Origin of the sequence: Dorea hominis (assembly GCF_014287705.1) — a bacterium.
Classification (GTDB): Bacteria; Bacillota; Clostridia; order Lachnospirales; family Lachnospiraceae; genus Dorea_D; species Dorea_D hominis.
In genome coordinates, this window is record NZ_JACOOY010000007.1 from 1 (window position 1) to 57,671 (window position 57,671).

Annotated in this window: 47 protein-coding genes, 1 rRNA gene and 1 other annotated feature (1 of these 49 running past the window's edge); of the genes, 37 read left to right on the forward strand and 11 right to left on the reverse strand. The window is 41.2% G+C overall.

Annotated features, from left to right (window positions below):
* The 4 genes from H8S07_RS15065 to H8S07_RS06705 all read left to right on the forward strand — a co-directional run.
* Positions 1–94, forward strand: a 23S ribosomal RNA gene (locus H8S07_RS15065); the annotation flags it as partial.
* A gap of 379 nt (positions 95–473) precedes the next feature.
* Complete coding sequence (locus tag H8S07_RS06695) at positions 474–956, forward strand: MarR family winged helix-turn-helix transcriptional regulator (protein WP_186855719.1); 483 nt, start codon at positions 474–476, stop codon at positions 954–956.
* The gene (locus tag H8S07_RS06700; RefSeq protein WP_186855720.1) at positions 953–3,325 is read left to right on the forward strand and encodes an ABC transporter ATP-binding protein; all 2,373 of its coding nucleotides are present in this window, start codon (positions 953–955) and stop codon (positions 3,323–3,325) included. Before H8S07_RS06695 ends, H8S07_RS06700 begins: the two co-directional genes overlap by 4 nt.
* Position 3,326: 1 nt before the next feature.
* Complete coding sequence (locus H8S07_RS06705; RefSeq protein WP_186855721.1) at positions 3,327–5,144, forward strand: ABC transporter ATP-binding protein; 1,818 nt, start codon at positions 3,327–3,329, stop codon at positions 5,142–5,144.
* On the opposite strand, the gene H8S07_RS06710 is transcribed toward H8S07_RS06705, so the two are convergent.
* Positions 5,121–5,876, reverse strand: coding sequence for a gamma-glutamyl-gamma-aminobutyrate hydrolase family protein (locus H8S07_RS06710; protein WP_118661118.1), 756 nt, complete (start codon positions 5,874–5,876; stop codon positions 5,121–5,123). The two genes, H8S07_RS06705 and H8S07_RS06710, sit on opposite strands and share 24 nt — an antisense overlap.
* 179 nt (positions 5,877–6,055) lie before the next feature.
* Complete coding sequence (locus tag H8S07_RS06715; protein WP_186855722.1) at positions 6,056–6,994, reverse strand: D-2-hydroxyacid dehydrogenase; 939 nt, start codon at positions 6,992–6,994, stop codon at positions 6,056–6,058.
* Positions 6,995–7,172: 178 nt separating this feature from the next.
* Between H8S07_RS06715 and H8S07_RS06720 the strand changes: the two genes are divergently transcribed.
* The 10 genes from H8S07_RS06720 (at position 7,173) to rsmH (ending at position 17,032) form a co-directional block, all read left to right on the forward strand.
* Positions 7,173–8,042, forward strand: coding sequence for a C39 family peptidase (locus tag H8S07_RS06720; protein WP_118661117.1), 870 nt, complete (start codon positions 7,173–7,175; stop codon positions 8,040–8,042).
* Between the two features lie 71 nt (positions 8,043–8,113).
* Positions 8,114–8,716, forward strand: coding sequence for a bifunctional phosphoserine phosphatase/homoserine phosphotransferase ThrH (gene thrH / locus H8S07_RS06725; RefSeq protein ID WP_021859882.1), 603 nt, complete (start codon positions 8,114–8,116; stop codon positions 8,714–8,716).
* 118 nt (positions 8,717–8,834) lie between these two features.
* Positions 8,835–9,072: a binding site (T-box leader), on the forward strand.
* Between the two features lie 172 nt (positions 9,073–9,244).
* Complete coding sequence (locus tag H8S07_RS06730) at positions 9,245–10,270, forward strand: bile acid:sodium symporter family protein (RefSeq protein WP_118520281.1); 1,026 nt, start codon at positions 9,245–9,247, stop codon at positions 10,268–10,270.
* A 224-nt stretch (positions 10,271–10,494) separates the two neighbouring features.
* Positions 10,495–11,559, forward strand: a complete 1,065-nt coding sequence (locus H8S07_RS06735) for an energy-coupling factor ABC transporter permease (protein WP_186855723.1) — start codon at positions 10,495–10,497, stop codon at positions 11,557–11,559.
* 20 nt (positions 11,560–11,579) lie between these two features.
* Positions 11,580–12,380: a cobalt ECF transporter T component CbiQ gene (cbiQ, locus tag H8S07_RS06740; RefSeq protein WP_186855724.1), complete on the forward strand. Its 801-nt coding sequence runs from the start codon at positions 11,580–11,582 to the stop codon at positions 12,378–12,380.
* Positions 12,377–13,093 (forward strand): energy-coupling factor ABC transporter ATP-binding protein, encoded by a 717-nt coding sequence (locus H8S07_RS06745; protein ID WP_186855725.1) that lies wholly within the window; start codon positions 12,377–12,379, stop codon positions 13,091–13,093. The genes cbiQ and H8S07_RS06745 overlap by 4 nt, the downstream gene beginning before the upstream one ends.
* On the forward strand, positions 13,090–13,839 hold the full coding sequence (gene larE, locus H8S07_RS06750; protein ID WP_118288757.1) for an ATP-dependent sacrificial sulfur transferase LarE: 750 nt from the start codon (positions 13,090–13,092) through the stop codon (positions 13,837–13,839). The genes H8S07_RS06745 and larE overlap by 4 nt, the downstream gene beginning before the upstream one ends.
* Positions 13,839–14,597: a nickel pincer cofactor biosynthesis protein LarB gene (gene larB, locus H8S07_RS06755; RefSeq protein WP_186855726.1), complete on the forward strand. Its 759-nt coding sequence runs from the start codon at positions 13,839–13,841 to the stop codon at positions 14,595–14,597. The genes larE and larB overlap by 1 nt, the downstream gene beginning before the upstream one ends.
* Positions 14,594–15,853: a nickel pincer cofactor biosynthesis protein LarC gene (larC, locus tag H8S07_RS06760; RefSeq protein ID WP_186855727.1), complete on the forward strand. Its 1,260-nt coding sequence runs from the start codon at positions 14,594–14,596 to the stop codon at positions 15,851–15,853. The genes larB and larC overlap by 4 nt, the downstream gene beginning before the upstream one ends.
* Positions 15,854–15,976: 123 nt before the next feature.
* Positions 15,977–17,032 carry a 16S rRNA (cytosine(1402)-N(4))-methyltransferase RsmH gene (gene rsmH / locus H8S07_RS06765; protein ID WP_186855728.1) on the forward strand — a complete coding sequence of 352 codons (1,056 nt, stop codon included), beginning with the start codon at positions 15,977–15,979 and terminating at the stop codon, positions 17,030–17,032.
* 14 nt (positions 17,033–17,046) lie between these two features.
* Here the strand turns inward: rsmH and H8S07_RS06770 are convergent, their stop codons facing one another.
* On the reverse strand, positions 17,047–17,634 hold the full coding sequence (locus tag H8S07_RS06770; RefSeq protein ID WP_186855729.1) for an HD domain-containing protein: 588 nt from the start codon (positions 17,632–17,634) through the stop codon (positions 17,047–17,049).
* Between the two features lie 196 nt (positions 17,635–17,830).
* Here H8S07_RS06770 and H8S07_RS06775 point away from each other — a divergent pair, with 196 nt between their 5' ends.
* Positions 17,831–19,198: an MATE family efflux transporter gene (locus H8S07_RS06775; RefSeq protein ID WP_186855730.1), complete on the forward strand. Its 1,368-nt coding sequence runs from the start codon at positions 17,831–17,833 to the stop codon at positions 19,196–19,198.
* Positions 19,199–19,276: 78 nt separating this feature from the next.
* Here H8S07_RS06775 and malQ (H8S07_RS06780) read toward each other — a convergent pair whose 3' ends face one another.
* Together malQ (H8S07_RS06780) and H8S07_RS06785 are read right to left on the reverse strand one after the other, a co-directional pair.
* On the reverse strand, positions 19,277–20,779 hold the full coding sequence (gene malQ / locus H8S07_RS06780; protein ID WP_186855731.1) for a 4-alpha-glucanotransferase: 1,503 nt from the start codon (positions 20,777–20,779) through the stop codon (positions 19,277–19,279).
* A 12-nt stretch (positions 20,780–20,791) separates the two neighbouring features.
* Complete coding sequence (locus tag H8S07_RS06785; RefSeq protein ID WP_186855732.1) at positions 20,792–23,044, reverse strand: glycogen/starch/alpha-glucan phosphorylase; 2,253 nt, start codon at positions 23,042–23,044, stop codon at positions 20,792–20,794.
* Between the two features lie 183 nt (positions 23,045–23,227).
* Between H8S07_RS06785 and H8S07_RS06790 the strand changes: the two genes are divergently transcribed.
* Together H8S07_RS06790 and H8S07_RS06795 are read left to right on the forward strand one after the other, a co-directional pair.
* The gene (locus H8S07_RS06790; RefSeq protein WP_186855733.1) at positions 23,228–24,103 is read left to right on the forward strand and encodes an AraC family transcriptional regulator; all 876 of its coding nucleotides are present in this window, start codon (positions 23,228–23,230) and stop codon (positions 24,101–24,103) included.
* Positions 24,104–24,438: 335 nt separating this feature from the next.
* Complete coding sequence (locus H8S07_RS06795) at positions 24,439–25,152, forward strand: TraX family protein (protein ID WP_117538208.1); 714 nt, start codon at positions 24,439–24,441, stop codon at positions 25,150–25,152.
* A 45-nt stretch (positions 25,153–25,197) separates the two neighbouring features.
* Here the strand turns inward: H8S07_RS06795 and malQ (H8S07_RS06800) are convergent, their stop codons facing one another.
* The 5 genes from malQ (H8S07_RS06800) to H8S07_RS06820 form a co-directional block, all read right to left on the reverse strand.
* On the reverse strand, positions 25,198–26,688 hold the full coding sequence (gene malQ, locus H8S07_RS06800) for a 4-alpha-glucanotransferase (protein ID WP_021859897.1): 1,491 nt from the start codon (positions 26,686–26,688) through the stop codon (positions 25,198–25,200).
* 17 nt (positions 26,689–26,705) lie between these two features.
* Complete coding sequence (locus H8S07_RS06805; RefSeq protein ID WP_021859898.1) at positions 26,706–27,713, reverse strand: LacI family DNA-binding transcriptional regulator; 1,008 nt, start codon at positions 27,711–27,713, stop codon at positions 26,706–26,708.
* 53 nt (positions 27,714–27,766) lie between these two features.
* Positions 27,767–28,600 carry a carbohydrate ABC transporter permease gene (locus H8S07_RS06810; protein WP_021859899.1) on the reverse strand — a complete coding sequence of 278 codons (834 nt, stop codon included), beginning with the start codon at positions 28,598–28,600 and terminating at the stop codon, positions 27,767–27,769.
* Complete coding sequence (locus H8S07_RS06815; RefSeq protein WP_021859900.1) at positions 28,600–29,442, reverse strand: carbohydrate ABC transporter permease; 843 nt, start codon at positions 29,440–29,442, stop codon at positions 28,600–28,602. Before H8S07_RS06815 ends, H8S07_RS06810 begins: the two co-directional genes overlap by 1 nt.
* A gap of 70 nt (positions 29,443–29,512) precedes the next feature.
* Complete coding sequence (locus tag H8S07_RS06820; protein ID WP_117538209.1) at positions 29,513–30,841, reverse strand: ABC transporter substrate-binding protein; 1,329 nt, start codon at positions 30,839–30,841, stop codon at positions 29,513–29,515.
* Between the two features lie 455 nt (positions 30,842–31,296).
* On the opposite strand from H8S07_RS06820, the gene H8S07_RS06825 reads away from it, so the two are divergent.
* The 18 genes from H8S07_RS06825 (at position 31,297) to H8S07_RS06910 (ending at position 53,028) form a co-directional block, all read left to right on the forward strand.
* A complete protein-coding gene (locus H8S07_RS06825) occupies positions 31,297–32,475 on the forward strand; it encodes an ABC transporter ATP-binding protein (RefSeq protein WP_021859902.1) in 1,179 nt (392 codons plus the stop codon).
* Between the two features lie 95 nt (positions 32,476–32,570).
* The gene (locus tag H8S07_RS06830) at positions 32,571–34,463 is read left to right on the forward strand and encodes a BMP family ABC transporter substrate-binding protein (RefSeq protein ID WP_117538210.1); all 1,893 of its coding nucleotides are present in this window, start codon (positions 32,571–32,573) and stop codon (positions 34,461–34,463) included.
* 8 nt (positions 34,464–34,471) lie between these two features.
* Positions 34,472–35,065 (forward strand): metallophosphoesterase family protein, encoded by a 594-nt coding sequence (locus tag H8S07_RS06835; RefSeq protein WP_117538211.1) that lies wholly within the window; start codon positions 34,472–34,474, stop codon positions 35,063–35,065.
* A gap of 269 nt (positions 35,066–35,334) precedes the next feature.
* Positions 35,335–35,682, forward strand: a complete 348-nt coding sequence (locus H8S07_RS06840; protein WP_026649314.1) for a TnpV protein — start codon at positions 35,335–35,337, stop codon at positions 35,680–35,682.
* 176 nt (positions 35,683–35,858) lie between these two features.
* Positions 35,859–36,815 (forward strand): ORF6N domain-containing protein, encoded by a 957-nt coding sequence (locus tag H8S07_RS06845; protein ID WP_005341533.1) that lies wholly within the window; start codon positions 35,859–35,861, stop codon positions 36,813–36,815.
* Between the two features lie 83 nt (positions 36,816–36,898).
* Positions 36,899–37,213 carry a helix-turn-helix domain-containing protein gene (locus tag H8S07_RS06850; protein ID WP_019162573.1) on the forward strand — a complete coding sequence of 105 codons (315 nt, stop codon included), beginning with the start codon at positions 36,899–36,901 and terminating at the stop codon, positions 37,211–37,213.
* Positions 37,206–37,424, forward strand: a complete 219-nt coding sequence (locus tag H8S07_RS06855) for a hypothetical protein (protein ID WP_117538212.1) — start codon at positions 37,206–37,208, stop codon at positions 37,422–37,424. Before H8S07_RS06850 ends, H8S07_RS06855 begins: the two co-directional genes overlap by 8 nt.
* A gap of 647 nt (positions 37,425–38,071) precedes the next feature.
* Positions 38,072–38,953, forward strand: coding sequence for an exonuclease domain-containing protein (locus tag H8S07_RS06860; protein WP_158570043.1), 882 nt, complete (start codon positions 38,072–38,074; stop codon positions 38,951–38,953).
* Positions 38,954–39,117: 164 nt separating this feature from the next.
* Positions 39,118–40,248: a DUF3798 domain-containing protein gene (locus H8S07_RS06865; protein ID WP_242992980.1), complete on the forward strand. Its 1,131-nt coding sequence runs from the start codon at positions 39,118–39,120 to the stop codon at positions 40,246–40,248.
* Positions 40,249–40,315: 67 nt separating this feature from the next.
* The gene (locus tag H8S07_RS06870) at positions 40,316–41,917 is read left to right on the forward strand and encodes a sugar ABC transporter ATP-binding protein (RefSeq protein ID WP_158549921.1); all 1,602 of its coding nucleotides are present in this window, start codon (positions 40,316–40,318) and stop codon (positions 41,915–41,917) included.
* Positions 41,904–42,938 (forward strand): ABC transporter permease subunit, encoded by a 1,035-nt coding sequence (locus tag H8S07_RS06875; protein ID WP_021859639.1) that lies wholly within the window; start codon positions 41,904–41,906, stop codon positions 42,936–42,938. The genes H8S07_RS06870 and H8S07_RS06875 overlap by 14 nt, the downstream gene beginning before the upstream one ends.
* Complete coding sequence (locus H8S07_RS06880) at positions 42,925–43,953, forward strand: ABC transporter permease subunit (protein WP_186855734.1); 1,029 nt, start codon at positions 42,925–42,927, stop codon at positions 43,951–43,953. Before H8S07_RS06875 ends, H8S07_RS06880 begins: the two co-directional genes overlap by 14 nt.
* A gap of 110 nt (positions 43,954–44,063) precedes the next feature.
* Positions 44,064–44,816 carry a response regulator gene (locus H8S07_RS14430; RefSeq protein WP_330598528.1) on the forward strand — a complete coding sequence of 251 codons (753 nt, stop codon included), beginning with the start codon at positions 44,064–44,066 and terminating at the stop codon, positions 44,814–44,816.
* Positions 44,817–45,035: 219 nt separating this feature from the next.
* A complete protein-coding gene (gene clpB / locus H8S07_RS06890; protein ID WP_021859643.1) occupies positions 45,036–47,651 on the forward strand; it encodes an ATP-dependent chaperone ClpB in 2,616 nt (871 codons plus the stop codon).
* An 11-nt stretch (positions 47,652–47,662) separates the two neighbouring features.
* Positions 47,663–48,892, forward strand: a complete 1,230-nt coding sequence (locus H8S07_RS06895) for a DNA polymerase Y family protein (RefSeq protein WP_117538216.1) — start codon at positions 47,663–47,665, stop codon at positions 48,890–48,892.
* On the forward strand, positions 48,889–49,869 hold the full coding sequence (locus tag H8S07_RS06900) for an N-acetylmuramoyl-L-alanine amidase family protein (protein WP_118288746.1): 981 nt from the start codon (positions 48,889–48,891) through the stop codon (positions 49,867–49,869). The genes H8S07_RS06895 and H8S07_RS06900 overlap by 4 nt, the downstream gene beginning before the upstream one ends.
* A gap of 2 nt (positions 49,870–49,871) precedes the next feature.
* Positions 49,872–51,944, forward strand: a complete 2,073-nt coding sequence (locus H8S07_RS06905) for a VWA domain-containing protein (protein ID WP_186855735.1) — start codon at positions 49,872–49,874, stop codon at positions 51,942–51,944.
* 208 nt (positions 51,945–52,152) lie between these two features.
* Entirely contained in the window at positions 52,153–53,028 is an 876-nt protein-coding gene (locus H8S07_RS06910; RefSeq protein WP_117538219.1) for a YitT family protein, read from the forward strand.
* Positions 53,029–53,203: 175 nt separating this feature from the next.
* On the opposite strand, the gene pepT is transcribed toward H8S07_RS06910, so the two are convergent.
* Complete coding sequence (gene pepT / locus H8S07_RS06915; protein ID WP_117538220.1) at positions 53,204–54,421, reverse strand: peptidase T; 1,218 nt, start codon at positions 54,419–54,421, stop codon at positions 53,204–53,206.
* Between the two features lie 167 nt (positions 54,422–54,588).
* Here pepT and H8S07_RS06920 point away from each other — a divergent pair, with 167 nt between their 5' ends.
* Together H8S07_RS06920 and priA are read left to right on the forward strand one after the other, a co-directional pair.
* Positions 54,589–56,049, forward strand: a complete 1,461-nt coding sequence (locus tag H8S07_RS06920) for a UDP-N-acetylmuramoyl-L-alanyl-D-glutamate--2,6-diaminopimelate ligase (protein WP_021859612.1) — start codon at positions 54,589–54,591, stop codon at positions 56,047–56,049.
* A gap of 9 nt (positions 56,050–56,058) precedes the next feature.
* Positions 56,059–57,671 carry the 5' portion of a replication restart helicase PriA gene (gene priA, locus H8S07_RS06925; RefSeq protein WP_117538221.1) on the forward strand. Its footprint extends 616 nt past the window's final position, so the window shows 1,613 of its 2,229 coding nt (coding positions 1–1,613); its start codon is at positions 56,059–56,061; the stop codon falls past the right edge of the window.

The following is a 57,671-nucleotide window of genomic DNA, read 5'->3' on the forward strand; positions in this document are numbered from 1 at the left end:
AGACCCCTTGAAGACGACGAGGTAGATAGGTCAGAGGTGGAAGTGTGGTAACACATGGAGCTGACTGATACTAATCGGTCGAGGGCATGACCAAGCAAGGTGATAGGTAAAGGATGAAGAATATTTCTTGTATGCAGTTTTGAAGGTATATAACTTACAGAAGTGATTGGTATAAAGCCAGTCACTTTTTTTGTTATAACGACGAGAAAAACGCATGTACCCGTGCAAATACAAACAAATCTTCTATAAAAAATATATAAACTCTCTTGACATTTATATAAGAAGTGAGTATCCTAAACGTTAGACTTTTAATGATTAGTCATCTAATTATTAAAAGTCTAACGTTTTTGCTATAGCGACAAGTTTTATCACTGTTTCTATAGATTACAGAGGAAGCTGCCAGTGGCAGGTTTCACAGGTTAAATAAAGGAAAATAAAAAGAGAGCGCGGTGATTATGGGAGGGGAATACAACATGAAGAGAAAATGGATGGAATCAGGTTTTATGCTGATCCAACAGGTCGCTCATTTAGTAAAATATCAGGCAATGAGAGAGATGGAATCTTTTCATCTTAAACCGAATCAGGTAGGTATTATGTTTATTTTACGTTCAGAAGGCGAATTATCGCAGCGTGAACTGGCAAAGCAGATAGGAATTACACCACCATCGATGACGGTAGCACTTCGAAAATTAGAAAAACAGGGATATGTGCAGAGAAAAGTAGATGAAAAAGATCAAAGAATCCAGAGAATTACGATAACGGATCAGGGAGCAGATTGTCTGAATGAATTAAAAGAGACGATGCATATGTTGGAAGCAGGTCTTTATGAAGGTATTTCCGGAGAAGAACGGAAAGAACTGCAAAGAATTATGCTTCGCATGCGGACAAATATGTTGAATTATAAAGAAATCCAGGGCATGGATATGTGTTCAATTATGGAGGAGAGACATCTATGAGTAAACTTTTTAAATTTATGAAGCCATATGCAGGCGTTGTAGCGGCGATTTTGTGCGTACTGGTTGTGCAGGCATACTGTGATCTGTCATTACCGACATATACTTCGGATATTGTAAATGTCGGAATTCAACAAAACGGAATTGATGAAAAGATTCCGGAGCAGATTGGTGAGGAAGATCTGGAGCATTTGTTACTTCTGGTTCCGGAGAAGGATCAAAGTACTGTGAAAAATGCTTATACGAAAAGCAACAAAAAATATGATACAAAGCAAAACGTATGGCAGTTGAAATCTTCTGTTAAAACAGATGAGAATAAAATGAATAAACTGTCGAATCTGTTAGCAAAACCAATGTTTCTGGCAGCGGGATTTAATTCCGGAAGTGACATGTCGAAAAAGATAGAAATCCAGATGAAAGATCAGATGAAGCAGCAGATGAAAGCGCAGATGAAGAGCCAGATGCAAGATGCGAGCCAGGCAGCACTTTCGTCACAGGCGCAGCCAGAGGAAGCCAAGCAGACTGCTAATGCAAGCCAAGCAGCCTCACAGTTAAAGAAATCAGAAAAAGAGATTGATAAGAAGATTGACAAAATGTCCATTTATGACATATTTGGGCAGATGAAAGGCGCACAGCGTGAGGAGCTTGTGAAAAAGATAGAAAAGAAGATGGATAAATTCCCGGACTCTATGCTGGATCAGGCAGCCTCAACTTATATTAAAGGTGCATATAAACATATCGGAATAGATATGGATAAATATGAGACACATTATATTTTAAATACAGGTGCGAAGATGCTTGCACTGGCAGCGTTGGGAATGATCGCAAGTATTATAGTCGGTCTTATGGCATCACGAGTAGGTGCGGCAATCGGACGTGGACTCAGAAGGGACGTATTCCGTAAGGTAGTAGGATTTTCTAATGGAGAATTTGATAAATTTTCAACTGCGTCTCTGATTACTAGAAGTACGAATGATATTCAACAGATTCAACTTTTAACGGTTATGATTCTGCGTATGGTATTATATGCACCGATTATGGCAATCGGAGGAATTACGAAAGTGTTCCATACAAATGTGGATATGTCCTGGATCATTGCACTTGCTGTTGGATTGATCGTATTGGTTGTAGCAGTATTATTTTTCGTTGTTATGCCAAAATTCAAGATTGTACAGGATCTGGTTGACCGGTTGAACCTTGTCAGCCGTGAGATTTTAACAGGACTTCCGGTTATCCGTGCGTTCAGTACGGAAAAACATGAAGAAAAAAGATTTGATGAAGCAAATAAAAATCTGACAAAAACAAATTTATTTGTCAACCGTGCCATGACATTTATGATGCCGACCATGATGCTGATTATGAACTGTATTACCGTTCTGATTGTATGGATCGGTGGGTACAGTGTCAATGATGGAGCAATGCAGGTTGGCGATATGATGGCATTTATCCAGTATACAATGCAGATTATTATGGCATTCCTAATGATTTGTATGATCTCAGTCATGCTTCCGAGAGCAGCAGTATCAGCAACCCGTGTAGACGAAGTATTGAAGAGCGAGACAAAAATCAATGATCCGGAAACACCGCGGACATTTGCGAAAAATGAGAAGGGTGAAGTTGCATTTGAACATGTTTCGTTCCGCTATCCGGGAGCTGAAGAAGATGTACTGCATGATCTGTCATTTACAGCAAAACCGGGAGAGACAACCGCATTTATCGGAAGTACCGGAAGCGGTAAATCTACGCTGGTAAATCTGATTCCGAGATTTTACGATGTGACAGAAGGAAAGATTACAATTGACGGAACGGACATCCGGGAAGTTTCGCAGCATGATCTGCGTGCCCGTCTTGGATATGTGCCTCAGAAAGGAATTCTGTTTTCCGGTGATATTGCTTCCAATATTATGTATGGTAATCCAGACGGAAGCGAAGAAGAAATGATCGAAGCGGCCGGAATTGCACAGGCACAGGAATTTATTGATACAAAGAAAAAGAAATATCGTAGTCCGATTTCACAGGGCGGTTCCAATGTATCAGGAGGACAGAAACAGAGACTTTCAATTGCGAGAGCAATTGCCAAACATCCGGATGTATATATTTTCGATGACAGTTTTTCCGCGCTGGATTACAAAACGGATGCGGTGCTTCGAAAAGAGTTAAAAGCGAAGACAAAAGACAGTACTGTCATGATTGTTGCCCAACGAATCAGCACGATTCTTCATGCTGAGCAGATCATTGTTCTGGATGATGGACAGATTGTCGGAAAAGGTACACACAAAGAATTGTTGAAATCCTGTGAAGCATATTATCAGATCGCATCTTCCCAGTTATCTGAGAAGGAGCTGGAAGCAGATATGAAGGAGGTGGACTAATATGGCAAGAGGACGTATGCGCAGAGGTCCGGGAGCCCCTGTAGAAAAAGCAAAAGATTTCAAGGGTACGATGAAGAAGCTGTTACAGTATCTTGGAGCTTATAAAATCTCCATTGTGGCAGTAATTATATTCGCAATTGGAAGTACAGTATTTAACATTGTCGGACCGAAAATACTCGGAAGAGCAACAACCGAGATTTTCAAAGGACTTGTTCGGAAAGTTTCCGGTGGTTCAGGAATTGATTTCACGAAAATTGGGAAAATACTTGGAATGTTATTAGTATTGTACCTGTGCAGTGCATTATTTTCCTTTATCCAAGGATATATCATGACAGGTGTATCGCAAAAACTGACTTATCGTATGAGAAAAGAGATTTCGGAGAAGATCAATCGTCTGCCGATGAATTATTTTGATAAAATGACACATGGAGAAGTGCTTTCGAGAATTACGAATGATGTCGATACACTTAGCCAGAGTCTGAACCAGAGTGCGACACAGGTTATTACATCGGTAGCAACAATCATCGGTGTACTTATTATGATGCTCAGTATTAGTCCGCTTATGACATTGACGGCACTTTTACTGCTTCCGATTTCTATGGGATTTATTTCCGTAATTGTAAAACGTTCGCAGAAATATTTCATGAGTCAGCAGGAATATCTGGGACATGTCAACGGACAGGTAGAAGAGGTGTATGGCGGGCATAATATTGTAAAAGCATTTAATAAAGAGCAAGATGTAATTGCAACATTTGATAAAGATAACGATATGTTGTATCAGTCTGCATGGAAATCGCAGTTTTTATCCGGAATGATGATGCCGATCATGCAGTTTGTCGGCAACTTAGGCTATGTGGCAGAAGTTATTCTGGGCGGTTATCTGGCAATGAAAAGCGTGATCGAAGTTGGAGATATCCAGTCCTTCATTCAGTATGTAAGGAATTTTACGCAGCCGATCCAGCAGGTAGCGCAGGTGGCAAATATGCTGCAGTCTACAGCAGCCGCATCTGAGCGTGTATTTGAATTTCTGGAAGAAGAGGAAGAAGAACAGACAGTTACGGATTCCGAGCCGGTCGATGATCTGGAAGGCCGCGTAGAGTTTGACCATGTACATTTCGGATATAACCCAGATCATATAATCATCAATGATTTCAGTGTGAAAGTGGAGCCGGGACAGAAGATTGCGATCGTAGGTCCAACCGGAGCCGGTAAAACAACGATGGTAAAACTTCTGATGCGTTTCTACGATGTGAATGAAGGCGCGATCAAAGTAGATGGACATGATATCCGTGATTTTAATCGTTCCGAGCTTCGAAAAATGTTTGGCATGGTACTGCAGGATACGTGGCTGTTCAAGGGAAGTATTGAAGAAAATATCCGTTATGGTAAATTAGATGCCACACATGAGGAAGTGGTAGAGGCTGCGAAAGCGGCACATGTACACCGGTTTGTACAGACACTTCCGGGGGGCTATAACATGGAACTGAATGAGGAGGCAAGCAACGTGTCACAGGGGCAGAAACAGCTCCTGACCATTGCGAGAGCAATCCTGGAGGATCCGAAGATCCTCATTCTCGATGAAGCAACAAGTTCCGTAGATACACGTACAGAGATTCAAATCCAGAAAGCGATGGATAACCTGATGCGTGGAAGAACAAGTTTCATCATTGCACACCGTCTGTCTACGATCAGAGATGCAGACCTGATCCTTGTTATGAAAGACGGAGATATTGTGGAGCAGGGAAATCATGAGGAACTGCTCGCTAAAAATGGATTTTATGCGGATCTTTATAATTCACAGTTTGAGAGAAGCGCTTAAAGGAAGTGACAAGTGTTTCGCACCGGCAGCCTTTCGGACAAATTGATCAAATAAACGGCGCATTGCTTCGCAGTTTGTGTACATGCACTCGGGATGCCACTGTACACCGACCGCGAAAGTGTGACCGGTAGATTCAATGGATTCGATGACGCCGTCGGAAGTGATACCTGTCATTTTTATATGTTTTCCTAATGTTTTGACACACTGATGGTGATAGCTGTTGACAGCACAGGAATTCCCACAAATTTCATATAACAGGCTATGAGATGCAAAAGCAACCGTATGGCAGGGATCGCTGCGGTCGAGAGAGCGTTGGATATGATTGAAGGAGTTCCGGTTACGGAGAGACAGATCCTGATAGATTGTTCCGCCGAGCGTAAGGTTTAACACCTGCATACCGCGGCAGATGCCTAGTACAGGAAGATGAAAATCCAGTACTTTCTGCATCAGCGTAAGATGAAACTGATCGGTTTTTCTGTCGGTAGTGCCGTGATCAGTCTGCAATTCTTCACCAAAAAGTTCCGGTGTGATATCATCACCGCCGCAGAACAGGAAACCATCGCAGATGCTCAAGTAGCCAGAGAGTGAGTCCGCGTCAGAAAGATAAGGAATAATGACAGGAATTCCATCACTTTTTTCAATTGCCTGAATATAGGAAAATGGCACAAACAGGCGGTCATCTGAAAAGCCGCAAAATACAATGCCGATTACTGGTTTTGTTATAGATTCCATAAAAAGCCTCCCCTGTACATATATTTATTAAAAAATATATGCGTCAGGGAAGGCTTTTATGTAATAGGAAACTTCGCTCCTATTACATAAACCCTCCGGGGGATGCGCACTCGCACGAAGCGGTAATATGTTGCAGGCAACCGTGCTCGGCGCGAGAATGCGCCAAAACACATTCTATCTTATTCTACATGAAAGAATTCTTTCACCTGTCCGAGAATGATCTGCATGAGTCTGGTTCTGGCTTCAATACTTGCCCATGCCACATGCGGTGTGATGAGGAGGTTCGGATAATCCTTTAATTCGCGCAACGGACAGTCTGGGCTCATCGGTTCTACAGCAAGTACATCCAGACCGGCTGCCTGGATGAGATCGGTTTTCAGAGCCGTTGCAAGGTCTTTTTCTACAACGATCGGGCCACGTCCGAGATTCAGGAAAATGCAGCTTTTCTTCATCTTACAGAAAGCGTCGAGATTAAGTAGTCCGTCGGTATATTCATTTAGTGGTGCGTGAACAGAAATAATATCCGAAGTACGGTACAGCGTATCCAGATCGACCTGATGATAACCGTTCTGCGGGGCACTGCCGGATGGAGAAGCGTAGATAACATCAGCACCGAAAGCGGAAGCGATAGAAGCAACGCGGCGGCCGATGTTGCCAAGTCCGATGATTCCCCATGTTTTTCCCTTTAATTCGTAGAATACTTTTTCAAAATGTGTAAATATCGTGTCATTGGTATAACGGTCAGATTTGACATATTCATCATAGTACCGCAGATGTTCCAGCAGATAGAAGAACATGGCAAATGTATGCTGCGCAACGGATTCCGTAGAATAGCCGGCAACATTTCTCCATGCAATTCCTCGTTTGTTGAGATAATCCTTGTCCAGGTTGTTCGTGCCTGTAGCAGTGACGCACACCAGTTTCAGATTCTCGGCAGTACCGATGGTAGATTCATTTATCTGTATTTTATTAACGATAATGACATCGGCATCTTTTACGCGTTCCGGTACTTCTTCGGATGTAGAAAATGCGTAGCGTGTGACATCGCCGATCGCATCAAAACCAGACAGATCGATATCATCGCCGATAGTTTTTGCATCTAAAAAAACGATTTTCATATATAGTTGGTCCTCCTTGTGAGTATTGGATGTGTATGTGGTTAGGATAACTGTATTTTGAGAACATGTCAAATTTTTCTTTTTTAAGAATTGTTAAGAAAATCATAAGATGACTCACCTTGTAATTATTTTGTAACATATTGTATAATGTCTTTCAGATAAGGAGAGTCACATACAGATGAAAGAAATCAAAAAACAGAAAAATAAAAAACGAAAACAGATTCTCAGAAGAAGGATTTACATGATGACTGCAGGAATTTTTGTGCTGCTTGCAGTCGCGTTTGCCATAGGACATCACTCGGCGGGAAAGGAAGATGATCTGTCGTCGAAGACGAAGGAAGTAATACAAAATAAGACACAGGAAGAGATGTACACAAGCCGTCTCGAACGGGTGAAAGCAATGGCAAAGAACCAGGGCTATCCGAAAGGTGTCATTGAGCTGCTGGACAAGAACGAAGATACGATTGACTTCGTGGAGGATTATGGAGAGAAGAAAGATCAGGCAGTAGCAAAAGATATTGGCGTGAAGATACAAAAGGGCACGATACCGGAGCTGATCCAGTGGGATGAACGCTGGGGATATACAAAGTATGGAACCAGCATTGTTGCGGTCAGCGGCTGCGGACCGACCTGTATGTCCATGGTTGTGTCAGGGCTTACCGGTAATACGAAGATCACGCCGGCAAGAACAGCAGCATACAGCGTACGTCACAATTTGATCGATGAAGAAAATAACACGTACTGGGAATTTATGGAGAAAGCAGCAAAGCATTGGGGACTGAACTGCTATGCAGGAATGTTGAATAAGAAGCAGTTGAAAGCAGAGCTTTGCAAAGGACATCCGGTTATTTGCAGTGTAGGACCGGGAGATTTTACAAAGAATGGACATTTTATTGTGTTGTCAGGATGGAAGGACGGAAAGATTCAGGTAAATGATCCATTCAGCCGTCAGAACAGTCAGAAACTGTGGACTTACAGCAGAATAAAGAAACAGGCAAAGTCTATGTGGGTATATAGTTATTCTAAAAAACAAGTGCAAGAGCGGTAAAAGTGTGTTACTATGAATGTACTATGTTAAAGTAGTAACGTAAAAGAGAACGGCAGCAGGAGGAAGAAGCGATGTATATTACTTGTTTAGATGTAGAAGGTGTATTAGTACCAGAGATATGGGTAGCATTTGCTGAAGAAAGCGGAATCCCGGAATTAAAGAGAACAACCAGAGACGAACCGGATTATGATAAATTGATGAACTGGCGTCTGAGTATTTTAAAGGAGCATGGACTTGGACTGAAGGAAATTCAGGAGACAATTTCCAGAATTAATCCACTTCCGGGCGCAAGAGAATTTCTGGATAAATTAAGAAGCTTTACACAGGTTATACTGATCAGTGATACATTTACAGAATTTGCGGCTCCACTTATGGAGAAACTGGGGTATCCGACCTTGTTTTGCAACAGTCTTGAAGTAGCAGAAGATGGTGAGATTACCGGATTCAAGATGCGTATTGAGCAGTCTAAGTTGAGCACAGTAAAAGCATTGCAGTCTATCGGTTTTGATACGATCGCCAGCGGGGATTCTTATAATGACCTCGGCATGATTAAGGCAAGTAAAGCTGGCTTTTTATTCCGGAGCACAGAGCAAATCAAAACAGACAATCCACAGATTCCGGCATATGAGACATATGATGAGCTGATGCAGGCAATTAAAGATACAATGGTATAGCAAGATATTAAAATAACAGACATCATAAAATATCAAAAAAAACAGAGTGCGTTCTAATTTTTGCTTGACTTTTGAAAATTCAGGTATATAATAAATAACGTAAGTACATAAAGTTCACCGAAATTCGTTGATGAGAACAAAGCCGGATTTATATTTATTTGCAGAGAGCCTGTGGCTGGTGTGAACAGGCAATAAGTGAATCGGGATATCCTCTCTGAGAAGCAGGTTGAAAGAAAGATTAGTAAACCTCGCCGGTATCCCCCGTTACAGGGATGGCATATGTCAGTATGCGACAGAGTGTTGCAGAAATTTTCTGCAGAATCAGGGTGGTAACGCGGATAGAATTCGTCCCTCTTCAGATGAGAAGTCTGAGGAGGGATTTTTTATATAATCAGGAGATATAATTTCCTGTTATATAGAAAGCTTCCGGCAGGATATGCATTGGGGCGTACAATGATGATGTCACAGGCAACCGCCGTAGGCGTTGAAAAAATCGGTGAGCAGTATGATGAAGGAGGAATAAACAATATGAAAGCATTACAAAAAGCAAGCAAATTTTTATCAGACTACACATCGATTGTTGTAATTGCAATCGCAGTTGTGACCTTTTTTGTACCGTCTATGATGGGATGGGTGAATCAGGCATTATTTACAGACATGGTGGCAAATAAATTTACCAGTCAGTCCGTGATCATCGGAATTATCATGTTCAGTATGGGACTGACGTTGACAACAGAAGACTTTAAGATCCTTGCACAGAGACCATTTGATATCTGTGTGGGTGCGATCGCACAATATTTAATTATGCCATTTCTGGCATTTGCACTGACAAAAACATTGCATCTGCCGGATGGAATTGCACTTGGACTGATTCTGGTTGGCTGCTGTCCTGGTGGTGTATCATCCAATATCATGTCTTATCTGTGCGGTGGAGATGTAGCATTTTCTGTAGGAATGACAACAGTTTCCACGTTGATTTCACCGGTTATGACACCGCTGATGGTATCTTTCCTGGCAAGTGGAACAAAAATTACAATTCACGGACTTCCGATGTTTGTATCTATTATTGAAACCGTTATCTTACCGGTTGCAGTTGGATTTTTATTTAACTATTTATATGGAAAGAAGAGAATGTTCCACGAGATTCAGCAGATGATGCCTGGTGTTGCCGTGCTTGGACTCGCCTGCGTAGTCGGTGGAGTTGTATCTTCGCAGGGAGATAAGTTCTTCCAGTCAGGAGCAGTTATTTTCATAGCAGTGCTTCTTCATAACGGACTTGGTTATCTGCTTGGATATGGAGCCGGAAAGCTGGTTGGCATGAATACATCAAAGAAGAGAACGATTTCTATCGAAGTCGGAATGCAGAATGCCGGACTTGCAACGAACCTTGCAACAACAACAGCTCAGTTTGCTTCCACACCGGAATCTGCAATTATCTGTGCGGTATCTTGTACATGGCACTCCATTTCCGGAACGTTACTGGCAGGAATGTTTGCAATGTATGATAAACATAAAGAAAAAGCAGCAGATGCAGTAAAAGTTAAGACAGCATAATAGCGAGAGCAGAAATAGATTCCATGGATGCGATCAATGCGATTGAATCTTCGATGACTGCAAAACGGAGAGAAACAGTAAATATAGAAGCTGTTTCATCTCCGTTTTTTAATTATGCATGTGTTTTTATGTAGAAAAGAAAAATTTTTTCTGGTTGAAAAAAGGATTGTTTATCTTGTACAATAAAGGTACTGTAGAATTATCTTGGGGGAGGGAAATTATTTATGCACATGTCAGATGCATTACTTTCACCGGCAGTTGGCGGTGCGATGTATGCAGTAAGTGCGGTATCAATCGCTTATGCAGTACAGAAGGTTAAAAAGGATGATTTGGGAGAGAAGAATCTGCCGATGATGGCAGTTGCAGGGGCATTTACTTTCGCAGCACAGATGATTAATTTTACGATTCCGGGGACTGGTTCCAGCGGACATATCGGAGGTGGAATCCTGCTGGCGGGACTGCTTGGCGGAACTCCGGCTGTAGTGACGCTGACCGCAGTTTTACTGATCCAGTGCCTGTTCTTTGCAGATGGAGGACTTCTGGCACTAGGAGCGAATATTTTTAATATGGGAGTCATTCCCTGCCTGTTTGTATGTCCGCTTATTTTCAGACCAATCTTAAGAAAAGGCGTGACGCATAAGAGGATTATGATTGCTTCCGTTGTATCCTGTGTAGTGGGATTGCAACTGGGGGCTTTTTGTGTTGTTCTACAGACACTGGCATCAGGCGTGACAGAGCTGCCATTTCATACATTTGTACTGCTGATGCAGCCAATTCATCTGGCGATTGGCTTTGTGGAAGGCATTATTACAGCAGGTATTCTGAATTTTGTATACCAGATGCGTCCGGAGATTCTGACAGATGTATTGGAAAGATTGGAGAAACCAGCAGAGAGAATAAGATACATAGAAGAATCTGATAAGGGCAGGTCTGACAGTGTGTCTGCGAAAAAAGTGATTCTGCTATTTGCAGTTCTTGCAATTTTGGTCGGTGGCGGACTGTCGTTGTATGCTTCTGCCAATCCGGATGGTCTGGAATGGTCGGTGGAGAAGACAGCAGGGATGGCAGAGCTTAAGGAACAAGGTTCTGTGCAGAAAACACTTGGTGCTATCCAACAGAAAATATCAATCCTGCCGGATTATGATTTCAAAGACGGCAGAGGAAAAGGAACAAGCTTTGCCGGAGTAGCGGGTGCAGGAATTACCTGTCTGCTGATCGGTGCAGCAGGATGGGGAATTTCAAGAGCAAAACGTACAAAGAATACAGGAAAAGAGAAAGCTCGGAAATAAATGGAATGGGAGGCAGTGATATGGCAGACATAAGGAGTAAATTAAATATGTTATATTCCTTAGAGCAGTTGTCTTCCGGAGAAAATGCATTTAAGAAGCTTCATTCACTGGCAAAATTAATTGTAACGGCAGTCTATCTGGTGTGTGTTGCATCACTTGGGAAATATGATTTGACGAGACTTACTCTGTTTCTTGCATATCCGGTACTTATGATGGCGATGGCACAGATTCCATGGAAAATGATCTTAAAGCGGGCAGCAGTAGCAATGCCTTTTTGTATATTTGCGGGAGTGAGCAATCTTATTTTTGACAGAACCGTGATTGCATATGCCGGAAAGATTGCAGTGACCGGAGGAATGTTGTCATTTGCAATGTTATTATGCCGGACACTGTTGTGCGTCAGTGCGATTCTGATTCTGGTAGCGGTCACACCATTTTCAGAATTAATGGATCAGTTACGCAGACTTCATGTGCCGGAACTTCTGGTGACTCTGCTGGAGATGGTTTATCGGTATATCGGAGTGCTGGTGGAAGAAGCATCCGGGATGGTGACGGCATTCCGTTTAAGAGGAAACGGTGCAAAATGGCCAGGGATTTCAGAATTTGGCTCATTTGTCGGGCAGTTATTTCTGCGCAGTGCAGACCGGGCAGAACGGATCTATCAAGCAATGCAGTGCAGGCTTTATACCTTACATGATGTACAGAAAAAAAAACCAGAATGGAAATTATGCGATACCTTTTTTCTGATTGCGGGTGCAGGGACCTCCGTTCTGTTCAGATGGATAGATTTTACGGAAATATTAGGAGGAATTTTGCTATGATAGCAATGCAGGACTGGACAGTTACATATCCGGACGGGACAATTGCAGTCGATCATCTGAATCTTAAAATCCAGCCGGGAGAGCATCTGGCAATCATCGGGGCAAATGGAGCCGGGAAGAGTTCACTCATTCTTTCGATGGTCGGTGTGATACCGGGAAGCGGACGGATCCACGTAGACGGAGTAGAGCTTAACAAAAAGAATCTGACAGAGATTCGCAAAAAAGTCGGCGTGGTATTTCAGAATCCGGATGATCAGTTATTTTTGCCAACGATCTATGATGATGTTGCCTTTGGACCACGGAATTTGGGAATGGATGAAGAATCGGTGCGTTACCGTGTAGAGGATCGGCTGGAACTGCTTCATATTTCACATTTACGAAATAAAAGCGCACTGAAATTATCTGGTGGTGAAAAAAGGATGGCAGCTATGGCCACTGTTCTGGCAATGAAGCCGGATGTGATGGTATTTGACGAGCCGACAGCCTTTCTTGATCCGAAGTCCAGACGGAATCTGATCTGTGTATTACAGAAACTTCCGCATACAATGCTGATTGCAACACATGATCTTACTTTTGTTGCAGAGGTCTGTCCGCGCTGCATTTTATTAAAAGAAGGCAAACTATTTGCAGATGGCCAGGCGGAAGATTTATTATATAATAAGGAACTGATGGAATCGGCAGATGTAGAAGCAATAGGAGGACCAAACTCATGAATCTGACAGGATTTTTTAAAGAGAATCCTAAAATTGCACTGGGTTTTTCCGGTGGTGTAGATTCTTCATATCTGCTTTATGCTGCAGCGCAGTGTGGCGTAGATATCAAACCGTATTTTATAAAAACAGCATTTCAGCCGGAATTTGAGCTGGAGGATGCAAGACGTTTTGCAAAACAGGTGGGTGTAGAGCTGACAGTGATTTCGCATGAGATCTTAAGCCATGAAGAAGTGGTAAAGAATCCGGCAAACCGTTGTTATTATTGCAAGACAGTGTTGTTCGGACTGTTGAAAGAAAGAGCAGTCTCGGATGGATATACTGTGTTGATCGATGGCACGAATGCATCTGATGATGTCGGAGACCGTCCGGGAATGAGAGCATTGAAGGAAATGCAGGTTCGTTCTCCGCTCAGAGAATGTGGACTGACAAAGATGGAAATCCGCTGCCTCTCAAAAGAAGCCGGATTGTTTACCTGGAACAAACCTGCATATGCCTGTCTCGCGACAAGAATTCAGACAGGGACAGGGATTGAAGCAGAGATGTTAAAGAAAGTTGAGCATGCAGAAGAAGAACTCTTTCAGATGGGATATACTGATTTCCGCGTGCGCGTATTTCATGGCGCAGCTCGTCTGCAGTTTCAGCCGGAAGATATGATGCATGCGATTGAGAAACGAAAAGAGATCAGAGAACGGCTGGCACCGTGGTTTGACACGGTGTTACTGGATATGAAAGGCAGGGAACCGTAGTGGAACAGAAAGAAGTACGCGCTTTGCTGGAACAGGTTTCCAGTGGGGAACTGGATATAGATGAAGCCATGTTAAAGCTTAAGGAAGCGCCGTTTGAGGATCTGGGATTTGCGAAGCCGGATTATCACCGGGCTCTCCGGCAGGGAATTGGAGAGGTAATCTATGGTGCAGGAAAGACGCCGGAGCAGATTCATGATATTGTTGCATCCATGGTACAGCAGGGACAGAAAAGTATTCTGATCACCCGCATGAGCAGCGAAGCGGCGGAGGCGGTTGAACAGGATTTTATAATAAAATATGATAAATACAGCAGAATCGGACTGGTAGGAGAGATACCGGAGCCGGATGGAATCGGTAAGGTCGTTGTGGCGGCTGCCGGAACGAGTGATCTGCCGGTGGCAGAGGAAGCTGCACAGACAGCAGAGTGTTTCGGAAATGAAGTCATACGTCTGTATGATGTAGGTGTTGCGGGACTTCACCGTCTGCTGGCACATCGGGAAGAGATTATGACAGCACGGGTGATTGTTGCAGTTGCCGGGATGGAAGGTGCACTTGCATCGGTAATCGGCGGACTTGCAGACTGTCCAGTGATCGCAGTGCCGACCAGTGTCGGCTATGGCGCAAGTTTTGGCGGCGTGTCGGCACTGCTGGCAATGTTAAATTCCTGCGCCAGCGGAGTTAGCGTTGTGAATATTGATAATGGATTTGGCGCCGGTTATCTGGCGAGCATGATCAATCATATGGAGGGGAAGAGATGAAAACATTATATTTAGACTGTGGAATGGGCGCGGCAGGTGATATGTTAAGTGCCGCACTTCTGGAGCTGTATCCGGAACCGGAACAGTTTATAAAGCGTCTAAACCGCCTTGGGATACCGAAAGTGGAATTTCAGGCAGAACCGGCGGTGAAATGTGGCATTACAGGAACGCACATGACAGTGAAAGTAGATGGCATGGAAGAAGTAAGCACAGATCACCATGAGGAAGCACACCATTATGAGCATCATTACGGTGAACACAGCCACCATCATGACCATCATAATATGCAGAGTATTACTGCAATCGTAGGAAATCTGGATATACAGGAAGAAGTAAAAAAAGACATACTTGCTGTGTATGATCTGATCGCACAGGCTGAAAGCCATGTGCACGGTTGCCCGGTAGACGAAATCCATTTTCACGAAGTCGGTTCCATGGATGCAGTTGCTGATGTGACAGCAGTCTGTCTTCTGATGCATGAACTGAAACCGGAGCGTGTAGTTGCTTCTCCGGTACACGTAGGAAGCGGACATGTCCACTGCGCACACGGAATCCTTCCGGTTCCGGCACCTGCGACAGCATGGATTCTGCAAGATATTCCAACTTACGGCGGAAAGGTGAGAGGAGAGCTGTGTACACCAACAGGAGCTGCGCTTTTAAAATATTTCGTTCAGGAATTTGGAAGCCAGCCGCCGATGCGTGTGGAAGGAATCGGTTACGGCTGTGGGCAGAAAGAATTTGAAGTAGCAAACTGTGTCCGTGCAATGTGCGGAGAAACGGCAGATAATCAGGATTATATCGTGGAACTTCGCTGTAATCTGGATGACATGACACCGGAAGCAGTTGGATTTGCAATGGAAGAGTTATTTGCAGCAGGAGCATTGGATGTATATACGACAGCAGTCGGAATGAAAAAGAATCGACCGGGAATCTTACTGACCTGTATGTGTAAGGAAAAACAGAGAGAAGAAATGATTCGGTTACTGTTTTTACATACGACAACTTTAGGAGTACGGGAATCTGTCTGCAACCGTTATACGTTGAAGCGTACAATGAAGACTGAAACGACGGTATATGGCAATGTGCGGATAAAAGAAGTATCCGGCTGGGGGATAAAACGTCAGAAAGCAGAGTATGAAGATCTGGCTCGGATCGCCAGAGAACAGGAGATGCCAATCGCACAGGTGAGAGAGTGTGTGATGGCACTTTCCGGAATGAGCAATCAGGAGCAGATGTCTTACATTCCAAACATATGATTCCATGTACAGTATGCTGTTATTGTATTGAAGGCTGTCCGCAGCATTTACAAATCAGAGACTTGTTAAAAGAAGTTACAGAAGAATTTGAAAAAGAAGAAAAACGAAAGAATAGGAGCTATCATGGAACAGAATACAGAGAAAGTCCACAAAAGACGTGTACGATATAAAGGAAAATATCCACGGAAATATGAAGAAAAATACAAAGAATTAAATCCGGAGAAATACAAAGAAACGATTGCACATGTGATCAGCAAGGGAAATACGCCTGCCGGTATGCATATATCTATCATGGTAAAAGAGATCCTGGATTTCCTTCAGATAAAGCCGGGAGAAACAGGATTTGATGCAACGCTTGGATATGGCGGGCATACAAAGGCAATGATGGAATGTCTGAAAGGCGAAGGTCATATGTATGCGACAGATGTCGATCCGGAAGAATCAGCAAAGACAAAGAAACGTCTTGCAGAACAGGGTTTCGGTGAAGATATCCTGACAGTAAAACTTCAGAACTTCTGTACGATTGATGAGATTGCAGAAGAAATAGGTGGTTTTGATTTTATCCTTGCGGATCTGGGTGTTTCATCTATGCAGATCGATAATCCGAAACGAGGATTTTCTTTCCGTGCTGACGGTCCGCTGGATCTGCGGCTGAATCAGGAGAAAGGAATCAGCGCTGCAGAGCGTTTGGATGAGATCAGCAGGGAAGAGCTTGCCGGAATGTTATATGAAAATTCTGACGAGCCATACTGTGAAGAGATTGCAAAAGCAATTACAGATGAGATTCGCAAGGGAAACCGTGTAGATACGACTACAAAATTGCGGGAGCTTATTGCAGATACACTGGATTTTCTCCCGGAGAAGGAGAAGAAAGATACGATCCGCAAGACTTGCCAGAGAGTGTTCCAGGCACTTCGTATTGATGTAAACCGTGAGTTTGAAGTACTGTATGAATTTATGGAAAAGCTTCCGGATGCGTTAAAACCGGGAGGACGTGTGGCGATTCTTACTTTCCATTCAGGAGAAGACAAGTTGGTGAAAAAGGCTTTAAAAGCTGGATATAAAGCGGGAATTTATTCTGATTACGCGAAAGATGTGATCCGCCCATCTGCGCAGGAGTGCGCACAGAACGGACGTGCAAGATCTACGAAGATGCGTTGGGCTATTAAAGCTCGGTAATTTTAAAAGGGGAACTATTCTTTGATGTTCCCCTTTTTGATGTTTTCTTTCAGAATCTGGTCTGTAATTTCATATAACTGCTTAGAGCCATATCTGGTTTTCTGCTGTCTGCCATAAACCTGTGAGGCGTATACTTCATGTTCCCGCCAGTCAGCACCGCCATTACTGTTGTTGAGAAGAAGAGGCTGTAGGTTATCCATTACGTGGGCGAATCTGGATTCAGCGGTTCTGGCTTCTTCAAATTCGTCAAAAAGAGCAGTCAGCTCTTCTTTCTGTGCATTCGGAAGTAAGGAAAAAATTCGTTCTTTTGCGGCATCTTCTCGTGCTTTCTGTGTTTTCAGCCCTTCTGTGTCATAAGCGTAAGTATCCCCGGCATCAATTTCTACAATGTCATGGATCAGACACATGATCATGACTTTGGTAATATCAACCGGTTCGTTAGAATATTCTTTTAAAAGATATGCCATGATCGCCATATGCCAGGCATGTTCTGCATCATTTTCACGTCTGCCGTGGCCGGACAGATGTGTCTGTCTTAAAATGTTTTTCTCTTTATCAATTTCCAGAATAAAGTCAAGCTGTTGTTTTAATTTATCGTTCATGTTAATGTCCTCCTGTACATATATCGCGGGACAAAGTCCCATTTTTTGACTCATAATAGGGCTGATTTCAAAATCATACAATTACACATGAGCAGGTTCAGACGGAAGTATGATCTTGTTATCCGGATATCATATTTTACATATAGAATAGTGCGTGTTATACTAAAAAGCAAGATATAAAAAGGATTAAATATAAATGAAACGAATTGATTTTGAAAATGGAACGGTTACGGGAAATATACTGGGAGCTGCGCTTCCGATGCTGGTGGCGCAGATTTTAAATCTGTTATATAACATTGTGGATCGAATATATATTGCGCGTATTCCAGAGGTAGGAACAGCAGCACTTGGAGGAGTGGGACTTTGTTTTCCTGTTATCGTGATCATTACAGCATTTGCAAATCTGTTTGGTGGAGGTGGTGCGCCCTTATTTTCCATAGACAGAGGAAGAAAGAAAGAGCAAGAGGCAACACGTATTATGAATACGTCGTTTTCGCTTGTATGTTCCAGTGCTTTGTTGTTAATGATGATCGGACTTTTATTCTCCCATCCGATTCTGACGCTGTTTGGAGCATCCAGAAGTGTAATGGTTTATGCACGTCCGTATCTGATGGTCTATCTGATTGGTACGCTTCCATCTATGGTTGCAGTTGGCATGAATCCATTTATCAACGCACAGGGTTATTCGCTGGTTGGTATGCTTTCGGTTGCAATCGGTGCAGTTGTGAATCTGATTTTAGATCCTCTGTTTATCTTTGTATTTGGAATGGGAGTACGTGGTGCGGCGTGTGCAACTGTAATTTCACAGTGTTTGTCTGCATTGTTTGTATTTTATTTTTTGACAAGAAAAGCAGAGTTAAAGGTGCGGCTACTAAAGAAAAATGAAATAGCAGAAAATATCGGATATGCGAAAAATATTATAAGTCTTGGAATGGCAGGATTTATTATGCAACTTACAAACGGTCTGGTAACGATCTGCTGTAACAATGTACTTGCAGTGACCGGAGGCGATATTTATATTTCGGTGATGACGATTATTTCCAGCGTGCGTCAGCTTGTAGAGACGCCGATCCATGCGATGAATGAGGGGGCATCTCCAATCTTGAGTTATAACTATGGTGCAAGACGCCCGGCAAGAGTCCGCAAGGCGGGCGTTGTACTGGCAATGATGATGATTTTGTATACCGGAGTTATGTGGAGTGTGATTATTCTGGAACCAGGTGCGCTTATACGTATTTTCAGTACAGATGCAGAATTGATGCAGGATGCAATGACTGCGCTTAATCAGTATTTCGCAGCATTTATTTTTATGGATTTCCAGTATATGGGACAGACAGTATTCAAATCCCTGAACAAAAAGAAGCAGGCGATTTTCTTCTCCCTGCTTCGTAAAGTGTTTATAGTTGTGCCGCTGACATATTTTATGCCATACGTTTTACATATGGGAACTTCCGGTGTGTTCCTTGCAGAACCGGTGTCCAATGTAATCGGTGGCAGTCTGTGTTTTATTACAATGCTGTGTATGATTTTGCCGGAACTGAAACGGATGGAAGTACCTGCTTAGAATGCCTTTTTGAATCTCCGTGCTGGGTGGTAACACATGAGTGCAATGAAGACTTCAATTAATTCAAGCCAACCGAAATTAGAACGATTTATTTTGTTTTTCAGGAAGACGCTCGTACAACCATGTCATACGCTTCAAGCGCTTCACTGTCTGTGCATCAAATTGATTCTTTTCCATACGCCAGGCCCAGTTTTCGCCGAGTGTGGATGGTGTATTAATTCTCGCCCTGCCATCCAGATTCAGCAGATCCTGCATCGGTGTGATGCAAAGGTTCGCGTTGCTGTTCATCGTAAGGCGGATAAAATCCCATGCCAGATCGTCTTCGTCGAGACGTGATGTATGCATATATTCTTTTGCAAAATCTCGCGTTGCTTTATCTGTACTGTGATACCATCCTCTTGTCGTATCGTTGTCATGCGTGCCGGTATACACAACGCTGTTCTTTGGATAATTGTGCGGAAGATAGGCAGAACCGCCGTTTGGGTCGAATGCAAACTGTGCCACTTTCATTCCCGGAAAACCACTATCAGATAACATCTGGAGAACAGTTTCTGTCAGAAATCCAAGATCTTCTGCAATAATGTTTAATTTTCCAAGCTTTTCTTCGATTGTGTGGAAGAGTTCCATTCCAGGACCAGGCATCCATGTGCCATCTACTGCGGTTTTATTTCCATAAGGAATGGAATAATATTCATCGAATCCACGGAAATGATCAATTCGGACTACGTCATATAATTTGAAACAATGACGGATCCGCTTGATCCACCAGTCGTACCCGGTCTTTTTATGATAGTCCCAATTGTACAATGGGTTGCCCCACAGCTGTCCGGTTGCAGAAAAATCATCCGGAGGACATCCTGCTACTGCCAACGGATTATTCAATTCATCAAACTGAAACAACTCTGGAGATGCCCATGTATCCGCACCATCAAACGCTACATAGATCGGAATATCACCGATGATCTGAATGCCTTGTGCATTTGCATAGGCATGAAGCTTTGTCCATTGTTTATCGAATTCATATTGCTGGAATTTATAAAATGCAATCTCTTCTGCCAGTTCATTTCTTGCATTTTCAAGTGCATCCTCTTCACGGTTTTTTAGAGGAGCTTCCCATTCATTCCAGCTGATTCCATTTTTACTGTCTTTGATTGCCATGTAAAGACTGTAATCATCCAGCCAGTATGCATTTTCATTTATAAAGTGATCATATGCTTCGTCATTTTTAAAACGCGCAAATGCTTTTTTCAGCATTTTGAATCTAGAATTGTAAATTTTTTCGTAATCAATACAGTCTGCCTTGTCTCCAAAGTCATACGCTTTACATTCTTTTTTTGTCAGAAGTCCTTCTTTGATCAATGTCTTGGGATCAATAAAATATGGATTCCCTGCGTATGTGGAGAAGGACTGGTACGGGGAGTCCCCGTATCCAGTCGGTCCAAGCGGCAGGATCTGCCAATAACTCTGTCCGGCCTCTTTTAATCGATCTATAAACTTATATGCCTCTTTTGAGAAACAGCCAATCCCGTATTTGGACGGCAATGAAAATACCGGTAATAATACTCCGCTTGTTCTTTCCATGTGCTCCTCCTCTTACAGATGCCAGATGTCGTTGTTGTACTCTTCAATTGTTCGATCAGATGAGAAATATCCTGCTCTCGCAATATTTACAAGTGCTTTTTTAGCCCATGTTTTCTGATCTGTATAAGCTTTCAGTGCTTCTTCTTTCTTTTCTTTGTAGCTGTCAAAGTCAAGAAGTGTCATGAACCAGTCTTTGCTGATGATTTCATGCTGCAATCTTTCAAGGTTTTCCTTCTGCCCAACTTTCAAAATTTCATCGCTTGTGATAAAGTCAATTGCTGCTTTGATGGACGGATTCTTTTCATAGAAGTCTTTTGCGACGTAATCTGCTTTTACGTAATGTTCGATCACGTCGTCGCTGGAAGCACCGAATACAAAAATGTTATCGTTGCCGACAAGCTCGTGGATCTCCACATTTGCGCCGTCTTCTGTTCCAAGTGTTATAGCTCCGTTCAGCATGAATTTCATATTACCGGTTCCGCTTGCCTCTTTAGATGCAAGTGAGATTTGTTCAGAAATGTCGCATGCCGGAATTAATTTTTCCGCTTTTGTTACATTGTAGTTTTCAACCATAACAACTTTCAGATATGGGCTTACTTCAGGATCATTGTTAATGATCTCCTGCAGACAGAGAATCAGATGAATGATATCTTTTGCAATTACATAAGCCGGTGCGGCTTTTGCTCCAAAGATCGCTGTCACAGGTGCTGCAGGAATCTTTCCTGCTTTAATTTCAAGATATTTATCAATAATATATAATGCATTCAGCTGCTGACGTTTGTACTCATGAAGACGTTTGATCTGAATGTCGAAGATCGTATCTGCACTCACTTTTACGCCCTGTGTCTCTTCCAGATATTTGCACAATGCTTTTTTGTTTGCGTGTTTGATTGCAACTAATCGGTTAAGTACCTTTTCATCATCCTTAAACGCAAGCAGTTTTTCAAGTTCCGCTGCATCTTTTTTATATCCTTCTCCAATGAGTTCATCAAGAAGTGCTGTCAGAGCCGGGTTACAGTGCAGCAGCCAACGACGGAATGTAATACCATTTGTCTTATTATTAAACTTCTCCGGGTAAATCTTGTAGAAGGTATTTAATTCAGTCTCTTTCAGAATGTCTGTATGAAGAGAAGCAACACCATTTACGCTGAAACCATAATGGATATCAATATGTGCCATATGAACAGTATCATTTCTGTCGATAATAGAAACGCTTTCATCATCATATTTTCTTCTTACTTTGTCATCTAATACTTCAATGATTGGCATTAACTGTGGAACGACCTTCTTCAAATAGTATACCGGCCATTTTTCCAGTGCCTCTGCAAGGATGGTATGGTTTGTATAGGCGCATGTTTTAGAAACAACTTCGATCGCCTCGTCCATGTCTAAGCCCTTCTCTACAAGAAGACGGATCAATTCCGGAATTACCATTGTCGGGTGGGTATCATTGATCTGGATCACTGCATAATCAGCAAGATCATGAAGGTTGCACCCCTTTGCTATACATTCATCGAGAATCAGCTGTGCACCTGCACTTACCATGAAATACTGCTGATAAATGCGAAGCAGTCTTCCATTCTCATCGCTGTCATCCGGGTATAAGAAAAGTGTCAGGTTTTTCTCAATGTCTTCTTTATCAAAAGTAATTCCATCTTCCACGATCGTCTCATCTACAGAGTCGATGTCGAAGAGATGTAATTTATTTGTCTTATTGTTGTATCCTGTCACTTCAATGTCATACATTCTTGCATTTACATTGAGCCCTTTGAATGACACCGGGTAAATAACATCTGTTTTTTTCAGCCATGATTTTGATTCGATCCATGGATTCGGAGTTTCTCGCTGAAGATTGTTTTTAAACTCCTGTTTGAAAAGTCCGAGATGATAGTTCAGACCGACACCGTCTCCGGCAAGTCCGAGTGTTGCGATTGAGTCAAGGAAACAAGCTGCCAGACGTCCAAGTCCGCCATTGCCGAGTGACGGCTCTGGTTCTACTTCTTCAATTTCCGCAATGTTCTTTCCGTTTTGTGCGAGCACATCTTTTACTTCATTGAAAATACCAAGATTGATCATATTGTTAGAAAGCAGTTTTCCAATAAGGAATTCTGCGGAAATGTAGTACAGCTTCTTTTTGCTGTCTGTGCGTTCCTTTTCGCCTGCCATTTCCTGCACCATGCTAAGAAGTGCGTCATAGATTTCTTCATTGGAAGCCTGCGCGATCTTTTTTCCAAGTTTTTCCTGTAATGTTGTCTGAATGTTCATTTGAATAATCTCCTTTCAAATCGAATTCGGGTTTATGTAACATTTTTGCTGTTTTGTCATTGGTTTATAATTGTATTTTAATATGATTCCATGCCAATATCTTGCAATATACTTGTAATCTATTGTACAATACTATCATTCTAATAGATTTTTATGGACTCGTTGAAAGGACTTTGTTTTCTTATGAATATTAATGAATATCAGAACTATCACGAAACAAAATCACATACATCCGCAGAATTTCCTTATAATACGTATCTATGCTCTATTCCGCTTGATTTTCCGGGAGTGCCGTTGCACTGGCACGATGAGATGGAACTTGTCGTTATTAAAAAAGGGCAGGGTTATGTTTCTGTGGACTTTGATAAGCATCTGGTGCACAGCGGAGATATTATTATGATATGTCCGGGCTGTCTTCATGCCATTGAGCAGGATGCTTCTTATAAAATGGAGTATGAAAATATTATTTTTAAACCGGAGTTACTCTCTTCCGGAGCAAATGATTTGTGTATGCTTCAATATATGAAGCCGCTTCTTGACGGGACTTTGCCGGTGGAACATTTTCTTACTCCTGCTCATGAAGTTTTTGAGTCTCTAAGCAATTGCATCCGACAGATTGACCTTGTCTGTGCAGACCAGACAACCGGGTGGCAGCTTGCAGTAAAAAGTGCACTGTTTTACTTTTTCTTTCTTCTGATTTCTGAAAGACAGAAAAAAACAGTTTCCATTTCTCACAATCCAAAATCCTTGGAGAAAATGAAAACTGTTTTGAAATATGTAGAAGAGCATTATACAGAAAAACTTACAATTGATGACATGGCGAAACTTACCTTTTACAGTAAATCTCATTTTATGAAGTTTTTCAAAGTTCATATGGGAACTGGATTTACCGAATATTTAAACGATTATCGTCTTGCTATGGCTGCAAGGCTTCTTAAATCATCCGATGAATCTATTCTGATGATCGCAGAAGAAAGCGGTTTCGATAATCTGTCTTATTTTAATCGTATTTTCAAAAGAAAATATGGTGTTTCCCCCGGAAGCTACAGAAAATCGTAAGTATCTGTACGCTGCTTACAGCGAAGCAGACAACAATTAACCGGAGAATCCCTGAAAGGGCTTTAGCATCCTTCAAGGTTCGAGCTATCTATGAGAAATCTATGTTGGCACGGGTTCGCCAGATAAAATTTAATAAATTTGTAGTGATTTTTCTCAATTTACCTCTTGACAAAAGTCATTATATATTAGATTGTATAAATGCATTTATTCTGCTATTATCGACAGATTATGAGCTTGTGTTGGGCAGAAAAGGTGTGGCAGCCATCGAGAGAGCACACGAGCTTCACACAGAAAATTACTAGAATATAAATAAGAAAGGTGTCTGAAAAAAATCTATGAACAATATAAAAGAAAGAATCAAGATATTCTCAGGAGCGCAGCTAAAATATATCGCTTTTTTATCAATGCTTATTGACCATACAAATAAAGCACTGATCTATCCGAATCTGGATGGCGGAGCATTGAATCGATTGAGTGATTTTTTTGATATTTTAGGAAGAATCGCTTTCCCGATATTCATCTTCCTTCTTGTGGAAGGATATTTCCACACAAGGAATAAGTGGAGATATTTAACTACACTTCTTGTATTTGGAGTAATATCAGAGGTTCCGTTTGATATGTGCACATCGGCCAGATTTGTTGAAGTCAACTGGAACAATATTATGTTCACGCTGGCACTTGTGCTTGCTATGATCTGGGTGATCGACGTATTGAAAGAGAAGATGGCATCATTACCGAAGGCGTTATGGTATTTCGTATCATTTCTCATTGTAGCGGTATTGTGCTTTGTAGCAATGAATACAAGTCTGGACTATGAACATCATGCGGTGCTGATCGGTTATTTCTGTTATATTTTTCATGAGAGATGGGCACTTGGAATTCCGTTTTGTTACCTCTCTATGTTTAAAGAGCCGTGGGCTCTGCTTGGATTTGGATTGACACTTACTTATAATGGAGAGCGTGGAAAACAGAATAAGTTAGTAAATTATCTTTTCTATCCGGTGCATTTGCTGATTTTAGGAATCATAAGAATGTGTCTTGGGATTTAAAGAAAAAGAGGGCGTAAATGTGAATGCATTTACGCCCTTTCGCTTCTATATTTGAGGAAGTCTTTCGTATATTTTCATTTCTTCATATAACTGCTTTGCGAGTTCATCTGAGATGTCTTCAGGCTTGCATCGCCAGGTCCAGTTATCACTCAGCGTTGAAGGGGTGTTGATCCGGGCTTCATGTCCGAGACCAAGAAGATCTTGCATCTGCATGATCGCTGTATCAGATACGCTTGCCCATGCACTGCGCATCATACCCCAGTGGTAACCTTCCTCTTTTGTCAGACGAAGATAACGGATCGCATTGGCTGTGTCTTCTTCCGGAGCGGTTTCAAACCAGCCGTTGATCGTCTCATTGTCGTGAGTGCCGGTATATACGATACAGTTTCTTGTGTAACAGTGAGGCAGATAGCCATAACCGGTGTCACGGGTGTCGAAAGCAAATTCTAACACTTTCATTCCAGGGAATCCGGTTTCTTTCAGTAACTGATGTACGGAGTCTGTTAAAAAACCAAGATCCTCGGCAATGATTGGAAGATCCCCAAGTTTTTCTTTTACAGTCTGGAAGAAGTCAATTCCCGGACCTTTTCTCCAAACTCCGTTTTTCGCAGTTTTATCTCCGTAAGGAATTGCAAAGTAGGAATCAAATCCACGGAAATGATCAATTCGCAACACATCATAGATTTTCATTTGATGTGCAATTCTTGTTATCCACCAGGAAAACTCATTTTCTTTCATATAATCCCAATTAAATAGTGGATTTCCCCAGAGCTGTCCATCTTCCGAAAATCCATCTGGAGGACATCCGGAGATTTCTGTTGGACGTAACTCTTCATTTAATTGGAACTGTTCCGGGTGTGCCCATACATCGGCACTGTCTTCGGAAACATAAATTGGAAGATCGCCGATAATCTGAATGTGATGTTGACTGGCATAAGCTTTTAACTTGTTCCATTGGTGGAAGAAGAGAAACTGGATTGTTTTCCAGAATAAAATGTCTTCTGCAAGAGTTGTTTTTAATTCCTCTAATTTATTCGTGTCACGAAGTCTTACCGGTTCTGGCCATTGGGACCATGCGGTTCCACCGAAATGATTCTTAACAGCCATATATAAGGCATAATCATCTAACCAGTAAGCTTCTGTCTGAAAAAATGCAGACAGACTGTCAGCCATGTTCGTAGAAACGTTTCCGACAGATTTTTTTAGAACAACAAAACGCTGTTCATATTGTAGCTTATAATCTATTTTTTCAGGTTCGTCTCCCCAGGAGAAATTTTCAAAGTCAGCGCGTTGCAGTAATCCTTCCAAAACAAGATCATTAAGATCGATCATATAAGGATTGCCTGCAAAGGTAGAAGATGATTGATAGGGAGAATCTCCATATCCGGTTGGGCAAATAGGAAGAATCTGCCAGTATGTCTGACCAGATTTCTCAAGAAACTGGATGAAATCACGTGCGGTCTGACCTAAGGTTCCTATTCCATATGGGGAAGGAAGAGAAGTAATGGGCATTAAAATACCTGCAGCTCTCACCATAAACCCTCCTTTCCGTTCTAATTTATTTTTTTTACACTTTCTGATTTGATCAGTTCATAAGGAATGACCTTGTGAACTGCTTTATAAGGATAATGGATCCGCTGTAACATCAAATCAACGCCTTGCTTGGCCATCTGAGCGGTATCCTGACGGACGGTTGTAAGTCTTGGGACAAAAAAACGGGAGAGGTCAATGCCATCATATCCCACAAGAGAAATATCTTCCGGAATTCTTTTGCCAAGATCGAAACTGGCCCGCATTGCACCAAATGCAATGATATCACCAAAAGCAAAGATTGCAGTCAATGACGAGTTTCGCTTTAACAGTCGGAGAGCAGCTTCATAACTTTCTTCGACAGAATAATGGCAAGGTTCATATTGCAGATCCTGCTGGAAATCAAGATGGTGCTTTTTGAATCCGGCAATACAGCCTGTCAGACGTTTATAGCTGACTTGTGTGTCGGAAAGATTACCACCAAGGATTCCAATATGTGTATGGCCCTGATCTACCAGATAGTCGATTACTGCCTCAGAAGCTGCAGCATCGTCTGTTGTCAGAGAGGATAAATTCGTAAATTTCAGATCCTTTCCGCTGTTTGTCAGCAGAACACATGGGACAGGGATGTATTTGAAATCTTTTTCAAAATATTCCAGATCTCCACCGAGAAAAAATATTCCTTTTGGATTTTTTTCCCGGCAAAGACTCATAGCATAACTGACTTCATTCGCATCTTCATCCAGATAGCTGACAACTGCCTCTTCATCATTTGCCAAAAGGCGTTGCTGGATCTGTTCAAGAATTGCGTTAAACAGAATATTCTGATTTCCTTTAATAATAATGGCGATAGAAGAAACAGCTCTCATTTTCAAGTGCTTTGCATTGGAATTGGGCTGGAAATTTGTCTCTTCGATAACCTCCATGATCCGTTGCCGTGCTTTGTCACTGACATCCGGATGATTATTTATAACCCGTGATACAGTACCGATACCATATCCGGATAACCTTGCAATGTCCTTAATCGTCATAATTAAAAATCCTTTCTGTTAACAGCAGTTAAAAAATATGTACGGAGTATATTTTATCCCTTTACAGCACCTGCCGCAACTCCTTTGATGATATATTTCTGACAGCTTAAGTAGAATACGATAACAGGGATGATCGCCATGATCAGGCAAGCCATAATTGCTCCCATATCTACACGTCCATAACTTCCTTTCATATACTGTACAACGATAGAAATTGTTTTAAATTTCTTGATATCCAGTACAAGGTAAGGAAGAAGGAAGTCATTCCAGATCCACATCGCTTCCAGAATACCGACAGAGATATAAGTTGGCTTCATAATAGGAAGTACGACTGAGAAAAATGTTTTGATCGGATTGCATCCATCGATCATGGCAGCTTCTTCAATTTCAATCGGAATTGATTTTACAAAACCGCAGAACATAAAGACTGCAAGTCCGGCACCAAAACCGAGATATACGATTACGATTCCCCAAGGTGTATTCAGGTGAAGAGAATCAGCTGTTCCGGAGAGGGTAAACATAACCATCTGGAATGGGATAACCATAGAAAATACACATAAAAGATAAATCAGTTTTGTCAGTTTATTCTTTACTCGTGTAATGTACCAGGCACACATAGAGCAACATACTAAAATTACAATTACAGAGAGGACGGTGATAAATAATGTCCAGCCAACTGCTTTTACAAATTCATATTTTGTAATACTTGTAACATAGTTTTCAAGACCTGCATAACTCTTTTCGTCCGGCATTGAAAATGGGGAAAGACTGATAAAAGCTTTTCTCTTAAATGAATTCATCAAAACAACAAAAATCGGTGCCACGAAAAGAATAGAGATTACAGTGAAAAAGAGAGTGGCGAAAATACCGCTTTTTTTATTTTTCATTATTGCTGAACCTCCTTATCTCTGGTTGCGCGAAGCTGAATCAAACCAATTGCTACTACAATTATGAAGAAGATCACGGCTTTTGCCTGACCGACTCCCTCAAATCCTACATGACCGTAGAACGTATCATAAATGTTCAATGCCATCATTTCTGTCTGATGCATTGGTTCACCGGATGTCAGTGAAAGGTTCTGGTCAAACAGTTTGAATGAGTTTGTGATCGTTAAGAATGTACAGATGGTGATGGAAGGCATCATCATCGGGATGGTGATCTTGAAAAGACGCTGTCTTGCGTTGGCACCGTCGATCATCGCTGCTTCATTCAAGGAACCTGGGATTGCCTGAAGACCTGCGATATAGACGATCATCATATAACCAATCTGCTGCCAGCAGATCAGAATGACCAGACCCCAGAAACCAAATTTTGCATTCAGTTTCAGTGCAAGATCAAACTTTCCAAGAATACCGTCAAAAATCAGCTGCCATACGTAACCAAGTACGATACCACCGATCAGGTTCGGCATAAAAAATACGGTACGGAAAATATTCGTTCCTTTGATCTTCTGGGTAAGTGCAAGTGCAACCGCAAATGCCAGCACGTTGATCAATACTAAAGTAACAATTGCAAAAACAGTTGTGAAAGAGAAGGCATGTGTAAATGTCTTATCAGAAATAGCTTTTGCATAATTTTCAAGTCCTACAAAAGAGGCATCTTTGATGGTCGTGAAATCACAAAAGGAAAGATAGATACCTTCCAGAAATGGAACGACAAATCCGATCATGAAAGCTGCCATGGTAGGAAGTATAAAAACTGGCCAATAACGTTTAATAGATTTTTCCATATTATCCCTCTTTGTATGAAAACAGGGGAGCAGTGTGCTCCCCTGCAATAATAAGTTGTTTTGTTATAAATTACTTGCTTGCTTTTGCTTCTTTTGCCCATCCATCTACGAATGCAGATTTAACTTTTGCCCAGTTCGCATCTGTCTGTTTTGATGCGTAAGTTGTAAGTGCAGAACCAAGATCGTTCTTCCACTGTTCAGAAGGCATTGTAGAGAAGTTCCAAGAAACAGGAGTCTTTCCTTCTTTTACATAATCATTAGCAACGTTAACAAGTGGATTCTCTGATTTAAGGTTCCCTTTGAATGGAATTACAAATCCCATACCGTCAGCACCAGAAGGCATAGCGTTTGCAGCTCCGCACATTGCCTTTGTACCTGTCTTAGAAGTTACACACCAGTTCATGAAATCAAGAGTAGCCTGAATGTCATCTTTAGAAGCATTCTTGTTTACACACCAGTAGTTTTCTGTACCTGTACACAGTCCCTGATTTTCTTCGCCTTTTACACCAACATAGATTGGCAGCATTCCGAGATTCTCATCTCCAACATCAGCGATATCTGCGTATGCCCATGTACCATTCTGATAGAAGACTGCCTGCTCTGTTACGAATTCAGAAGTTGCATCATCAGCTGTTTTTGTACTTAACTGTTTCGGGCTGCATGTTGCGTTGTTGATATACAGATTCCAGATGTTGCGGTAGTTATCAAGGTAAGTTCCTTTGATCTTATCTGTGTTGTCAATTTTGTCTTTCTGGTATTCATAATAAATAGGAAGGTTTGCAAGATGTGTCTTAAATCTCCAGTCAGAAGAACCATCCATACCAGCAGATGTAAATGCGGAGAATCCTAATTTATCTTTTCTGCTTGTAATATCTTCAACAACTTTTTTCAGATCATCAAATCCTTTGATATCATCCTGTGAATATCCGGCTTTTTTTAGTAATTTCTTGTTATAGATGATTCCGTAAGATTCAATTGCATATCCGATACCATATACTGCATCGTTTTCTTTTAATGCGAAATCATCAGAAGTAAGCTGCTTGTAAACATCAGAACCGGAAAGGTCATAACAATATTTTTTCCATGAAGCAAGACCAACCGGTCCGTTTACCTGAAATAATGTAGGGGCTTTTGATTTACCCATCTCACTCTTCAATGTAGTTTCATACTGGTTGGAAGCTGCGGTAACAACTTCTACTTTTACTCCAGTCTCATCTGTGTACTCTTTGGCAAGCTCCTGCCACTGATCATCTGCTTCTGGTTTGAAGTTCAGATAGTATACAGATCCTTTCGCATCAGTTTTTGATTCTTTCTTGCTGTCAGAACTGCCACATCCAGTTACCATAGATGCTGTCATTATAACTGCAAGTCCGGCTGCCATCAAACGTTTCTTGTTCATAATATGGTCCTCCTTAAATAAAATAATAATTTGTAAAATGGGTGTTTTTGTGAAAAGCCCAATAGTTCGGAACTGTTTCCGAAAACGTTTCCATTTGTTGGCTTCATCATAGCATTATGGATAAGAAAAAACAATAAAAAACGGTTAAAAATGAAAAATATGTTGAAAAATACTTAAGACTAGGTTTCAAAATTGTGCAAAATCAATAAGAATGGTCAAATTTTTGAAAATAGATTGCGAAAATAAAAGTTCTGGTTTATACTTCGAAAAAATAAATATTTAAATCCGCCCGGATGCAACACTCCACTCATTGTTGCATTTTCAGGGAAAGAAAAGGAGGAAATCCGTCAGGCTTGCGGTGCGACAGTGTGGAGACCTGTCGTAATGTGGCGCGGAAGAAATCGCCGGTCACGAGATGATACATTGCGGAGGCAGTATCATTAAAGTCTTAATTTATGTCAGAGGTAATTTTAAAGCACATTAAAAAAGTTTACCCGAACACAGAGAAAAAAAGAAAGAAAGGTTCATCTGAAAAGAAGAGTAATCTTTTAGTAACTGATGAAGGCGTAGTAGCTGTTCAGGATTTTAATCTGGATATTAAGGACAAAGAGTTCATCGTTCTTGTTGGCCCTTCCGGATGTGGTAAATCAACAACACTGCGTATGGTGGCAGGACTGGAAGAAATCTCAGATGGAGAACTCTTAATTGATGGCAAGAAAATGAATGATGTGGAACCAAGAGACAGAGATATCGCAATGGTATTTCAAAGTTATGCACTTTATCCACATATGACAGTTCGTGAGAATCTGGAATTTCCATTAAAGCTTAGAAAGATGCCGAAGAATGAAATTAACCAGAAAGTGGATCAGGCAGCCGAAATTCTTGGAATCACACCGTATTTGGATCGTAAACCGAAAGCTTTATCCGGTGGACAGCGCCAGCGTGTTGCAATCGGACGTGCCATCGTGCGTGAACCGAAAGTTCTTTTAATGGATGAGCCATTATCCAACCTGGATGCAAAATTACGTAATCAGATGCGTGCAGAGCTTATCAAATTACGTCAGGGAATCGATACTACATTTATGTATGTAACACACGATCAGACAGAGGCTATGACACTTGGAGATCGTATTGTTATCATGAAAGATGGTGTCGTTCAACAGATCGGAACACCGCAGGAAGTATTTGATCATCCGGTGAACATTTTTGTAGCAGGATTTATCGGCATGCCACAGATGAATTTCTTTGATGCAGAACTGATCGAGAATGCAGGAAAATATCAGGTAGAAGTAGATGGAGTCAGAGTGGAACTGTCAGAAGAAAAAGAGAAAAATCTGGCAGCAAAAGGTGTAAAATCGCAGAAGGTTACACTTGGTATTCGTCCGGAGCACATTTCATTGTCAGAGCCTGGAGCACAGGCAGTTACCGGTAAGATTGATGTAGCCGAGATGATGGGAAGTGCGATTCATCTGCATGTTACAGCAGCTGGAAAAGATACAATCATTATCGTGCAGACAATGGATCTCAATGGAAGAACACTTTCTGATCTTGCAATCGGAGAGGAAGTATCTTTTAAATTCCGTGGAAGTGAAGTACATGTATTTGACGAGGATGGAATCAATCTGGAAGCATAGCATTAAAAAAAGGGGCGGGAATTCCTGCCCCTTTTTTCGTGGAAATTCACAAAAGTTAAAGTAGCGTGCTATATAAAAACAGGAGGGCTGAGAAAATGCCGTTGGATGATTATAAACAGGCAAGAAAACTTGCGCAGCGTCAGTCCAGACGGGCGAGCGCAAAGGGAGAATCACCATATCCGATCGTACTGGATGAAATTCTAGAAGGGGAGGAAACTGCAGGAAATCAATATCTTGGAATGATGGAAATTCCATTATCTTTGGTTGTAGGAACAAAAGAAGCCGCAAGGAGCAATGCGTTCAGTCCGGATTTTCTTCCCCTATTAGATGAGACATCGGAATTTGCAGCAAAGTGGATCAATCTTTTCCAGTCTCAGATGGAAGAAGGATTGAGAGATCCGGTGACCGTATATGAATACAGAAACAGATTCTACGTACAGGAAGGTAATAAAAGAGTCAGCATTATGAAATATTTGAAAATGCCGACTATATTGGCAAATGTTACAAGAATTCTTCCGGTACAAGATAATAAAAAAGAGAATGTAGTATATTATGAATTCGTAGAGTTTTATAAAAGAACCGGTCTGAATATGATCATATTTCCGGAACCGGGAGATTATGAAAGTCTGCTGCAGGCAATGGGAAAAGACTGGAACAGCAAGTGGAAAGAGAAAGAAATCCGAAGACTGTCAAGTGTATATATCCATTTTCAAATCATGTATGAATCTATGGCCGGAGATTTTGTGCCGGAACATATAGGGACTGCTTTTTTGCGGTGCCTTGATATTTTTCCATATGAAGAATTGAAAGAAAAAACGTCTGTGGAAATCCGTGAAAAACTGGAAACAATCCGTGAAGAAATTGAACCGGAAGCGCTAAAAACAGAGGTGGAGCGCGTGATGGAGCCGGAGGCGGAAAAGATCCCGATTTTGACAAGGTTTCTGACACCGGCGAAAAGAGTGATGAAAGTTGCTTTTATTTATGAAGGAAGTGCAAATTCCAGTGAATGGAACTATGCGCATGAACTAGGGAGACAACAGCTGGAGGATTCATTTCGTGGAAGAGTAATTACCAGTGTGTATGAGAATATCCAGTCGCAGACAGCAAGAAGTGAAGTGCTTGAGGCGGCGATCGAGGATGGAAATACGGTGATTTTTACTACAGCCGCAACGTTGATGCAGGCATCGGTGCAGGTCGCTTTGCAACATCCGGACATTTATATTTTTAATTGTTCTTTGAATTTCCCATACAAATCTGTAAGAACATATCTGACAAGAAATTATGAAATTAAATTTTTACTGGGACTTATAGCGGGAGCAGCGGCAGATAGAGACAGCGTGATCGGCTATGAAGAGGATTATCCGATGTATGGAACTATTGCGAATGTCAATGCATTTTCAATCGGTGTTCGGATGATGCAGCCGGGAGCCCAGGTAAAACTAATCTGGACAGGAGTAAAAAACTCCAGATCTGAAGAAGAAAAGAAGGATTTGAAGATTATTTCAGCAAAAGAAATGATTAGCAAAAAAGGAACGGAAAGTCCATACGGATTATATTTTCAAGATAAAGGAGAAATCACAAGAATCGCGACCAGTATTGTAAACTGGGGGAATTTTTATGAACGGATCATGCAGTATATTCTGGAGGGATCATGGAAACCGCTTGCATATGGTGATAAAAAGACATTGAACTACTGGTGGGGATTATCTGCAGGAGTGATAGAATTAATCTGTTCTGAAAGAGTTCCGGGCGGAGTAAAACGTATGGCAGAGAGCTTTGCCCAGTTTATTGCAGACGGAAGCTTTCATCCATTTGAAGGAGAATTATGTGATCAAAATGGGGAAATTCATGGAACTGCCGGAGAAATATTAGATGTTGAAGAATTGGTTACGATGGATTGGCTCTATGAGAACGTAATAGGAAGCATACCGGAACGGTCAGAATTAGAGGAAGGAGTAGGAGAACTTCTGAAATTGCAGGGGTTGTAGAAAAACGTATGAAAATACTCGTAATAGCAGATGAAGAATCCAGAAGTCTCTGGGATTATTATACGCCGGATAAATTAAAGGATATTGATCTTATACTGTCCTGCGGGGACTTGAAACCAGAATATCTTAGCTTTTTAGTGACAATGGCCCATTGCCCATTATTATATATTTATGGAAATCATGATGGGATATATGAAAGAAAAGAACCAGAAGGCTGTATTTGTATTGAAAACCAGATTTATGAATATAAAGGGATAAGGATTCTGGGACTTGGCGGATCTTGTTGGTACAATGGCGGATCCCATCAATACACACAGAAAGAAATGAAGCGCAGAGTGCAGAAAATGTGGTTGAAAATGAGACAGAAAAAAGGATTTGATATTCTGTTGACTCACGCACCGACGAAAGGGATCAATGATGAAGAATCAGCCGCACATCAGGGATTTGAAGTATTTAAGGAGCTTTTGGAAAAATATTCGCCGAAATACCATCTTCACGGACATGTGCATCTAAATTATGGAAGAAAACCAAGAGTTACGAAATATAAGAATACGGTTATTATTAACGGATATGAGTCCTATATATTTACTTACGAAGAATAATTTGGCTGAAAAAAAGTAATATCTGGCAGATTTTCTGTTGAATGATCAGTGGCAAGTGAGAACGAAAATGAAAATATTCAAAATTAGCACTCACCTCTTGATAATGGAAGTCGATTTTTGTCCTGTCTTGTGTATCCTAGAAGTGCCTGTTTTACAGGCTTTCCGGGGCATCAGTCATTTTGTCTGGTATTGTAAAGCAGTGTCAGATTTGTCGTAAATGTCGTAAATTTGTGGTCAAAAAATGATGAGAAATGGAGAGTGCTAATAAAATGGAATTAACGTATACAAATGTAAATGGATATCTGATCCCGAATCTCACCTATAAATCCGGTGAGCAGATGGAGCAACTTGGCAAGTATGGTTTTCTTCGCAGAGATTATCTGAAAAACTATCGAAATTCAACCTATCAGGTGATGCTTTTACAGGATACCATTGGAGAGCATCTTCTGGAAGTGGACAAGGCAGCCAGAGAACGGGAAGAGGTAATACTGAAACAGTTAGAAGAAAAAGAACCATTGCCGGATAAAGAGAAAGATCAGATTGCCTGGGTAAGAGCTGCTAATCAACACAAAGCAATTGCAGAAGAGATTATTCTCAAGGAATTGATTTATGTTTAAATGAAGGTGATGAGGTCGTGGATTGCGACCTCATTATTGTATGAAAAATAGCAGTAGGCAGAATGAGAAAAATAGGGTAAAATGGGAACATGGATTTTGGGAACTCATAAGAAATGATTGTTCGGTAAAGTAACTTGAAATGCCAGTTTGGCATTTCAAGTTATAGAGGAGATGGAATGGCGGATCAGAAAGTAAGAGAAATGGAACCAGTGGAAACACAAATAGTTGAAATCATGCCACCGGACGTTGAAAATCTGATTTATGTAGTAAGAAACAAACAAGTCATGGTGGATAGTGATCTGGCAATGCTTTATCAGGTAGAAACGGGAGCGTTAAACAGAGCCGTTAAAAGAAATATTGCCAGATTTCCAGAAGATTTTCGATTTCAGCTTACAAAAGATGAATATGAAAACTTGAAATGCCAATTTGGCACCTCAAATGGCAGTGGAACAGAAAATGGTTATGGTGGCAGACGTACATTACCGTATGTATTTACAGAGCAGGGAATATCCATGCTTGCAAGTGTATTGCATAGTGAGGTGGCAATTAATGTAAGTATAGGTATTATGCGTGCATTTGTAGAAATGCGACGGTTTATAGCCAACAATGCACTTTTGTTTGAAAGGATTAGTAACGTTGAGCTAAAACAACTGGAATATCAGAAAAAGACAGATGAAAAACTGGAGCAGATTTTTGAGTACATATCAGATCATGAGGAGTCTAATCAAAAGATATTTTTTGATGGTCAGATATATGATGCATTCAGCTTATTGATAGGACTGATTCAGAAAGCAGAAATGGAAATTGTTCTGGTAGATGGCTATGTGGATGTAGGAACATTAAATATGTTGTCCAAAAAGAAAGAAAATGTGGCGGTGACAGTTTATACACAGCAACGGACAAAATTATCTCAAACAGATGTAGATAACTTTAATGCACAGTATCCTAAACTGGATGTGAAGTACACAAGAGCATTTCATGATCGTTTTTTAATTCTTGATAAAACGAAAGCATATCATGTGGGTGCGTCTTTGAAGGATGCAGGTAAAAAATGTTTTGGAATTAATCTGATTGAAGATGCAGGTATTGTAAGAGATATTTTACAGAGATTGGAATTGGAAACAGAAGAATAGAAAAGTAAGTTATGCAGAAAGGCGTGAGTCATAAGAATATGGCTTGCGTCTTTTTCTTTTGAACTGAAAAGGAGGATGGGAGCATGGCACAGATTTTTCGTGTAGAGAGAACTAAGAATTTTACGGTAATGAGTAATCACCATTTCAAGAATAAGAATCTGACATTGAAAGCGAAAGGTCTATTATCGTTGATGTTAAGTTTGCCAGATGACTGGAATTACAATATGCAAGGACTGGCAACATTGAGCAGAGATGGGATTGATTCTGTTCGTTCTGCAATTAAGGAATTAGAGCATCATGGATATGTGGAACGTCATAGATTGCGTAATGAGTATGGCTTTTATGGCGATACCGAATATATTATCCGGGAAGTTCCATTAGGAGAAGAAAATGATTAAGTGGAGAAGAGAAGTGCTTAAGGGTGGATTGAACAAGCAAGGTGAAGAAAAGAATAGAGTGCCGGATACGGCACATGATTGTCCGATACTTCGCATCGGAGTGATGCACGAACAGCCTGTTTCAGAAAGAGAAAATCTATCGAAAGGGAAGCTTTTCTATTTCTTCCACAGTCAGTTCCTGCACCACAAAACCACCGTCATCTCCATTTAGGGTTGATAATGCAGTGTGGAAATGCTGCTTGGCTGGTATCGGTTTAGTAGTGGGAAGATGACAGGCAAGTTTCGCAAAGTGGCAAGCCACTCTGCACCGGAGCCAGCCTTTGGGCTGTTCCTAAACTTGCCAGAGGGCTCCGCCCCTTGGAACCCCGGCACATCAATGGCGTAAGTATCCCTGCGAAATGTCCACCGGACATTCCTACGGAACACTTACTGATTGACTAGGACTTGTCTCCGCTGTCGCTCCGGTCGGTGCAAAGCTGACGTCCACTGGACGTCATGCACCCTGCACCTGTATAAGAGAGCGTTGCACTCTCTTATATATCCCCTGCTAATCTACCAGCGGAAAGGTTATGAATGATTTATAAAAAAGATAGAGTGGAGAAAGGAGACAAAGATTTATGCGAAAACGAAATTATACAGTAACAATACGAATGAATAAAGCAGAATTTGTGACCAGATCGAAGGAAAAGAAAATGGTACGTATATTTTACTTTCCAAATTTGAGGATGATGTTGTGTTCGAGTATCACATCACCATTCAGGATGAAGATTTTAATCTTGGAATTTTAACGATGAAAACACCGGAAGGAACATTTGAAGCAGATTTTGACGCATAAAAAGAGGTGGTTTTTTGAGTAAGATGAAAAAAAGAAACACGAACAGGAGAAGCAAGCCAAAGAAGAAAAGTTTTTGCGTCGCAGATTGGATAAGGGAAGGCAGAGTTGCATTTCTTGATTCCGAGTTTGTAACTTCACAGCAAAAGGGTGGTCCACCGTCAAAGTTAGTGTCAGTTGGTCTTGTAATCTGCCAGAAAAATTTTGAAGAAGTAGAACGGTTTCATTCTTACATATTTAATGATGAACCGCTTCATGATAAATTCCGGGAACTGACCAATATTACAGAAGAGATGCTGCTTCGAGCCCCTTCTTATGAGCAGGTGATGAGGGAAATTGCAAAAAAATTACGCGAGTGGAATGTAAAGAAGATTTTTGTGTGGGGACCGGATCAAATGGTCATCGCGCAAGATTTAAAATACTATCGCACAGATGTTTCGAAACATACGAGGAAGGCAGTGAATATGATGCTTCCACTGATGATGGATATTGAAGAAATCTATTCGAAAAAGCTGAAAATGCGAAGTATAGGAATCGCAAACCTGAAGCTGCTATGTGGTTTGAAACCATCTGTCAGCCATGATGCACTAGAAGATGCTGTGGATCTTAAAAATATAATCGCATATATGGATATACATGGATGTCCAGAGCGCGCGGCGAATGTACTGAGACAATACATGAAAGAAAAGGAAATTTACTACAGATACCGCAGGTTCCATGAAAAATGGGAAGGAATTTCCGATGAAGTTTTAATAAAGTGCAATGCCTTGATGCAGGAACTGGAAAATGTAGAAAGTATGGAGGCAAGAGCATTGAAAGATGACCTTCACGTGATCGCGATAGGAGAAGATGCAGCCTTTGAAGAGCTGGAAGTTTTCTTTGAAAAAGCAAATAGAAAAAAAATATAAGTGAACGCAGTTATATGGAATTTCAATTAGAAAAAAAAGCATATTGGTGCTACTATGATAGTAGGATAAAGTCATTAATATTTGGGAGATATATTAATGAGTTTATTTTGCGCAAAAACAGATTTAACGCGCAAAAAATTGGGGAAAAGAGGAAAAAGACGAAAATGAAAAAGATGAAAAGACTGGTTGCAGTTCTGATGATTTGCGTGATGATGTTTTCAGTAGCAGCATGTGGCAAACAAGGAACAGCAAAAAAGGAAGACAAGAAAATTGATGGAAAAGTATGTGTGTTGACACCGACACTTTCCTGGAGTGAAGATCAGTACAGATCCGGTGAGAAGATGGCAGAGAAGTATCCGGGCGTTGTTGAGCATCTGACATTGCCAGATGACTTTGCAGCAGAGCAGGAGACGGGAATCACTCAGATCATGAATGTTGCAAAGGATCCATCTTTCAAAGCACTTGTTATCTGCTATGGTGATTCTGGTATTTTACCGGCAATCAAAATGGCAAAAAAAGAAAATCCGGACTTGAAAGTGATCACTGCACCTGTATGGGATGATCCATATGAGATGGCGGATGTCATTGATTTATGTATCGATGCAAACTGGAACAAACGTGGGCAGGTAATTGCAAAAAAAGCGAAAAAGATGGGTGCTGAGAGAATTATCCACTATTCTTTCCCGACACATCTTAAGATGGAAGAAATTGCACAGAGAAGAGAGACGATGAAAAAGACAGCGAAGAAGCTTGGTATGGACTTCATCGATATAACAATGCCAGACCCATACGTAACATCTGACAGTGCAACAAATCAGTTCATCAAAGAAGATATTCCAAAAGAGATCAAAAAATATGGAAAAGATACTTGTATCTTCAGTACATACTGTCCGACACAGGATTTCGTAATCGGGCTGGAATTAAAATACAAATATATCGTAGCTGAGCAGTGTTGCCCGACACCTACACAGGGATATCCGGCAGGTATGAACCTTAAAATTACAAAAGATATTGCAGGTGATTACGATGCAATCAACAAGATGATCAGCGATGTTGCAAAGAAGAATGGTGTTACAGGAAGACTGTCTACATGGCCAATTTCTATGGAAGCATTCCAGCCGGAATTTGCGACAGAAGTAGCAATCCAGGCCTTGAAAGGCGACATCAAATTAACAGATATTGATGCATTAAGAAAAATCGCAAAAGACGTAACAGGTGTATCAGTCGAAATGGAAAAACTTGATGGTAAATATGACAACTATCTCCTTTACATTATGGGTTCAATTTATTACTAAAATATAATGAAAAAGACTAGCTGTGACACAGTCGTGCCACAGCTATCTTTTATAAGTGGGAATGACGATGGAAAATACAGTTTTAAAATTAAACAATTTGGGAAAGAAATTTAGTGGTAACTCCGTTTTGCGAAATGTGAATATAGAGTTGAAAAAAGGGCAGATCTTAGGACTTATGGGAGTTAATGGATCCGGGAAAAGTACAATGCTTAATATTATTTCCGGTGACCATATTATTGACGAGACAGGTGGTTACGAAGGTGATATTTTCATAGATGGACAAAAAGTAAAGATCACATCAACGGTAGAAAGCCAGAGCTACGGGATTTGTATGGTGCACCAGGAATTCAGTCTGTTAGAAGATTTAAGTATATGGGAAAATATAGCATTGCCTAATTATGTAATGAATTCCTATCGCGAGATAAAAGGAAGCATGAAGAATTTCTATACAGAAGAGAATAAAAGAAAAGCAAAAGAGATCCTGGCAAGATTAGGGCTTGATCTGGATGTGGAGATGAAAATCTGTGAACTTCCAATCAATAATAAGCAGTTTGTAGAAATCGCCCGCTCGATCGCCAATGAAGATACAAAATTATTAATGCTGGATGAGCCGACAGCTACATTGAATGAAAAAGACTCTAACAAGCTTCTGGAACAGTTGAAAAAACTGGCAGATGAAGGCTTAACTATTATTTTAGTGTCACACCGAATTGAAGAGATCATCGCAGTTTCGGATACAATCCTCGTATTAAGGGACGGAGATCCGGTTTATCTAAGTGACAAAAAAGAAGAATTCAGCCGCGAAAAAATAGCGGAAGAGATTATCGGATATAATTACGCATTTGCAGAGCGTTTTAAGGAAAATGAAGCAAAGCAGGAAAAAGTAGTGCTGACGTATAAAGATTTTTATGTTGCACGAAAAAACGAACCGATAAAAAATCTGAACTTTGACATATATCAGTCAGAGATCATCGGTCTTACCGGAATGAACGGACATGGGAAAAATGCACTGGCATATGGCACGTTAAGAGCAGATAAAATTGCCGGAGATTTCACATTTTACAAAGATGAGAAGGAAATAAAAATTAATAAAACAGCGGAAGCGATTGAATCAGGTATTGTGTTTGTCACAGAAGAAAGAAGAAGAAATGGACTTCTTTTGGACAAATCAGTAGCAGAGAATATCAATTTCTATTTGAAGAATTTCTCTGATAAGTTAAATCGTCTGTCTATCGGAAATAAAATTAAATTTTATGATAAAAATAAAGAGAAAAATCAGGCAGAAACAGTAGTAACGAAATATGACGTAGTATGTGAGTCAATTCGACAGCCAATCTGTGAATTGAGCGGTGGAAACCAGCAAAAAGTAGCGTTGGCACGTGCGATTTTAATGGATCCGGACGTATTATTTATTAATGAACCGACGAGAGGGATTGATATCAAATCAAAAGACAATATTTTAAAATTGCTCGCAGATTTGAATAAAAGAGCAGGGACTACGATCATTCTCGCATCCGGAGATATTGAAGAGATGAAAAAAATATGTGATCGCATCTGCGTATTTTATGAGGGGGAACTTGTAGATGTTTTAAAACACGATGCAGATGCAGAACAGTTTGCGAGAGCTTTTTCAAAAATGAGAGAGGAGGACAGCTATGAAAAAGTTTAAATTACAAAAAAATGTATTGCTGATCTTTTTGCTTGTCATGATCGCTGTTTCCTGTTACATGGGAATTCCAATCCGCCCGCTGCTTACGGATATGCTGATCCGACTTCCTATGAACGGTGTGTTTGTATTATCACTTCTTCCGATGCTGAATGCCGGAATGGGATTTAACTTCGGAATGCCAGTCGGGATCATAGCCGGTCTTATTAGTATCAGCACGGTTATGAACTTTGAAATCACTGGTGTGAAAGGATTTTTATGCGTGCTTCTCCTTACAATTCTTATTAGTTTTGTGTTCGGAAGAATTTATGGACGCATTTTAATAAAGGCAAGTGGAACAGAGGAGATCACAGGAAACTTTTTAGGTTTATCAATCATTCCGCTGTCCTGTATTTTATGGGTGACTATTCCATTTGACAATCCGGTCATGGTATTTCCAATCGCAGGAAAAGGAATGCGTCCAAAGATTGGGCTGGAAGGATATTTTGACAAAATCATTGAAAAAATTTTCCAGATAAAAATAGGTGGAATGATGATTCCGGTAGGATATCTCCTTTGCTTTTTTATCGTGTGCGTGATCATCTATATTATTTTTAAAAGTAATATCGGTCAAAATATGCTTGCCCTCGGTGAAAATGAAGCCTATTGCGAGATTATGGGGCTGCAATCGAATAAGATTAAGATGACGGCAATCGTTTTATCAACGATCATTGCAGGTGTAGGTATCTGTTTCTATTCACAAAGCTATGGATATCTGGAACTTTATAATGCACCGAAAGCGATCGCCTTTTCTGCAGCATCTGCGCTTCTTATCGGAGGCTGTACGGAACATAATGGAAATATTTTAAACGTGATTGTAGGTACATTGATTTTTCACGGGATTTTAGTGTTTAGTGTGCCTCTTGCAAATGAGCTGGTTGCGACAGAGCTTACCGAGATCACAAGATCTATTTTGACAAATGTCATTATCTTATTTGCAATGTTTAAAGAAACAAAAAAGGAGAAGAATGTTGAAAAAGCTTAAATCAAATCGAATTCCATTGTTATTCATTATCCTGTCTGTCATAGGATATATTGTGTCAGGAATGTCGCTTAATTTTGTTATGTCTGAAGTAGTAACAAGAATTTTGCGAAACAGCGTGATGGTATTGTCACTGATCGTTCCGATCATAGCCGGTTTGGGACTTAACTTTGCCATCAGCATTGGTGCACTGGCAGCACAGACAGCCATTCTTTTTGTATTAAATTATGGACTGGAAGGATATCCGGCACTTTTAGCGGTTGTACTTCTTTCTACAATCCTTGCTGTCGCATTTGGTTATGTGATCGGAGCAATCTTAAACCGTGTAAAAGGGCGAGAGATGATTACTTCCATCATTATCGGATATATCGGAATCAGTATCTATCAGTTAATCTTTATGGTCGGATTTGGAACGATCATTCCTGCTACAAACGAAAAATTGCTTTTAAAATCCGGACTGGGAATTCAGCATGTTGTAAACCTGGAAAGTCTGGGTGGCATTATCGATGATTGTTTGAAATTTGAAATATGGGGGATTAAATGTTCGGTGTTGAATCTTGTGATCATCACAGTAGTCAGTCTGTTCATATTTTACTTGCTTCGAAGCAAGCTCGGTATTAATATGAAAGCTGTCGGTGAAAGTATGGATAAGTCGCAGAGCCTTGGCATCGATGTGAATAAAATGAGAATCATCGCAATTATTATTTCTACGGTGCTTGCGGCTTACGGACAGATCATGTATTTACAGAATGTTGGAATGTTGAGCGTGTATACCGCGCAAAGCAATCGTGAGATTTTCTCAAGTGCGGCAATTCTGGCTGGTGGAGCCGGAATTAAAAATGCGAATATCCGCAATGTGTTTTTAGGATTATTTTTGTTCCATTTTCTGTTTATTGTATCGCCACTTGCTGGGCAGACACTGTTCTCAAGCGTTGCAATCGGAGAATATTTCCGTACGTTTATATCTTATGCAGTAATCTGTCTTGCAATTATTTTTAATGTAAAGGAGAATATATAAAGAAAAATGAGGGAAAGTTACAATGATAATTAACATTGCATTATGCGATGATGAGCAGGAATCATTAGATATACTAAAAAAGAATTAGACAAAGCAGCAGTGAAATTGATATATTGTTCTTGGATATAGACATGCCTGGTATTTCGGGACTGGAGATTGCCAAAAAGCTGCGTGAAGAAAATTCAGATATAATATTGATCTTTGTATCCGCACATGAGCAGTATGTATTTGAATCCATAGAATATAGTCCATTCAGATATATTAGAAAAAGCAGGATAGAAAAAGAACTGTTTCTAGATTTGAAAGCAGCCTATGCAAGGCTTGGAGAAATGCAGGATTCATATATTGTTATTAAAACAAGTGAAGCGGATGTTCGAATTAAGCATTCAGATATTATGTATTTTGAAACAGCAGCAAGAAAAGTTGGGGTCCACTTAAATAATGGAGAAATTTTAAATGTCAGAAAAACGATAAAAGAATTGGAAATATCAAAGGATAAAAAATATAGTTATAGAATCAATGAAGGAGAAAATACAGTTGAAATAATTGGTTACCTAAAGAAAAATGTGGATAGTTTACATATTCCGGAAAAAATAGATGGATTAAAAGTGACTTCGCTAGGAGAAGCTTCCTTTGCTTATCACGAAGAATTGAAATGTATTAAAGTACCGAAGACAGTAACAAGTATGAAGATGGCAGTATTTGGATCGAGTGTAAATCTTGAAAAAGTATATTTTGCAGGGGATGTGAAAAATATAGATGATTGGGCATTTGGAGATTTTGCGGGTACGATCGTCATTGAAAAAAATAAATGTACTAAATTATATAAATATGCTGTAGATAATAAAATTAGTATGGAATAAAATAATTGCAAAAGTTTGCGCATTGCACATGCAGAAGAATATTTGCAGACAGAAATCAAGCACAATTATTTTGACATCAATGTAGCAATGGTAAAAGTTACTTATGAAAAGGTTTAAGAATACTTTTTAAAACAATTAGCACTCGACTCTTGACAGTGCTGATAAAGTGTTGTATTGTTATATTGCAAGTAGAACAAGAGCAAAAAGGAGGTTGTCTTTATGAATATAAATAAATTTACACAGAAATCATTGCAGGCTGTGCAAGACTGTGAACGCATTGCATCTGACTATGGCAACCAGGAGATTGCACAGGAGCATTTGCTTTATGCATTATTAACACAGGATGACAGCCTGATCGCGAAATTGATGGAAAAGATGGGGCTCGATAAGAACCTTATTATTAATCGCGTGGAAGAGGCGATTACAAAACGCCCGAAAGTACAGGGTGGAAGACAGTATGTAGGACAGGATCTGAATAATGTTCTGATCCACGCAGAGGATGAGGCAAAACCGATGGGAGACGAATATGTTTCTGTTGAGCATCTCTTCCTCGCTATTATAAAATATGCAAGTAAAGATATGAAGGCACTGCTTCGTGAGATGGGTATCAGCCGGGAAGGATTCCTGCAAGCATTATCTACTGTGAGAGGCAATCAGAGGGTAACAAGTGATAACCCGGAAGATACTTATGATACGTTGAATAAATATGGTTCTGATCTGGTAGAGCGGGCAAGAGAGCAGAAACTGGATCCGGTGATCGGACGTGACTCTGAGATCCGTAATGTAGTCCGTATCCTTTCACGTAAGACGAAGAACAATCCGGTCCTAATCGGTGAACCAGGTGTTGGTAAGACAGCAGTTGTAGAAGGACTTGCACAGAGAATTGTCCGTGGTGATGTACCGGAAGGACTGAAAGACAAGACAATTTTCTCACTAGATATGGGAGCACTTGTAGCAGGTGCTAAATATCGTGGAGAATTTGAGGAACGTCTGAAAGCAGTTCTGGAAGAAGTGAAAAACAGCGATGGACGAATTATCCTGTTTATTGATGAGTTGCATACGATTGTCGGCGCTGGTAAGACGGACGGTGCAATGGATGCAGGAAATATGTTAAAACCAATGCTTGCCAGAGGTGAACTGCATTGTATCGGTGCAACAACACTGGATGAGTATCGTCAGTATATTGAAAAAGATGCGGCACTGGAACGTCGTTTCCAGCCGGTTATGGTAGAAGAGCCGACAGTGGAAGATGCAATTTCCATTCTGCGAGGACTGAAAGAACGATATGAAGTATTCCATGGAGTGAAGATCACAGATGGAGCACTTGTTGCAGCAGCAACACTCTCAGATCGTTATATTTCCGACCGTTTTCTGCCGGACAAAGCGATCGACCTTGTAGATGAAGCATGTGCCATGATCAAGACAGAACTAGATTCCATGCCTGCAGAACTGGACGAATTACAGCGTAAGATCATGCAGCTTGAGATAGAAGAAGCAGCTCTTAAGAAGGAAGACGATCGGTTGAGCCAGGACAGACTTGTACATCTGCAGGAAGAACTGGCAGAGCGCAGAGAAGAATTTGCAAGTCGTAAAGCACAGTGGGACAATGAGAAAGTCGGCGTTGAACGTGTGCAGAAGATCCGTGAGGAGATTGAGCAGATCAACAAAGAGATTGAGAAAGCACAGCATTCTTATGACTTGGAGAAGGCTGCAGAACTGCAGTATGGTAAGCTGCCACAACTGAAGAAACAGTTGGAAGATGAAGAAGCTAAAGTAAAAGATGAAGACCGCGATCTGGTACATGAAAGTGTTACCGATGATGAGATTGCGAAGATCGTATCCCGGTGGACAGGTATTCCGGTTGCCAAATTAAATGAGAGCGAGAGAAGCAAGACACTGCATCTGGCAGATGAGCTGCATAAACGTGTCATCGGTCAGGATGAAGGTGTGGAACTTGTAACCGAAGCAATCATCCGATCCAAAGCCGGAATTAAAGATCCAACCAGACCGATTGGTTCGTTCCTGTTCCTTGGACCTACCGGAGTCGGTAAGACAGAACTTGCAAAGACACTTGCAGAGAGCCTGTTTGATGATGAGAATAACATGGTGCGTATCGACATGAGTGAGTATATGGAGAAATATTCCGTATCCAGACTGATCGGAGCGCCTCCGGGATATGTCGGATATGATGAAGGTGGCCAGCTTACCGAAGCTGTCAGAAGAAAACCTTACTCAGTTGTACTGTTTGATGAGATTGAAAAAGCACACCCGGATGTATTTAATGTATTATTGCAGGTGTTGGATGATGGACGTATTACGGATTCCCAGGGACGTACTGTAGATTTTAAGAATACAATCCTGATCATGACATCCAATATTGGTTCCCAGTATCTGCTGGATGGAATTAATGAAGATGGAACGATCAAACCAGAAGCACAGGAAATGGTTATGAATGACCTGCGTGCACATTTCAGACCGGAATTTTTGAACCGTCTGGACGAGACGATTTTATTCAAACCATTGAACAAAGATAACATTTATCATATAATTGACTTACTTGTAAAAGATGTAAACAGACGTCTGGCAGACAAAGAGATTTCCCTTTCCCTGACAGAAGCTGCAAAGAATTATGTAGTGGAAGGTGGTTACGATCCGACTTACGGAGCACGTCCGCTGAAGAGATATTTGCAGAAGCATGTTGAGACACTGGCAGCAAAACTGATGCTGGAAGGTGAGATCCGGGCAGGTGAGACTATTGTGATTGATGTTGAGAATGAAAAACTTGCTGCGCATATTCAGGAATATATGCAGGTGGTACCAGAGTCTGACTTATAAGGAGCGATAAGATGCCACGGATAATCTTCCATATAGATGTGAACTCTGCGTATTTAAGCTGGAGTGCAGTGGAACAATTGAAGAATGGAGCGGAGACGGATCTGCGTAAGATACCGGCTATCATCGGAGGCGACAGAGCTTCCAGACATGGAGTCGTGCTTGCCAAATCCATTTCCGCTAAGAAGTATGGCATCCGCACAGGGGAACCCGTTGTGGATGCCATTCGTAAGTGTCCGAATCTTGTGATCGCACCGCCGGATCACAGACTCTATTCGGATTACAGCAGAAAATTGATGACATTTCTGCGCGGTTATACGGATCAGATCGAACAGGTCAGCGTAGATGAGTGTTATATGGATTTTACAGAGAGCGCGCCGCGTTTTTTCTCACCGATGGAAGGCGCTTTAGAGATTAAAAATGAAGTCCGCAGACAGTTTGGATTTACTGTGAATGTTGGAATATCGGAAAATAAACTGCTGGCAAAGATGGCATCGGATTTTGAAAAACCGGATAAAGTACATACGTTATTTCCGGATGAGATTAAGGAGAAAATGTGGCCGCTTCCAATCGGAGAACTTTTTATGGCGGGCAGGTCGAGTGTGGAATATTTACAGAAGCTGGAGATCCGCACGATCGGAGATCTGGCACAGATGAATCCGGAACTACTGGAGATACATCTGAAAAGCCACGGGCGCAAACTATGGGAATTTGCCAATGGTATGGACAATTCGCCGGTAGAACCGGTACGTCAGGAGGCAAAAGGAATTGGCAACTCTATTACACTGCCGCAGGATGCAAAGACAGAAGAAGAGGCGTGTGAAGTGCTGGGAAAACTGGCAGGAAGCGTAGGAAGGAGACTCAGGAAAGCTGGGCAGAAAGCCGGAATGATCAGTGTGGAGATTAAGTATTATAATTTTGAAAATAGTTCCCACCAGACACAGCTGGAGAGAGCAACCAATGAGGATGCCAGAATTTACGAGACAGCAGCAGAATTATTCCGGGAAATGTGGAAAAAACAACCCATTCGTCTGCTGGGAATCCGAAGTTCCAAGTTGACGGATGCGTCTGCACCAGAACAGCTTACCATATTTGAAGTACAGCCGGAGATGGAGAAAAGGAAGAAAGCCAGTGAAAAGAAAGCAAAGCTGGAGCAGGCTTTAAAGGAAATACGTGGAAGATATGGAGAAGAAGCCGTGATCCGCGGCAGTAATATGGAAGAAAAGCGGGAAAAAGAAAAATGATGAAAAAAAAGATTTTTGCAGCAGTGGGAATGTTATTGCTTGTGATCGGACTATGTGGAGCAAAAAGCTATATGAGACAGATGAAAATAAGAGAGAATGAAGAAGTACAGAAAATAGAAAAGCAAAAAGAAGTGGCACAGGAAAGAAAAGAAGCAATGGAGCAACGAAAAAAGCAGGAAGAAGAAAAAAAACAGAAAGCAAAAGAACAGCAGAAAATAATAAAAAGACAGAAAAAGATACAGATCTGTATTGATCCGGGGCATTATTCAAAAAAGAATGAAGTCTATGAAAACGGAAAAGTTGTTTACTGTGAAGGCAATTTTACATTGCAGGTGGCAAAAGAACTGAAAAAGATACTGGAAGAACGATATGGGGTGATTGTACATTTGACACGTACCAGCGGCAATATCTGTATCAACGGATACGAGAATCTGGCACTGGATTCCGGAAAGATCAGCCTGCGCGGTGAGGCGGCAAAAGGCATGGATCTCTTTATTTCACTCCATACGAATGCTAATCTGGAACATGCCAACGGTGTGGATACGAACAGACAGCCAATTGGCATTACAAAGCCAATTGTGATTGTTAATACTGTTGCAATGGAAAGTAAACAGGCACTTAGGGTGGCAAATGCAATCGGAACCAGTCTGGCAGTTTCCAATGCAAAATTAGGAATCAGCACACAGGAAAAGTTTCACACAGTAAGTGGAAAAGATGATATACTGAACTGGACAGATGCCTATAATGATAGTGTGGATAAAGAAGGAACGGTCTGTGCCCGTCGTGGAAATAATGGTGATTATTACGGCGTATTAAGGGGCGCATCGAATGTTGCGGTACCGGGAATGATCGTGGAGCATGGTTTCCATACCGTACCGAAGATGCGTAAGCTGGCAGCAGATGGAACGCTGGCAAAGGAATGGGCAGAAGCAGATGCGAAAGGAATCGCAGAAGGAATGAGATTGGAGGAGGAATAACAATGTTTTGTGCAAATTGTGGCTCTGAGCTGGAAAAGGGTGCCAGATTCTGTCCGGAATGTGGTGCACCGGTAGAACCGGTACAGCCGGAGAAAACCGTACAGAATCCGGGAAATACACAGGCATCCGGACAGATACCACCAGCAGGTGGAAGAACAACATCCGGACAGACACCGGCATCACCGAAGAAGAATCAGACAGTTATTATTGCAGCGGTTATCGCAGCAGTTGTATTGATTATCGGTGGCGGCTTATTATATGGGACGGTTGGTCTTGCATGGCAGAAGAACAGTGCAGTGTCAAAGATTGAGAAAGCCGGTCTTAAAGATTATCAGTCGGAAGAAGCAAGGCTGGCAGCAGAATGGGAGAATCTTGGTGTACTGGATTTTGGCGGTAAAAGAGCTGTTGTTAAAGAACTGAAAGAACTTAAAAAAGGTGTGGATGCATTTCAGGACTGTGCGTCAGAACTGTCAGAGATGGAGAAAGAGAAAAAACAGTATGATCTGGATTCTGAAAGTTACAGCGCATATGAAAGTGCATTAAAAGAATGTCGCAGTGCAATTAAGAAAAAAGAAGGCAAAAAGACACAGACAACTTATAAGAATGCTGTGAAAGCATTGGAAGCATTAAAAAGCGCAGATGACCAATATATTTCTGATCAGGTATCTATGTATGAAAATGTAGATCTTTCCGAGGCATCGTCCAAAGAAGTAAGCAGTTATAAGACGATTTTAAAAGAGATTCAGAGCCTGACAAAAGAAAAGACGAGAAATTACAAATCTATCCAGAAAACATTTGCAAAGATGGATCAGGCAATCTATCTGTATATCGATCCGAAGAATCCGCTGGATGTTACAGTTCAGCAGGTGGATGCGTCTGCATTTCCGAAGATCCGTCTGTATCTGAGTGTGAAAGATGGCAATACCGGAGAAGTACCGAAGAAGCTCAGTAATTCGCTTTTCTATATTAAGAAAAAAGATGCAAATGCAAAATATGTGAAGCAGATAATTACTTCTGCCGGACAGTTAAATGAAAAAGAAGCGCTGAAGGTAGATATGGTTGCAGATGTCAGCGGAAGTATGGATGGTGGACCGCTGGATGAAGCAAAACAGATCATGTCAGATTTTGTAAACAGTGTGCAGTTTGACGCCGGAGACAAAGTGGAACTTACATCATTCTCTACAGGAGTCTGCCTGGAACGGAAATTTACCGATGATGCCAGCGATCTTGTGAACTGTATTAACCAGTTGCAGACAGAAGAAGAGACCAGTCTGTACGATGCTTTATATACTTCCGTAGAACGTGTTGCGGCGCAGAATGGAGCCAGATGCGTGATCGCATTTACTGACGGACAGGATAATCACAGTAATTGCAGCCCGGATACCGTGATCCGGACAGCAAACCGTTATCATGTACCGATTTTTATTATCGGAATCGGAGGTTATGATTACAATGATGCAAGATATATTGCGGAACAGACTGGTGGAGCTTATTATAGTGTTACAGATGTAAATGGCATGAAGAGTATTTACGATCAGGTTTATGAAATGGAAAAACAACTTTACATGGTTGAGTTTGAAGACAAATCTGACATGAAGCTGGAAAGTAAAGCAGATATCGAAGCAGGATATAAGAGTGTGGAATATGGCGGCTCCTGCAAATACAGCTATACACCGAATGTATTGTTAAGCGCCAAGAGTGCAGATATTTATAAGGATGGACCGGAGGCGGTTGTGGAAGGTTATCTGAAGAATTTTGCAGAAGCAATGAATACAAATGATTTTTCAAAGATTTCCGGATATCTGAAGAATGGAAGCCCGATTTACAAAGAACAGGAGAAATATGTTCAGCGTAAAATTTCTGAACAATTGGATTCTTATGAACTGACAGATGTAAAATACAGCGGTAAGAATAAGTGCAAGATTTCTACAAGAGAGACTTATTATGTGCAGGTGGCAGGTAAACCGCTGCAGCTTATGACACAGGAGTGTACTTATGTGCTTGAGAAAAATGGAAATGACTGGGAGATGACATCTTTCGCAGATATTAAAGTTACAGACCGGATCAATCAGTAAATGCCTGTCTGGCACGAAGATTGCAGAGGATGGAAGAGGAAACTCTGAAATGAAAATATTCAAAACAGGGTGTTGACAAAGTTAAAATCCAGGGATATAATGTGAAACATAAGAGCAGTTGCGAATTATATTTTTATAGTTTGCAGCTGTTTTTTTGTCGTTTTGACGTATGGAAGAAAGATATAAATTCAGATGGGAGGTTATCAAAATGAAAAAAATGAACTGGAAAGAATTGATGATTGATGTTTTGGTGGATATTGTAGCGGGTATGATCATTGCAATCGGTATTTACAATTTTGCTTTAAATGCGAATTTTCCGGTAGCAGGATTTTCTGGTATTGCGATTATCTTATATCACCTGTTTGGTATCCCGGTTGGAGCCGGTACAATTTTGTTAAATATCCCGGTTTCAATTTTATGTTATAAATTCCTTGGAAAGAAGTTTTTCTTTGTTTCAGTAAAAACAACGATCATTTCGTCCCTTTTAATGGACTATGTAGCACCGCTGCTTCCGGTATATAACGGCAACAGACTGCTGGCAGCATTATGTATGGGTGTGCTTTGTGGAATCGGTTATGCGATGATCTTCATGCGCGGTTCTTCCACAGGCGGACAGGATTTCATCAGCGTTTCTATTAAACAGGTAAAACCGCACATGACACTGGGCGTGATCACATTTGCACTTGATATTACAACAATCATCCTCGGAACAGTTATCGTATTCAAAGACGTAGACGGACTGATCTATGGTGTGATTGTTACTTATCTGATGGCAACTGTAATGGACCGCATTATGTATGGTATTGATGAAGGAAAGATGACACTGATTGTAACAGAACGTGGAGAAGAGCTTGCAAAAGAGATTGATGCATATTCAGGAAGAGGTTCCACAATCTTAAAAGGTATGGGAAGTTATTCCAAAGCAAATAAAGATGTTGTTATGTGTGCATGCAACAACAAGCAGATGTATTCAATTAAGAAACTTGTACATGAATTAGATCCGAAAGCATTTACCATTATTATGGAATCCAATGAAGTTGTAGGAGAAGGCTTCAAGGAAGAATTGCCGGATATTGATCTGTAGAAAATATTATATAAATTAAAAAAAGGAACTGTCGTAACAGATGGTTCTTTTTGTTTATACGAAGTCGAGCAGAAGTTAATCTGCTCGATTTATGGCGACAAAGCAATTACAATGAATAAGAGAAAAGGACCATCGCACGTTAGTGCAATAGCCCTTAATATAAATACAGATAGATTTATTTCGCGTATAATTTTACAACTTCAACAGCTACGTCAACTGTCTGATCCATACCTTCGACTGTGATGTGCTCGTACGGTCCATGGTATGCATGTCCACCGGTACCAAGGTTCGGGCAAGGAAGTCCTTTGAAGCTTAACTGGCATCCGTCTGTACCACCACGAATTGGCATTACAAGTGGTGTCACATCTGCATTCTCACATGCCTGTTTTGCATTGTCGATCAGGTGCATGCATGTCTCAATAATCTCAGCCATGTTGCGGTACTGCTCTGTGATCGTGAGAGTAACAGTGCCTTCGCCCCATTTTTCATTCAGATCTTTTTCAATCAGGCGGAGTGTTTTCTTCTTAGCTTCAAAAAGTAATTTGTCATGATCTCTGACAATATAATGAAGCTCTGCTTCTCCGACTTCACCTTTCATACTTACGAGGTGATAGAAGCCTTCGTAGTCTTCAGTTCCTCTTGGTGTCTCCATAGAAGGAAGTGCATTGTTGATCTCCATAGCTACAAGACTCGCATTGATCATTGTATCTTTGGAAGATCCCGGATGTACGTTGAATCCTTTGATTACGAAATCAGCTTTGCATGCGTTAAAGTTTTCATACTGGATTTCACCTTCTGTGTCTCCGTCCAGTGTGTAACCGTAGTCTGCATCAAAACGTTCTACATCGAAATGAGAAGCGCCGGTTCCAATCTCTTCATCCGGAGTAAATGCAACACGGATCGGTCCGTGAGGAATATTCTCTTCATTCAGATGTTCGATCATTGTAAGAATCTCGGCGATTCCGGCTTTATCGTCGGCACCGAGAACGGTTGTACCATCTGTTGTAATCAGTGTACGTCCTTTCAGGCTTGTAAGATGTGGAAAGTTCTGCACACTTAAGACAAGACCGCTATCCCCAAGTTTAAGATCCTGTCCGTTATAGTTCTCTGTGATAACTGGTGTGATATCGTGGTCACAGAAATCAGATACGGTATCCATATGAGCGATGAAACCGATCTTCGGTTTGTCTTCATATCCAGCTGTTGCCGGAAGTTTTCCATACAGATAACATTGGTCGTCCAGATAAACATCTACAAGACCAAGTTCTTTCATCTCTGTCTCCAGGATTCTTGCAAGGTCAAACTGACATGTGGAAGACGGAACAGTGTCACTGTTCTCATCACTAGGTGTACGGACAACAACGTACTTTAATAGTCTTTCATAAGCTTTCATAAGTTGATTCCCCTTTTCTTGTATATAGTTTCTGCAAAAGATTATAACACATTTGCAGGAAGATGGACAGGAAAATTATCCCGGAGCAGTTCTTGTACTGTAGTGGAAAATGTTTTATAATAAGGATTACGAAAAAAATGAATGAAATGATGCAGGAGGCACAACGCATGAAATTAACCAGTTTATTGGAACGTTTGGAATATGAAGTCCGTCAGGGAAGTGATGAGATCGAAGTGACAGAACTTGTCAACGATTCGCGCAAAGTGACGGAAGGCAGTGTATTTGTATGTATTAGCGGAGCTGTATCGGATGGACATACTTATGTAGAAGAAGTCGCCGGTAAAGGCGCAAAAGCAGTGATTGTAGAAAAGCCGGTAGAAGCACCGGAAGGAGTGACTGTTATCCATGTAGATGATACCAGATATGCGCTGGCACTGATGTCAGCGGCTTATTTTGGATATCCGGCAGAAAAACTGCATGTGATCGGAATTACCGGTACAAAAGGAAAGACAACGACAACATATATGGTGAAGTCTATTCTTGAAGCAGCCGGACATAATGTCGGACTGATCGGAACGATTGAGGCAGTTATTGGAGACAAGACAATTCCGGCGAATAATACAACACCGGAGTCCTTTACAATCCACAAATATTTTGCAGAGATGGTAGAGGCAGGTTGTGACAGTGTTGTAATGGAAGTTTCTTCACAGGGATTGATGCTTCACCGTACCGCAGGAATCCAGTTTGAGATTGGTATATTCACTAACCTTGGAGAAGACCACATCGGACCGAATGAGCACAAAGATTTTGAAGATTACAAACGCTGCAAAGGTATTTTATTTACCCAGTGTAATCTTGGAATTGCAAATGTAGATGACAAGTGGTACAAGGATGTATTTAAAAATGCAACATGCCGCGTGGAGACGTTCGGATTTTCAGAGGAAGCAGATTTAAGAGCAGTAGATGTGAAACACGTTTCAAGACCAGGATACCTTGGCATGCATTATCATGTAACCGGACTTCTGGACATGGATGTGGAAGTAGACATTCCGGGAGAATTCAGCGTATACAATTCTCTTACGGCAATTGCAGTATGCAGACATTTCAGAGTACCGGAGGAAGATATTAAGAAGGCATTAAAGGCTGCAAAAGTCAAAGGACGTGTGGAAATGATCAAAGTTGCGGATGATTTTACACTGATGATCGACTATGCGCACAATGCAATGAGTCTGGAAAGTTTGTTAAATACGATGCGCGATTACAATCCGGGACGTCTTGTAACCGTATTTGGCTGCGGTGGAAACCGTTCCAAGACAAGACGCTACGAGATGGGAGAAGTTTCCGGTAAATTATCTGATTTCACAATCATTACATCGGATAATCCACGTTTTGAAGAGCCACAGGATATTATCGATGACATTATTACAGGTATGAAGAAAACAGACGGCAAATATATAGCAATCTGTGACAGAAAAGAAGCAATCCGTTATGCAATCGAACATGGTCAGCCGGGAGATGTCATCATCATTGCCGGAAAGGGACATGAGACGTATCAGGAGATCAAAGGCGTAAAATATGATATGGATGATCGTGTGCTGATCCGTGAAGTATTAGAAGAACAAAAATAAAGGAGCAAGATGTACGCTGATATTATCATAGACATCACGCATGAAAAATTAGATAAAGTATTTCAATATAGCATCCCTTCCCGGTTAGAAGGGATGCTTGAGGTTGGAACAGAAGTTGTTGTTCCGTTTGGAAGAGGCAACAAAGAAACACACGGCTATGTTATCGCATTTTCGGAAAAGACAGATTATGATCCGGCAAAGATCAAGGAGATTACAGGAAAAGCGGAAGAAAGTATGGCAATTGAGGGGAAACTGGTTGCATTGGCGGCATGGATGAAGGAGCATTACGGCGGAACTATGATCCAGGCGCTGAAGACTGTTCTTCCTGTAAAGAAGAAAGAGAAGATCCGACAGAAGCGCACGGTGCACCTGCTTTTAGATGAAGAAGCCGGAAAGCGCCAGCTGGATATTTATCTGCATAAGAACCAGAAAGCAAGAGCCAGACTGCTGGCAGGACTTCTGGATCAGCCGGTACAGGAATACGAACTGCTGACGAAGAAACTGAATGTGACAGGTACCGTGATCCGCACGCTGGAAGAACAGAAGATTCTTACTGTTGAATATGAAGATATGCTGCGTAATCCGGTCGATTATCAGAAAAAGACTGGAAAGCAGATCGTTTACACCGAAGAGCAGGAGAGAGCGATCCGTACTTTCGTGCAGGATTATCAGGCAGGAAAACGAAAGACATATCTCCTTTATGGAATTACCGGAAGTGGTAAGACAGAAGTCTATATGGAAATGATCGAACAGATCGTAAAAATGGGAAAACAGGCGATTGTGCTGATTCCGGAGATTGCACTTACTTATCAGACGGTAATGCGATTTTATGGAAGATTTGGCGACAGGGTATCTATTCTCAATTCCAGATTGTCACCGGGAGAACGTTTTGATCAGTTAGAGAGGATCAGACGTGGAAAAGTCGATGTGATGATCGGACCAAGGTCGGCACTGTTTACACCATTTTCTGATCTGGGACTGATCGTGATTGATGAAGAACAGGAATCGGCTTACAAAAGTGAGCAGGTGCCAAGGTATCATGCCAGAGAGACAGCAGTTGCAAGAGCGACGATGGAAGGAGCGAGTGTCGTGCTCGGTTCAGCAACTCCTTCCGTGGATGCTTATTTTAAGGCGAAGCAGGGAGAATACACATTGCTGGAACTTACCAGAAGAGCGAAGGGACAGAATCTGGCAAGCGTATATACCGTGGATATGCGGGAAGAATTAAAAAAAGGAAACCGTTCCATTATCAGCGACCGTTTAAAAGAACTGATTGAAGACCGTTTACAGAAGCATCAGCAGATCATGTTGTTTTTGAACCGGCGCGGTTATGCGGGATTCGTTTCTTGCAGGTCCTGCGGATATGTAGTAAAATGTCCTCATTGCGATGTGTCGCTGTCGGCACACCGCGGAGGGAAATTGGTCTGTCATTACTGTGGCTATGAGACGAAGCAGATGAACCGGTGTCCCGAATGTGGTTCCGGTTATATCGGAGGCTTCAAAGCAGGCACACAGCAGATCGAGGAACTGATAAAAAGGATGTTTCCGCAGGCTGGCGTGCTTCGGATGGATCTGGACACAACAAAATCAAAGGACGGACATGAGAAGATCCTGGCTGCATT

What these genes read in the sequence shown, in the direction of transcription:
- larE (WP_118288757.1), top strand. Translation starts at nt 13,090, where the DNA reads ATGAATCTGACAGGATTTTTTAAAGAGAATCCTAAAATTGCACTGGGT.
- H8S07_RS06720 (WP_118661117.1), top strand. Translation starts at nt 7,173, where the DNA reads ATGAAAGAAATCAAAAAACAGAAAAATAAAAAACGAAAACAGATTCTC.
- pepT (WP_117538220.1), bottom strand. Translation starts at nt 54,421, where the DNA reads ATGAAAGCTTATGAAAGACTATTAAAGTACGTTGTTGTCCGTACACCT.
- H8S07_RS06790 (WP_186855733.1), top strand. Translation starts at nt 23,228, where the DNA reads ATGAATATTAATGAATATCAGAACTATCACGAAACAAAATCACATACA.
- H8S07_RS06845 (WP_005341533.1), top strand. Translation starts at nt 35,859, where the DNA reads ATGGCGGATCAGAAAGTAAGAGAAATGGAACCAGTGGAAACACAAATA.
- H8S07_RS06745 (WP_186855725.1), top strand. Translation starts at nt 12,377, where the DNA reads ATGATAGCAATGCAGGACTGGACAGTTACATATCCGGACGGGACAATT.
- malQ (WP_186855731.1), bottom strand. Translation starts at nt 20,779, where the DNA reads ATGGAAAGAACAAGCGGAGTATTATTACCGGTATTTTCATTGCCGTCC.
- H8S07_RS06870 (WP_158549921.1), top strand. Translation starts at nt 40,316, where the DNA reads ATGGAAAATACAGTTTTAAAATTAAACAATTTGGGAAAGAAATTTAGT.
- H8S07_RS06905 (WP_186855735.1), top strand. Translation starts at nt 49,872, where the DNA reads ATGTTTTGTGCAAATTGTGGCTCTGAGCTGGAAAAGGGTGCCAGATTC.
- H8S07_RS06735 (WP_186855723.1), top strand. Translation starts at nt 10,495, where the DNA reads ATGCACATGTCAGATGCATTACTTTCACCGGCAGTTGGCGGTGCGATG.
- H8S07_RS06810 (WP_021859899.1), bottom strand. Translation starts at nt 28,600, where the DNA reads ATGAAAAATAAAAAAAGCGGTATTTTCGCCACTCTCTTTTTCACTGTA.
- H8S07_RS06695 (WP_186855719.1), top strand. Translation starts at nt 474, where the DNA reads ATGAAGAGAAAATGGATGGAATCAGGTTTTATGCTGATCCAACAGGTC.
- H8S07_RS06835 (WP_117538211.1), top strand. Translation starts at nt 34,472, where the DNA reads ATGAAAATACTCGTAATAGCAGATGAAGAATCCAGAAGTCTCTGGGAT.
- H8S07_RS06770 (WP_186855729.1), bottom strand. Translation starts at nt 17,634, where the DNA reads ATGAACGATAAATTAAAACAACAGCTTGACTTTATTCTGGAAATTGAT.
- H8S07_RS06865 (WP_242992980.1), top strand. Translation starts at nt 39,118, where the DNA reads ATGAAAAAGATGAAAAGACTGGTTGCAGTTCTGATGATTTGCGTGATG.
- H8S07_RS06860 (WP_158570043.1), top strand. Translation starts at nt 38,072, where the DNA reads ATGAAAAAAAGAAACACGAACAGGAGAAGCAAGCCAAAGAAGAAAAGT.
- H8S07_RS06900 (WP_118288746.1), top strand. Translation starts at nt 48,889, where the DNA reads ATGATGAAAAAAAAGATTTTTGCAGCAGTGGGAATGTTATTGCTTGTG.
- H8S07_RS06875 (WP_021859639.1), top strand. Translation starts at nt 41,904, where the DNA reads ATGAAAAAGTTTAAATTACAAAAAAATGTATTGCTGATCTTTTTGCTT.
- malQ (WP_021859897.1), bottom strand. Translation starts at nt 26,688, where the DNA reads ATGGTGAGAGCTGCAGGTATTTTAATGCCCATTACTTCTCTTCCTTCC.
- H8S07_RS06820 (WP_117538209.1), bottom strand. Translation starts at nt 30,841, where the DNA reads ATGAACAAGAAACGTTTGATGGCAGCCGGACTTGCAGTTATAATGACA.
- H8S07_RS06705 (WP_186855721.1), top strand. Translation starts at nt 3,327, where the DNA reads ATGGCAAGAGGACGTATGCGCAGAGGTCCGGGAGCCCCTGTAGAAAAA.
- H8S07_RS06785 (WP_186855732.1), bottom strand. Translation starts at nt 23,044, where the DNA reads ATGAACATTCAGACAACATTACAGGAAAAACTTGGAAAAAAGATCGCG.
- H8S07_RS06795 (WP_117538208.1), top strand. Translation starts at nt 24,439, where the DNA reads ATGAACAATATAAAAGAAAGAATCAAGATATTCTCAGGAGCGCAGCTA.
- H8S07_RS06830 (WP_117538210.1), top strand. Translation starts at nt 32,571, where the DNA reads ATGCCGTTGGATGATTATAAACAGGCAAGAAAACTTGCGCAGCGTCAG.
- rsmH (WP_186855728.1), top strand. Translation starts at nt 15,977, where the DNA reads ATGGAACAGAATACAGAGAAAGTCCACAAAAGACGTGTACGATATAAA.
- H8S07_RS06700 (WP_186855720.1), top strand. Translation starts at nt 953, where the DNA reads ATGAGTAAACTTTTTAAATTTATGAAGCCATATGCAGGCGTTGTAGCG.
- H8S07_RS06805 (WP_021859898.1), bottom strand. Translation starts at nt 27,713, where the DNA reads ATGACGATTAAGGACATTGCAAGGTTATCCGGATATGGTATCGGTACT.
- H8S07_RS06710 (WP_118661118.1), bottom strand. Translation starts at nt 5,876, where the DNA reads ATGGAATCTATAACAAAACCAGTAATCGGCATTGTATTTTGCGGCTTT.
- H8S07_RS06855 (WP_117538212.1), top strand. Translation starts at nt 37,206, where the DNA reads ATGATTAAGTGGAGAAGAGAAGTGCTTAAGGGTGGATTGAACAAGCAA.
- H8S07_RS06840 (WP_026649314.1), top strand. Translation starts at nt 35,335, where the DNA reads ATGGAATTAACGTATACAAATGTAAATGGATATCTGATCCCGAATCTC.
- H8S07_RS06850 (WP_019162573.1), top strand. Translation starts at nt 36,899, where the DNA reads ATGGCACAGATTTTTCGTGTAGAGAGAACTAAGAATTTTACGGTAATG.
- H8S07_RS06920 (WP_021859612.1), top strand. Translation starts at nt 54,589, where the DNA reads ATGAAATTAACCAGTTTATTGGAACGTTTGGAATATGAAGTCCGTCAG.
- cbiQ (WP_186855724.1), top strand. Translation starts at nt 11,580, where the DNA reads ATGGCAGACATAAGGAGTAAATTAAATATGTTATATTCCTTAGAGCAG.
- H8S07_RS06910 (WP_117538219.1), top strand. Translation starts at nt 52,153, where the DNA reads ATGAAAAAAATGAACTGGAAAGAATTGATGATTGATGTTTTGGTGGAT.
- H8S07_RS06815 (WP_021859900.1), bottom strand. Translation starts at nt 29,442, where the DNA reads ATGGAAAAATCTATTAAACGTTATTGGCCAGTTTTTATACTTCCTACC.
- thrH (WP_021859882.1), top strand. Translation starts at nt 8,114, where the DNA reads ATGTATATTACTTGTTTAGATGTAGAAGGTGTATTAGTACCAGAGATA.
- larC (WP_186855727.1), top strand. Translation starts at nt 14,594, where the DNA reads ATGAAAACATTATATTTAGACTGTGGAATGGGCGCGGCAGGTGATATG.
- H8S07_RS06825 (WP_021859902.1), top strand. Translation starts at nt 31,297, where the DNA reads ATGTCAGAGGTAATTTTAAAGCACATTAAAAAAGTTTACCCGAACACA.
- H8S07_RS06730 (WP_118520281.1), top strand. Translation starts at nt 9,245, where the DNA reads ATGAAAGCATTACAAAAAGCAAGCAAATTTTTATCAGACTACACATCG.
- H8S07_RS06895 (WP_117538216.1), top strand. Translation starts at nt 47,663, where the DNA reads ATGCCACGGATAATCTTCCATATAGATGTGAACTCTGCGTATTTAAGC.
- H8S07_RS06775 (WP_186855730.1), top strand. Translation starts at nt 17,831, where the DNA reads ATGAAACGAATTGATTTTGAAAATGGAACGGTTACGGGAAATATACTG.
- clpB (WP_021859643.1), top strand. Translation starts at nt 45,036, where the DNA reads ATGAATATAAATAAATTTACACAGAAATCATTGCAGGCTGTGCAAGAC.
- H8S07_RS06715 (WP_186855722.1), bottom strand. Translation starts at nt 6,994, where the DNA reads ATGAAAATCGTTTTTTTAGATGCAAAAACTATCGGCGATGATATCGAT.